The 57,671-nt window shown below is 63.0% G+C and carries 47 protein-coding genes; 35 read left to right on the top strand and 12 right to left on the bottom strand.

The window, feature by feature from the left end; genetic code table 11:
• Nucleotides 1–41: 41 nt before the first annotated feature.
• The 3 genes from HU738_RS17995 to HU738_RS18005 are packed head-to-tail and all read right to left on the bottom strand — an operon-like array spanning nt 42 to nt 2,998.
• Nucleotides 42–509 (bottom strand): DcrB-related protein, encoded by a 468-nt coding sequence (locus HU738_RS17995; protein WP_186603924.1) that lies wholly within the window; start codon nt 507–509, stop codon nt 42–44.
• A 31-nt stretch (nt 510–540) separates the two neighbouring features.
• A complete protein-coding gene (locus HU738_RS18000) occupies nt 541–1,131 on the bottom strand; it encodes a DcrB/PsbP domain-containing protein (RefSeq protein WP_186603923.1) in 591 nt (196 codons plus the stop codon).
• A gap of 10 nt (nt 1,132–1,141) precedes the next feature.
• The gene (locus tag HU738_RS18005; protein ID WP_186603922.1) at nt 1,142–2,998 is read right to left on the bottom strand and encodes a type VI secretion system Vgr family protein; all 1,857 of its coding nucleotides are present in this window, start codon (nt 2,996–2,998) and stop codon (nt 1,142–1,144) included.
• A gap of 714 nt (nt 2,999–3,712) precedes the next feature.
• Here HU738_RS18005 and HU738_RS26040 point away from each other — a divergent pair.
• The 3 genes from HU738_RS26040 to HU738_RS18020 all read left to right on the top strand — a co-directional run bounded on the left by HU738_RS26040 (nt 3,713) and on the right by HU738_RS18020 (nt 5,889).
• Nucleotides 3,713–5,137 carry a DUF6861 domain-containing protein gene (locus HU738_RS26040; protein WP_225923494.1) on the top strand — a complete coding sequence of 475 codons (1,425 nt, stop codon included), beginning with the start codon at nt 3,713–3,715 and terminating at the stop codon, nt 5,135–5,137.
• A gap of 9 nt (nt 5,138–5,146) precedes the next feature.
• Entirely contained in the window at nt 5,147–5,410 is a 264-nt protein-coding gene (locus tag HU738_RS18015; protein WP_014860357.1) for a hypothetical protein, read from the top strand.
• Nucleotides 5,411–5,571: 161 nt separating this feature from the next.
• Nucleotides 5,572–5,889: a hypothetical protein gene (locus tag HU738_RS18020; RefSeq protein WP_186603921.1), complete on the top strand. Its 318-nt coding sequence runs from the start codon at nt 5,572–5,574 to the stop codon at nt 5,887–5,889.
• A gap of 478 nt (nt 5,890–6,367) precedes the next feature.
• On the opposite strand, the gene HU738_RS18025 is transcribed toward HU738_RS18020, so the two are convergent.
• Both HU738_RS18025 and HU738_RS18030 read right to left on the bottom strand, forming a co-directional pair.
• Nucleotides 6,368–7,069 carry a hypothetical protein gene (locus HU738_RS18025; protein ID WP_186603920.1) on the bottom strand — a complete coding sequence of 234 codons (702 nt, stop codon included), beginning with the start codon at nt 7,067–7,069 and terminating at the stop codon, nt 6,368–6,370.
• 119 nt (nt 7,070–7,188) lie between these two features.
• Nucleotides 7,189–7,494, bottom strand: a complete 306-nt coding sequence (locus HU738_RS18030; RefSeq protein ID WP_367616176.1) for a hypothetical protein — start codon at nt 7,492–7,494, stop codon at nt 7,189–7,191.
• A 91-nt stretch (nt 7,495–7,585) separates the two neighbouring features.
• Here HU738_RS18030 and HU738_RS18035 point away from each other — a divergent pair, with 91 nt between their 5' ends.
• The 25 genes from HU738_RS18035 (at nt 7,586) to HU738_RS18155 (ending at nt 40,712) form a co-directional block, all read left to right on the top strand.
• A complete protein-coding gene (locus HU738_RS18035) occupies nt 7,586–8,134 on the top strand; it encodes a hypothetical protein (RefSeq protein WP_186603919.1) in 549 nt (182 codons plus the stop codon).
• 197 nt (nt 8,135–8,331) lie between these two features.
• Nucleotides 8,332–8,586, top strand: coding sequence for a DUF6966 domain-containing protein (locus tag HU738_RS26045; RefSeq protein ID WP_225923493.1), 255 nt, complete (start codon nt 8,332–8,334; stop codon nt 8,584–8,586).
• Between the two features lie 437 nt (nt 8,587–9,023).
• A complete protein-coding gene (locus HU738_RS18045; protein WP_027917412.1) occupies nt 9,024–9,773 on the top strand; it encodes a hypothetical protein in 750 nt (249 codons plus the stop codon).
• Nucleotides 9,774–9,837: 64 nt separating this feature from the next.
• The gene (gene tssB / locus HU738_RS18050; protein WP_054886877.1) at nt 9,838–10,377 is read left to right on the top strand and encodes a type VI secretion system contractile sheath small subunit; all 540 of its coding nucleotides are present in this window, start codon (nt 9,838–9,840) and stop codon (nt 10,375–10,377) included.
• A 14-nt stretch (nt 10,378–10,391) separates the two neighbouring features.
• On the top strand, nt 10,392–11,894 hold the full coding sequence (gene tssC / locus HU738_RS18055; RefSeq protein ID WP_186603918.1) for a type VI secretion system contractile sheath large subunit: 1,503 nt from the start codon (nt 10,392–10,394) through the stop codon (nt 11,892–11,894).
• 26 nt (nt 11,895–11,920) lie between these two features.
• On the top strand, nt 11,921–12,403 hold the full coding sequence (gene tssE, locus HU738_RS18060; protein WP_186603917.1) for a type VI secretion system baseplate subunit TssE: 483 nt from the start codon (nt 11,921–11,923) through the stop codon (nt 12,401–12,403).
• Nucleotides 12,403–14,223, top strand: coding sequence for a type VI secretion system baseplate subunit TssF (tssF, locus tag HU738_RS18065; RefSeq protein ID WP_186603916.1), 1,821 nt, complete (start codon nt 12,403–12,405; stop codon nt 14,221–14,223). Before tssE ends, tssF begins: the two co-directional genes overlap by 1 nt.
• Complete coding sequence (gene tssG / locus HU738_RS18070) at nt 14,187–15,257, top strand: type VI secretion system baseplate subunit TssG (protein WP_186603915.1); 1,071 nt, start codon at nt 14,187–14,189, stop codon at nt 15,255–15,257. Before tssF ends, tssG begins: the two co-directional genes overlap by 37 nt.
• Nucleotides 15,254–17,851, top strand: a complete 2,598-nt coding sequence (gene tssH, locus HU738_RS18075; RefSeq protein ID WP_186603914.1) for a type VI secretion system ATPase TssH — start codon at nt 15,254–15,256, stop codon at nt 17,849–17,851. Before tssG ends, tssH begins: the two co-directional genes overlap by 4 nt.
• Nucleotides 17,852–17,875: 24 nt before the next feature.
• A complete protein-coding gene (gene tssJ, locus HU738_RS18080; protein ID WP_186603913.1) occupies nt 17,876–18,598 on the top strand; it encodes a type VI secretion system lipoprotein TssJ in 723 nt (240 codons plus the stop codon).
• Complete coding sequence (tssK, locus tag HU738_RS18085; RefSeq protein ID WP_186603912.1) at nt 18,595–19,938, top strand: type VI secretion system baseplate subunit TssK; 1,344 nt, start codon at nt 18,595–18,597, stop codon at nt 19,936–19,938. Before tssJ ends, tssK begins: the two co-directional genes overlap by 4 nt.
• Nucleotides 19,935–20,651, top strand: a complete 717-nt coding sequence (icmH, locus tag HU738_RS18090) for a type IVB secretion system protein IcmH/DotU (protein ID WP_054886871.1) — start codon at nt 19,935–19,937, stop codon at nt 20,649–20,651. Before tssK ends, icmH begins: the two co-directional genes overlap by 4 nt.
• A gap of 30 nt (nt 20,652–20,681) precedes the next feature.
• Complete coding sequence (locus HU738_RS18095; RefSeq protein WP_186603911.1) at nt 20,682–24,485, top strand: type VI secretion protein IcmF/TssM N-terminal domain-containing protein; 3,804 nt, start codon at nt 20,682–20,684, stop codon at nt 24,483–24,485.
• Nucleotides 24,482–25,390, top strand: coding sequence for a type VI secretion system-associated protein TagF (gene tagF, locus HU738_RS18100; RefSeq protein ID WP_186603910.1), 909 nt, complete (start codon nt 24,482–24,484; stop codon nt 25,388–25,390). Before HU738_RS18095 ends, tagF begins: the two co-directional genes overlap by 4 nt.
• On the top strand, nt 25,387–27,879 hold the full coding sequence (gene tssM, locus HU738_RS18105; RefSeq protein ID WP_186603909.1) for a type VI secretion system membrane subunit TssM: 2,493 nt from the start codon (nt 25,387–25,389) through the stop codon (nt 27,877–27,879). The genes tagF and tssM overlap by 4 nt, the downstream gene beginning before the upstream one ends.
• Nucleotides 27,880–28,023: 144 nt before the next feature.
• Nucleotides 28,024–28,542 (top strand): Hcp family type VI secretion system effector, encoded by a 519-nt coding sequence (locus tag HU738_RS18110; RefSeq protein WP_176507259.1) that lies wholly within the window; start codon nt 28,024–28,026, stop codon nt 28,540–28,542.
• A gap of 95 nt (nt 28,543–28,637) precedes the next feature.
• Entirely contained in the window at nt 28,638–29,735 is a 1,098-nt protein-coding gene (gene tssA, locus HU738_RS18115) for a type VI secretion system protein TssA (protein WP_186603908.1), read from the top strand.
• 108 nt (nt 29,736–29,843) lie between these two features.
• Nucleotides 29,844–32,360, top strand: coding sequence for an excinuclease ABC subunit UvrA (gene uvrA / locus HU738_RS18120; RefSeq protein ID WP_186603907.1), 2,517 nt, complete (start codon nt 29,844–29,846; stop codon nt 32,358–32,360).
• A gap of 151 nt (nt 32,361–32,511) precedes the next feature.
• A complete protein-coding gene (locus HU738_RS18125) occupies nt 32,512–34,266 on the top strand; it encodes an L-lactate permease (RefSeq protein ID WP_186603906.1) in 1,755 nt (584 codons plus the stop codon).
• 275 nt (nt 34,267–34,541) lie between these two features.
• Complete coding sequence (locus tag HU738_RS18130) at nt 34,542–36,191, top strand: MFS transporter (protein ID WP_186603905.1); 1,650 nt, start codon at nt 34,542–34,544, stop codon at nt 36,189–36,191.
• Nucleotides 36,188–37,330: an HlyD family secretion protein gene (locus HU738_RS18135; RefSeq protein WP_176507264.1), complete on the top strand. Its 1,143-nt coding sequence runs from the start codon at nt 36,188–36,190 to the stop codon at nt 37,328–37,330. Before HU738_RS18130 ends, HU738_RS18135 begins: the two co-directional genes overlap by 4 nt.
• Before the next feature lie 111 nt (nt 37,331–37,441).
• The gene (locus HU738_RS18140) at nt 37,442–38,074 is read left to right on the top strand and encodes an SEN1982 family lipoprotein (RefSeq protein ID WP_186603904.1); all 633 of its coding nucleotides are present in this window, start codon (nt 37,442–37,444) and stop codon (nt 38,072–38,074) included.
• A gap of 322 nt (nt 38,075–38,396) precedes the next feature.
• Complete coding sequence (locus HU738_RS18145) at nt 38,397–39,695, top strand: MFS transporter (protein WP_176507266.1); 1,299 nt, start codon at nt 38,397–38,399, stop codon at nt 39,693–39,695.
• Nucleotides 39,696–39,806: 111 nt separating this feature from the next.
• On the top strand, nt 39,807–40,112 hold the full coding sequence (locus HU738_RS18150; protein WP_186603903.1) for a hypothetical protein: 306 nt from the start codon (nt 39,807–39,809) through the stop codon (nt 40,110–40,112).
• Between the two features lie 48 nt (nt 40,113–40,160).
• The gene (locus HU738_RS18155) at nt 40,161–40,712 is read left to right on the top strand and encodes a YbhB/YbcL family Raf kinase inhibitor-like protein (protein ID WP_186603902.1); all 552 of its coding nucleotides are present in this window, start codon (nt 40,161–40,163) and stop codon (nt 40,710–40,712) included.
• 1 nt (nt 40,713) lies between these two features.
• On the opposite strand, the gene HU738_RS18160 is transcribed toward HU738_RS18155, so the two are convergent.
• Entirely contained in the window at nt 40,714–41,646 is a 933-nt protein-coding gene (locus HU738_RS18160; RefSeq protein WP_176507269.1) for a LysR family transcriptional regulator, read from the bottom strand.
• A 124-nt stretch (nt 41,647–41,770) separates the two neighbouring features.
• Here HU738_RS18160 and HU738_RS18165 point away from each other — a divergent pair, with 124 nt between their 5' ends.
• On the top strand, nt 41,771–42,031 hold the full coding sequence (locus HU738_RS18165; RefSeq protein WP_186603901.1) for a DUF2790 domain-containing protein: 261 nt from the start codon (nt 41,771–41,773) through the stop codon (nt 42,029–42,031).
• 1 nt (nt 42,032) lies between these two features.
• Here HU738_RS18165 and HU738_RS18170 read toward each other — a convergent pair whose 3' ends face one another.
• Complete coding sequence (locus tag HU738_RS18170; protein ID WP_176507271.1) at nt 42,033–42,728, bottom strand: tRNA (adenine(22)-N(1))-methyltransferase; 696 nt, start codon at nt 42,726–42,728, stop codon at nt 42,033–42,035.
• 140 nt (nt 42,729–42,868) lie between these two features.
• On the opposite strand from HU738_RS18170, the gene HU738_RS18175 reads away from it, so the two are divergent.
• Nucleotides 42,869–43,228 (top strand): RidA family protein, encoded by a 360-nt coding sequence (locus HU738_RS18175; protein ID WP_186603900.1) that lies wholly within the window; start codon nt 42,869–42,871, stop codon nt 43,226–43,228.
• 59 nt (nt 43,229–43,287) lie between these two features.
• Nucleotides 43,288–45,384, top strand: coding sequence for a TonB-dependent receptor family protein (locus HU738_RS18180; RefSeq protein WP_186603899.1), 2,097 nt, complete (start codon nt 43,288–43,290; stop codon nt 45,382–45,384).
• A gap of 102 nt (nt 45,385–45,486) precedes the next feature.
• Here HU738_RS18180 and HU738_RS18185 read toward each other — a convergent pair whose 3' ends face one another.
• The gene (locus HU738_RS18185; RefSeq protein ID WP_186603898.1) at nt 45,487–47,064 is read right to left on the bottom strand and encodes an aldehyde dehydrogenase (NADP(+)); all 1,578 of its coding nucleotides are present in this window, start codon (nt 47,062–47,064) and stop codon (nt 45,487–45,489) included.
• A gap of 94 nt (nt 47,065–47,158) precedes the next feature.
• Complete coding sequence (locus HU738_RS18190; protein ID WP_186603897.1) at nt 47,159–48,055, bottom strand: dihydrodipicolinate synthase family protein; 897 nt, start codon at nt 48,053–48,055, stop codon at nt 47,159–47,161.
• Nucleotides 48,056–48,236: 181 nt separating this feature from the next.
• Here HU738_RS18190 and HU738_RS18195 point away from each other — a divergent pair, with 181 nt between their 5' ends.
• Complete coding sequence (locus tag HU738_RS18195) at nt 48,237–48,914, top strand: GntR family transcriptional regulator (RefSeq protein ID WP_217871488.1); 678 nt, start codon at nt 48,237–48,239, stop codon at nt 48,912–48,914.
• 72 nt (nt 48,915–48,986) lie between these two features.
• Here the strand turns inward: HU738_RS18195 and HU738_RS18200 are convergent, their stop codons facing one another.
• Nucleotides 48,987–50,468 (bottom strand): alanine/glycine:cation symporter family protein, encoded by a 1,482-nt coding sequence (locus HU738_RS18200; RefSeq protein ID WP_186603896.1) that lies wholly within the window; start codon nt 50,466–50,468, stop codon nt 48,987–48,989.
• 245 nt (nt 50,469–50,713) lie between these two features.
• On the opposite strand from HU738_RS18200, the gene HU738_RS18205 reads away from it, so the two are divergent.
• From HU738_RS18205 to HU738_RS18215, 3 genes are all read left to right on the top strand, one after another.
• Nucleotides 50,714–51,955: an NAD(P)/FAD-dependent oxidoreductase gene (locus tag HU738_RS18205; RefSeq protein WP_186603895.1), complete on the top strand. Its 1,242-nt coding sequence runs from the start codon at nt 50,714–50,716 to the stop codon at nt 51,953–51,955.
• Nucleotides 51,956–51,978: 23 nt separating this feature from the next.
• Complete coding sequence (locus HU738_RS18210; RefSeq protein ID WP_186603894.1) at nt 51,979–52,980, top strand: 4-hydroxyproline epimerase; 1,002 nt, start codon at nt 51,979–51,981, stop codon at nt 52,978–52,980.
• A 135-nt stretch (nt 52,981–53,115) separates the two neighbouring features.
• Nucleotides 53,116–55,116, top strand: coding sequence for a peptidase U32 family protein (locus tag HU738_RS18215; RefSeq protein ID WP_186603893.1), 2,001 nt, complete (start codon nt 53,116–53,118; stop codon nt 55,114–55,116).
• 38 nt (nt 55,117–55,154) lie between these two features.
• Here the strand turns inward: HU738_RS18215 and HU738_RS18220 are convergent, their stop codons facing one another.
• Together HU738_RS18220 and HU738_RS18225 are read right to left on the bottom strand one after the other, a co-directional pair.
• Nucleotides 55,155–56,549 carry an aspartate aminotransferase family protein gene (locus HU738_RS18220; RefSeq protein WP_176507275.1) on the bottom strand — a complete coding sequence of 465 codons (1,395 nt, stop codon included), beginning with the start codon at nt 56,547–56,549 and terminating at the stop codon, nt 55,155–55,157.
• 85 nt (nt 56,550–56,634) lie between these two features.
• The gene (locus tag HU738_RS18225; RefSeq protein ID WP_176507276.1) at nt 56,635–57,483 is read right to left on the bottom strand and encodes a helix-turn-helix transcriptional regulator; all 849 of its coding nucleotides are present in this window, start codon (nt 57,481–57,483) and stop codon (nt 56,635–56,637) included.
• Nucleotides 57,484–57,671: the final 188 nt, after the last annotated feature.

Genomic DNA, 57,671 nt, shown 5'->3' on the forward strand with positions numbered 1-57,671 from the left:
TGATATGTCGTCGCCGAACCTGGCTGCTTCGAACATGAGGGTTACTCCTGTTCGCCGGGCTCGGCGCTGTTCACGACCGGGTTGCGGGGCGTAAAGCTGGCCAGCAGATTGTCCCAGTCCTGATTCTGTTGGGCGCTGAAATCGGCCTGGGCGGTCGTGGAGAAAATCAGGGCACGGCCGGGGCTGATGATGAAAGCAGCCTGGCGCTGGTACAGCGGACGGCCCTGGTTCATGTAGTAAGCATCTATCTGGATGCCGGCGATCGGGGCGCTAGCCGATAGCGAGACCGCCTTGTTGCCCATGCGGGTGTAACCACGCAACCTGGCGGTGAGCATCTTCACCTGGCGGTCGACGTAAGCCTGCAGCGTCTCGTCAGGAAGCAAAGTGTCACGCGAGATGGTGATGCTCAGCGGTGCCGGGACACTGGCACCCAGAACGAACATGTTGACCGTGCGGTCCTCGAAACCTGCCGGCAGCGCAATGCCGCCTTCCTGCAACTCGTAATCCATGCGATGAAAATTCCTGATAACTAAATTGGGGTCAGCGCAGCGCCAAGCCATCGAGCATGTGGTCGAATTCAGCCAGCCACTGGCTCAGCCCAGGCGTGGTCGGGTCGATGACGGTGGAGAGATCCAGCCACTGCGGCAGTCGTTCGCCTTCCACAGGCACCAGTGCCCCCACCAGTCGCCCGTGGCGGGGTTCGTGCCCATTTTGAAAGTGAAAATCCAGTACCTTGGCCGGGCTGCCCGCCAAGTGACAATCACGCTGACGGATGACCCGCAGGTTTGGATTCAAGGCGCGTAGTGCCTTGATCGCCTCGTCGAAGAGTTGCTCGAGCGTCTGCCCGCCTCGCGCGTCGCGACGACGGATGTTCAATGTCACTGATGCGCCTTCATGCTCGAGCGTGGTCTGGATTTCCCGGAAGTGAAAGCCCAGCGGAAGCTGCAGCGTGAAGCCTGCGAAGGTGAAACAGCTCGGGGCTGATGGCTTCACAGTCGATACCGCTACAGGTTCCGGCTCGGGTAGCGGCTCGGGCACCGAGGCTTCCTCTGCCAGCTTTGCCAGTCGTGCCTGCTCTTCCAGCGCTTCGCGTCGGGCGGAGAGACGGTCGTAGATCGAAGGCTTGTACATGAACCTCGCCTCAGTCGTTGATCCGTACCGCTGCACCGGTAATCTTGGTGGTATCGGTACTGGTGGTGACAATGGCCTTGCCTTTGATCTCGATACCTTCGGGGGTAAGCGTGATGCTGCTCTCACCTACCTGAAGGATGATGTGTTCCTTGGCCGACACCTGGATGAACTGGTTGTCGACTTGCAAGGTGTATGACCCCTCGGTCACCTGCACCACCGTGTCTTTCTTGACGACCTCGGTATGGGTGCCACCCACCGTGATCGAGCGGTTGTTCCCCACATCATGGGTCTCATCCACCTCGATCTCGGTATCCATGTTGCGCTCGGCGTGCATGATGATCTGCTCGGCGCCGGCCTTGTCCTCGAAGCGGAAGAAGTTGGCGGTACCGCCATCACCCTTCATCGAGCGGGTCAGGAAACCACTCTGGGTCTTGTTCGCCGGCAGCGACCACGGCGGCGTATTGGTGCTGTTGTACAGACTGCCCATGATCAGCGGGCGGTCCGGGTTGCCGTCGAGGAACACCACCACGACCTCGTCGCCTACGCGCGGGATCTGAATGCTGCCGAAGCCACCGCTGGCACCGGATTGGGCCACGCGTACCCAACAGGAGCTGTGGTCGTTGTACTTGCCATTGCGGTCCCAGTGGAACTGGATCTTCACCCGGCCCAGTTCATCCGTGAAAATTTCCTCACCCGGCGGGCCGACGATGATGGCGGTCTGCGGGCCGGCGATGGTCGGCCTGGGCGTACTCAGCTGTGGGCGGAACGGGATCTTCTTGCGCACGCAACTGAACGTATTGAAGTAGCTGGCCTGCTGGCCCGAGAGGTAGTTGTTGTGGCCTTCGCTTTCCACGCTCATGAGCAGAAACTGACGGTCTTCGGCAGGCCCCTGGTCGTGCACATAGTGCTGCAGCAATTCGAACGTGTAGCCGGGGCGCATGGCACGGCAGTTACTGGCGCCCTCGAACTTCTTGCCACGCAACTCCAGCGCCTCGATACGCAGGCGCAGCAGGGTTTCGCCTTCGTCGTAGGTGCCGTGGGTGTACTGGCCGGGGAAGTCGTAGATTTCGAAGTTTTCCACGTCGCCCTGTTTGTTCACGCTGTTCATCGCCACCGGCAAACGGTTGTTGGGCTGGCGGTAGTCGAAGGTCTGCGTCGACATCTTGCCGGACTGCAGCTGGCGGTTGCCGCTCCACTGGGTGATGGAGTCGGCGGTCTCGGTGACCGAAGCGCTATGGAAGCGGATCTGCGGCTGCTCGGGGATGTCCAACAGCGTGCTGGAGTCATCGCAGATGATCATGGTGTGGCCTTCGGCGGTGTGCTCGAAGTAGTAGAACATCCCCTCTTCCTCCAGCAGGCGCTGGACGAAGTTGAAGTCGGTTTCGCGGTACTGGGTGATGTAGGTGTAGCGCTTTTGCGGGCGGGTCAGGCGGAATTCGTGGCGTGAGAACGCCGGGCACAGGGCGAACACTTCGGTGACCACTTCCTCGACCGTGTTGCCCTGGAAAATCCGCGTGTCGAAGCGGTTCTTGAGCATCGAGAACCATGGGTTGAGGGTAGCGGTGTAACGCGCCATGCCACCGTCGCTGCCGATGCTGGCAAAGCGCGTTAGGTAACCGGTAATGTAGCGCGGGCCACCTTCGGCCAGCTCGATCTCGATGCTGACGTGCTGGCCCATCATCGACTTCAGCGGCACGCCAGAATCTTCGCAGACCAGCAGCAGTTCGTAGTTGAACGCCCGCGACAGGCCCTCGACGCCCTTGAAGGTTTCCAGCAGCAGTTCCTGCTCGGGGTTGGCCAGGTTGTGGAACTTGAACAGGCGGCGGTTCTGCGGCGACAGCAGCGCGGAGGCCAGGTCCATGATCATGCGAAATCTCCTTGAAAACACGGCCAGCACGCTAATGCGATGCTCAGCTACAACTCTGATCTTGCGGGTGTAATCGGCATGCACGCATCGCGCGCGTGCCCTGCGGAATCATGCGACTGCCGGCATGACGGAAAGTGCCATCATGCCTTGAACTTAATGCGACCTGGTTCACATTACCGAATGCCAGGCAGGCAGAAGCGCCCAAAAGGAGACACCGGCAAATGATGCCCTGTCAACCTATTGCAAGCCTTGAAACGCTGAGCTTAGAGCCCTGCAAAGCGATATCACATCGCCACCTTTTGAAATTGTCACTGTCGTGCCAAAGCGCTACTGGCCATCGCCGAATGGCCGTGACAGAAGGTTTGCCAAGCAGTGATCAAAGCCAATACCTGACCACGCCAATTCGAGCTGTCCGCTAGCTTTTAGGTCCACGGCGCTGGCGGAGAAAAATGTTTCATAACGTGGACTGGTTCAAATTTTTGGTCATTCATGGATTCTGGCAAATGGCTAGCGTAGGCATTGGCTGTACTGGCACTTGCGGCAAGCGAACAGCCATGATTCGGGTGACGATGCTTAATTGCCATCATTGCCGGATACCCCTGTGATGAGAACAATGAATGCTCCGCCGGATCTTCACATCAATCTTGAGGTCTGACGCGACATGCTGCGCTCGCCGCCGAAGCGCCGCCCACCTCCATGGACAGTGAAGCGAAAATGGATCTTTTGACCAACATTCCCAGTTGGGGAGACATCGAGCGCAATCTCGAGCAGAAATTCAGTGAGCTCAACCAGAGCGTCGACAGCGGCCTGAACAGCGCCCACGAAGCCTGGGACGGGTTCGGCCGCCGAGTGAGCAATGGCGCCAATCAGGCCTATGGCTACCTGGGTGGCCAGCGCATCGACAACGTACGCCAGGCCATGGCCCTGTCCTACCCGATCATCCAGAGCAACCTCAAGCGTAAGTGGTCATCCATCGGCATCGAGCAGATCCTGCCGGTACTGCTGCAACTGGTCAAAGAAGTATCGATGATCCTCGGTGGCAGCGTGGCGGTTGGCTCGCTCGCCGGTGGCGTGGCCGGGGCGTTCGCCTTTGGCGTTGGCGCGGCGCCGGGCGCGGTGGCCGGCGCCGGCATCGGCCTGCAGGTCGGCAACCTGATCCTCATGGGCCTGGGGCTGTCCGCCATCGCCGAGTACTTCTACCAAGGCCTGCCGGCCTGTTTGTCGACACTTCAGCAAGGCATGGCCACGGCCTGGTTTGCCGAGGATGGCCTCAAGCCCGCTGGCCTGGACCCAACCGGCGGCTCGTCGGCGCAAGCCCAGGAGCGCGTCGAGCGCGCCGCGCGCCAACTGGCCCGCGGTCAGGAGCAACTGGTGTTGCTACTGCTGACGGCCATTGTCACCTACCTGACCCGGGGACAGATGAAGGCGGGTATTTTGAGGAATATGGAAACACCCGCTATACGCAGTGCCCGGCTGCAGGCGGAAATGTCCAACAAGCAACTGGCCGCCTGGCTGGCAAAAAACGAGCAACAGCTGCTGGCGCATCCTGAGCTTCAAGCACGCGGCGCTACACCACTCAAGCGTGCAGAGCCTGAACCACCACCTGCCAACGAACGCTCTCGCGAGTCATTGCAGAAGGCAGCCGAGCCATCTAAACCCAAATACAAACCAGGGTTCACCGAACAGGATATTCTTGCGATCGCCAAAGGCGAAAGGCCCGACCCTGTTACTTACCTAGACCCAGATTATGTCGCGCAACACTTGGCCCAATTCGAAAATGGTGCCTCACGCTTCATGACCCAGACAAACCTTGAGAAATACGGCATCGCACAGAGAGATGGTACATCGTTCATCATGCCAGGCCACGAAGCAACCGAACTACTAGCCAAGACAGCAGGTGACAAGCGCGCCTTGGAGCAAGCCCTTGGCTTGCCTGAGAATTTCCTTGATACCAATGCACTGGTCCGGGTAGACATTCCTGATCCGAAGCAGTTGAATCTGCGGATTCCATCAGGAAATGAAGCCGGTGCTAACGAATTCTGGATCCCTGGTGGCAAGCTGCCTGACGGCAACAGCGAGGCCGTCATAGACGCGGCGGGTATTGCCGCCGAGATGTTCAATACCGCCCCCCTTTTTTGAAGACCCCCTATGAAATTCAAAGATCTTTTCATCAGTCGTCAGCACATGTACTCCATCGGCATCGAAGAAGACGCTGGCCAGTACTACGTTTCGTTCCCCGTCAGCAACGGCATGGTTGACTACGAAGAGTATTACGCCATCGCTCCAGCTACGTTTGATGCCTTCATGGATGACCCTGATGCGGCTCTGGCTTTCGTCATCAAATGCCGTAAAAGACAACTCGATGAATTACTGATCATCAAGCCGGGAAAAAATCGGGGCACGGCCATCTAGCGCCACACAGATAGATGCTGACGAAATTCGACACTGAATATTTGCTCTACCAACAAATTAGGTGACGCCATTTCACGCTGCTGTAAATATGATGCAGCCCCAAACACCCAATCGCGGTGCCTGGTCGATGCGATTGGCACCCTCCCCAATGAGGGCTGACCATGAACACCGAAACACTCAAAGACAAATCATTGAAGCTGCGCCTGATCATCGACAGCCTGAAGGCGCAAGACCCTGTCGCGATGAAGCTGAGCGTCGAACTGGAGCCACTGCTGCAAGCCGCAGACCAGGAACGCATCCGCACCCCGATGGAGTGGCGCGAAATCCCTGGACGCTACCTGCTCACCGAAGAAGGGCTGCAGCAGTATGCCGATCTCGAGCACGCTTTCGCCGAGTTCCGCATCGAGTTGACGCGAGGCGAGTCACCTACCCTGCGCAAGCTCAAGGCGCGCATGGGGGAGGAGTCTTCGCAGGGATGATGGACAGGCAACCTTGTCCTCCCTTTCAAGGCGAACCCCATGACCTCAGCTAGCAACGAAACTGGATCAAAGTCCCGTATATGGCTTTTGGCTTGCTCATGGCCCGCCTGTCATGCTCGCTTATCTCGTTGCCAGTGCTTTTGCGATATATACAGGCAAACGATACGCGTCACACAACAAGTCCGTGCTCGGAAAACTCCAGATCGCAATATTGAAAGCCTCTGACTACTCATTAATTGCGGTCGCACCTCTCGTAGCCATTCTCACCGCGGTAGCGCTCAACAAACTCGCCTGTACGAGTTGCCCCAACTCATTAAATTTGAATCGGCCTGGCAAACCTATTGGATAAGTTAACCGGGCTTTTGCTTTGTCCTTGACAGCTATAAAAAACAGGTGGCCCTGCAAAAATTTAGAGAGCAAGCAGTTATGCATCAACATGGATGAATAAGCAGGGCCCGCCAGCGCAGCACAATACTCCTTACTCGCCGTTCGTTCTGACAGCAAAAAGCCTCCCCAGCCACGAAGCGGAGCGCTGGGCTCTAATAGCGTCTACATCCCTGAAGGTGTATCGACAATTCTTTTTTGCCTCACGTGCCTTCAAGGCCCTCAAAGCCCAAATTTTGTCGCGATTGTAGAAAACCATGAACAAAGCCATGAACACGAAGAAGTAGATCAACCCGATCATCGGCACATCATGAGATTTCATCAGTGGGTAGATCAAACTGCTCAGCCCCGCACCCAGCCCGGCGTGCCACCACCTGACCGGCTGCGGAGGCTCGATGGACTCTACACGAAGCCCCTCAAAGTTAAGCACGTTGGTTTTGCCAGGCCAGACGCAAACCAGGCCATATGCCAACACTGTAAGAACCACAGGGGAAAGGCAAAGCGCAGTTGAAGAAAAACTGCCTAGCTTCATCGTTTTGTAGCTGATGGCCATCATTAACAGGGCAGCGAACAACGGAGCGATAGAGAGATTAGAGAAGAGCCGCAGATTAGCATAGACAACGAAGCGTTCAGTTCGGAAGGCGCATTCAATGCACCACACGCTCATCGCAACCACCGCAAGGGCTGACGGGATTATAAAAAATGGCGGACTAACGCCAATCATCATGACCGCTATCATTACCACCAGCAGCCATGCCGACCAAATTTTTGCAAAAAATCGCTCAACGGTAAACATGAGTTCAATCCATTTGAACAATCGGACGCATTGCGCCAATCGTGCCTAACCTGCGCGGCTCGAACAGAGTGCGCATCCCTCATTCAGAAATTTTCACTCTCGTTCGTGAGTAAGTTCATCTAGCTCATGACCCGGCATCTCAAGTTCAAACAGTCGGCTAGCCAATTCACGAATGTGTTGCGACCATACGCGCGGCCCACCGCCTGCTCAGGTGACAAAGTGCAGGGTCTGTCGCTCAACCAGGCGGGCTTGATACGCGGCAGCCTGAGGGCATCGGGCTTCAACGTGTAGTCCATGCGCTGTTGCAACTGCGGCGACCACACGGGCAGCAGGTCGACGTAGCGCTGGGCGTACTCGCTCAGGGTTGCATCAGGGCTTCTCAGATCGATCATGCTCATTCCTTGCTTTGGGTTGCGCTCATCCATGCGAACATTCTGCTAAACCTGCTGCACGCTGGCAACGACCCGTCCAGACAGCAGCAAAGACCAGACCGATGCAAGGAACGCTGAGGCTACCGTGAAGAATCATGCCGAACTCCATATAAGATCTCCGATCCTTTTCAAACTGGCGGGCATTGGCCTGGCCCTCTGCCTGCTCGCTGTGGGGGCACTTGGCGTCTACGTGCTCTGGACTGACATCGTCCCGCTTTACGGTCGCATCCACCGGAATGCACCGGTCTTGGAAACGCCCGTCAAATCATTCTTCGTTGTCGCGGCAATACCGTTCGCACCGGTCATGGCCCTGGGCTGCTTGATCGCAGCCTGGACTGGCCAAAAATTCGACCCGCCCAAAAAGTCCCGGCTCAACGCGCTCCAACTGCGCTCGTTGCAATTGACGGTTGCACTCATGGTCGTAGCGCCTGTCATTATCGCGCTGACCACTGCCACACTCTCCGCCAAGGGCTACTGGTCGTGCCCCAAGCTGCGCATCTCGGGTTCAGGATGGCAAATGTTCTGGGTGAACGATGAGCGCATGTGCTTCACACCAGGCAGCTACATCAACGATAACTGGCCATGCAAGATCGTGGGCAAGCAGAACATCTGCATCCAGGTGGATGGCCGCTAGCTGCTTAACTCCCAGGCGCTTCCCAGCATGAAATTCAACGACACCTACACCAGCCCCGAGCACCGCTTTTCGCTAGGTGCCGCCGCCGCGAGCTTGCCCCTGCCCTGATGATGCAACCTGGCACCCAGCGAGGCTCGGCCGCCCCATCCTCGTGGGATCTGACGGAAATCTCGGCGGTATTGGCGCGAGCAGCAACCTTGCTGCTGCGCGAAGGTGGCGACTCAAGCTGGGCCAACATGCTCCTGAGCTACCAAGCACGTCTGCACAGCGACCCCGAACAAGTGCGTTTGAGTGTTTTCGCAATGCCCGGCGGCATGGGCACGCTCAGCGATGCCGTCCTGCATGAAAACGGCTCGCTGTCCGTCGAGGCCACCAGTGAATTACACGCCTTGCTCGGGTGGTTGCGAGAGTGGGGAATCGAGGGCCGCATGGCCGGTATCAAGCCGTTGTAGCACCCCATGAGAAACCGCTTTGGCGCGCCGTATTCCGTCGCGTTGCCATCATTCAAACGCGCCGCGATGCTAGCCGAATCCAGCGGCTCGACGCCAAAAAATGAGACCCGCTTCACTTTTTGAAAAAAACTTTTTACGCGATTTTTTCCCGCCCGATAAGCACTTTAGCCCCCTGACTTTACGGACCAAAGCCCCATTTACCGCACTCCAAAGCGACCACCGATGGCATGGCGCCATCATTGCGCCGCATCACAAAACAGGGAAAAAATCGCACCCCTCGCAGGAACTTCTTCCACGGCGAGGTGCCCTACTCGGCATTGCTGGCAACACGATATTCATGTGCCAGCACTCAAATTGCCGCAGCCGAGAGGCGCGATTTTCAGGTCCTCGCCATTGGCGTTTCAGGACGATCAAGCAGGCTCATGGACGATGTACCGATGACACAGACATTCGATGTCGAAGCACTGATCAAGCTGCGTAGCCAGACGCGGGCGATCTCCGATGCGCTCAAGGCGCAGGCGGCGGATTACCTTGCCACCGTGGCACCGCTGATCCGTCCGCAAACCCTGTTTGGCGAATACCTGCAAGGCGCCCAGCGCAGCAGCGGCCGCGAAACCCAGGGCCATTTCCAGTCGCTGATCGAACTCTACGAGCGCATTGGCTCGGCCGCGCCGTTCCAGCTGGTCAGCGAGCTGGAAGTGCCGCTGAACCTGATCAGCACTACCCCCGAACTGTTCCCGCTGGAATACGACAAGGTCCTCGAACAGAGCGGCCAGGTCATCCGCATCACCAGCCCGACGCGCTGGGTGGTGGGCTTCCACGCGTTCGACCTGGCGCAGTTTCGCAATGTCATCAAAGACCCCAACCGCAGCAGCGCCGAGCTGTACCGCTTCGTGGTGCACTACCTGGTGCTGTTCTACTGCCTGAGCAAGTCGCCGGGCCTGGGCCGGCTGTTCGAAGGCCTGCGCTACGGGCTGAGCTTCGAGCGCCTGAAGGGCTTTGGCGACCTGCCGTTCTGCGTGATCAGCTCGCCGGTGCGCTCGGAACTTCCCGACGATTCGGTCATCCGTAGCAGCACGCAAATTGCCGGCAACACCAGCTTCGAAGAACTGGTGGGGCGCGACAACATCCTGGAAATGAACGACGACATCCGTCAGCGCCTGCTGCTGACGATCGAAGGACTGTAACGCGCAGCGCCCGGTCACGGGCCGCGCAATGATTCGCAGCGAACTGCTCGCACTGGAGAACACGATGGCGAAGAAGGAAAGCACCCAGCACAAACTCGACCGCGTTCGCGCGCCTCGGGTCCATATCACCTACGACGTGGACATCGGTGATGCCATCGAGAAGAAGGAGCTGCCCTTTGTCGTCGGCGTGCTGGGCGATTTTTCCGGCAACCCGCTGGAGCCGCTGCCCAAGCTCAAGGACCGCAAGTTCGTCTTCATCGACCGCGACAACTTCAACAGCGTGCTCAAGGGCATCAAGCCGCGCCTGACCTACCGCGTCGACAACACCCTGGCCAAGAACGGCACCCAGCTGGGCGTCGAGCTGAACTTCAACAGCCTGGAAGACTTCGAGCCACAGAACGTGGTCAAGCAGGTCGAACCGCTGCGCAAGCTGCTGGAAGTGCGCAACAAACTGGCCGACCTGCGCAACAAGATGGGCGGCAACGACAAGCTCGAAGAGCTGCTGATGGACGTGCTGCAGAACACCGAAAAGCTCAAGACATTGGGCCAGGAATTCGGCCGTGAAGCCGAAGTGAAAGACCCGTCCAGCGACGATCGCGCCTGAGCAGGAGCCCGAACATGACCGACAAGCAAACCGCACCGCAACAGGCCGGCGACCTGGTCGAAGTGGAAAACTTCGCCCCGCAGCCCTCGCTGCTCGACAGCATCATTTCGCAGAGCCGCGTGGCCCGCTCCGACACCGAGCGCAACCGCACCCGCGACCTGATCGGCGAACTGGTGAACCAGGTGCTCGAAGGCGAGATGACCCCGAGCAAGGACTTGATCGCCGTGCTCGATGCACGCATCGCCGAAATCGACTCGATGCTCTCCGAGCAGATGAACGAGATCATGCACGCCCGTGAGTTCCAGCAGCTGGAAGCCTCGTGGCGCGGCCTGAAGTACCAGGTCGACCAGACCGAAACCAGCACCACGCTGAAGATCCACCTGCTCAACGCCTCGAAGAAAGACCTGGTGCGCGACCTCAAGGCCGCCAGCGAATTCGACCAGAGCGCGCTGTTCAAGAAGGTCTACGAAGAAGAGTACGGCACCTTCGGTGGCGCCCCGTTCGGCATGCTGATCGGTGACTACGAGTTCAAGCGCAGCCCCGAAGACATGTACCTGCTCGAAGAGATCTCGCACGTTGCCGCCGCGGCCCACGCGCCGTTCATTTCGGCGGCGTCGCCTGAGCTGTTCGGCTGGGACTCGTTCACCGAGATGTCCGGCCCGCGTGACCTGGCGAAGATCTTCGACACCGTTGAATACGCCAAGTGGAAGTCGTTCCGCGCCTCGGAAGATTCGCGCTACGTCGGCCTCACCCTGCCCCACGTGCTTGGCCGCCTGCCGTATGGCCCGGATACCACGCCGGTGGAAGAATTCAACTTCGTCGAAAGCGTCGACGGCCGCGACCACAACAAGTACCTGTGGATGAACGCCGCCTACGCCCTTGGCACCCGCGTCACCGATGCCTTCTCCCGCTACGGCTGGTGCGTGGCGATCCGCGGCGTGGAAGGTGGCGGCCTGGTCGAAGGCCTGCCGACCCACACCTTCAAGACCGACGACGGCGAAATCGCCCTCAAGTGCCCGACCGAGATCGCCATCACCGACCGCCGCGAGAAAGAGCTGTCCGACCTCGGTTTCATTCCGCTGGTGCACTGCAAGGGCACCGACTACGCCGCCTTCTTCGGCACCCAGTCGGCGCAGAAGCAGAAGCAGTACAACACCGACATCGCCAACGCCAACGCACGCCTGTCGGCCCAGCTGCAGTACATCTTCGCCACTTCGCGCATCGCCCATTACATGAAGGCGATCATGCGCGACAAGATCGGCAGCTTCGCCTCGCGCATGGATGTGGAACGCTTCCTCAACCAGTGGCTGGCCAGCTACGTGCTGCTCGACGACACCGCCAGCCAGGAGGCCAAGGCCCAGTTCCCGCTGCGCGAAGCCCGTGCCGAGGTGTTCGAAGTGCCCGGCAAGCCAGGCGTGTACAAGGCCGTGACCTACCTGCGCCCGCACTACCAGCTCGACGAACTGACCGCCTCGCTGCGCCTGGTCGCCGAACTGCCGCAAGGCGCCCGCGGCTGACCGGCCGGTGTGTACAGGGATGACACATGAGTAACCAGGCCCGCCTGCTGCCCTCGCTGCTCGACCGACTGCTGGACGACCGTCCTTACCAGTCGGCCGAACCGGCTGCGCAGCGCACCTGTTCGCTGGCCGAATACAAGGCGAGCATCGTCCGCGACCTCGAGGTGCTGGTGAATACCCGCCAGTCCCTGGTCGCCGAGGAGCTCGACGGCTTCAGCCAGCTCAGTGGTTCCATCCTTGAATACGGCATGCCCGACTTCATCAGCCGCAGCGTGCTCGACCCCCATGATCGCCGGCTCATCCAGCAACAGCTGGAGCGCGCGATCAGCACCGGCGACCGGCGTTTTCGCCGGGTGCGGGTGCAGCTGCTGGCCCAGGAAAACGGCCACCGCATGTTGACCTTCCGCGTGGACGCTGTACTGCGTCTGCAGGACATCAGCCGCCAGGTGTCGTTCGACGCCGTGCTGCAGGTCAACACCCAGGAATACAAAGTACAGAACCTCAACTGATGCTCGACGAACTGCTGCCCTACTACGAAAAGGAACTGTCGCACCTGCGCTTCCTCGGCCAGGAGTTTGCCGCGCAGTACCCGAAGATTGCTTCGCGGCTGCTGATCGAGGGCGACAACTGCGAAGACCCGCACACCGAGCGCCTGATCGAGGCGTTCTCGTTCCTGTCTGCGCGGGTGCACAAGAAGCTCGATGACGAGTTTCCGGAAATCGTCGAATCCTTCCTCGAGGTGCTGTACCCGCACTACCTGCGCCCTACCCCGTCGATGTCTATCGCCGAGCTGAGCCTGGGCAAGCACGAGAAGGTCACCGAGGCCTATCGCGTGGCGCGCCACACCGAGATGCATGCCAATGCCGTCGAAGGCGTGGTGTGCAAGTTCCGCACCTGCTATCCGGTGGAGCTGTGGCCAATCAGCGTGCAGCAGGCATCGTTCGCAGAGATGGAACGTTCCGCCTTCAACGGCCATAGCGCCGACCTGGTAGCGCGCCTGCGCATCCGCCTGCAAGCCACCAGCGATGTGCTGTTCGGCCAGATGGAAGTCGACCGCTTGCGGTTCTTCCTCGACGGTGAAGCGACGCTGATGCTGCAACTGTACGAGCTGTTGTTCAACAACCTGGCCAAAGCCACGTTGAGCTTCCAGGACCAAGGCCGCAGCCGCGAAGTGGCACTGCCGGCCAGCGCCCTGCAGGCCGTGGGTTATGCCCGCGACGAAGGCCTGGTGGACTACTCCGAGCGCTCGTTCCTGGGCTATCGCCTGCTGCACGAGTACTTCACCTTCCCCGACAAATTCATGTTCTTCGACCTCAGTGGCTTTGCCCGCATCCTGCAGGGCAAGGCGATCGAGCAGGTCGAGATCAACTTCTATTTCTCCGACTACGACCTCAGCGAGCGCCTGGCGCGGCTGACCCAGAACATCGGCCGCAACAACTTCAAGCTCAACTGCACGCCCATCATCAACCTGTTCCGCCAGCAGGCCGAGCCGATCAAGCTGACCCACACCCAGCACGAATACCCGGTCACCCCCGATACCCGGCTGCACAATGCCGCCGAAGTGGTGTCGATCGACCGTGTCAGACGGGTGCGCAAGCTCGGTGGCATCGACCAGGTCGCCACCTGCCAGCCCTTCTTCGAGCCGCGTGGCGAGCAAGACCCGCACACCAGTTTCTGGATCGCCCGCCGGCGCAACCAGGGCGACGCCACGGCCATGAGCATCCGTGTGGTCGACCGCAACCTGGACCTGATCGACGCCAGCACTGACACCCTGAGCATCGCCCTGACCTGCAGCAACCGCGATGTGCCGTTGATGCTGCCGTTCGGTGGCGAGCGTGGCGATTTCATAATCCCCGCCAACTCGGTGATCAAAGACATCCGCTGCCTGCGCAAGCCCACCGCCACCGTGCGTGTGCCACTGGGCAAGGGCTTGATCTGGCGGCTGATCGCGCACCTGTCGCTGAACCACCTGTCGCTGGTCAGCCAGGGTCGCGAAGTGCTGCTCGAACTACTGTCGCTGTACAACTACCGCAACGTCTCGGCCATTCGCAAGCAGATCAACGGCATCAAGGCGATCAGCAGCGAGCCTGTGGTCGCCCGGATCGGCCACCCGCGGCCAAACTTCGTTCGAGGGGTAGGCATCACCTTGACCCTCGACGAAAGCCAGTTCACTGGCAGCGGCGTGTTCCTGTTCGGCATGGTGCTTGACCACTTCTTCGGCCAGTACTGCTCGATGAACAGCTTCACCCGACTGAGCCTGCGCTCCCAACAACGAGAAAAGAGAATCGTCCAATGGCCAGCACGCACTGGCGATCAGCCCCTGGTCTGATCGATCAGGCCCGAGCCGAGCCGCACCGATTCGAATTCTTTCAATTGGTGCGCCTGCTCCGCCTGCACTACAGCCGTACCGGGCGCATGGACCTGGCGACCCGGCCGCACGAAGACCCGCTGCGTTTTCGCACCCAGCTGTCGCTGGCGTTCCCGGCCAGCGAGGTCAGCGACCTGCATTTCGAGCGCGAAGGCAAGGTCTCCACGGCGGGCCTGCCGCTGTCGGAAGTGCAGGTCACCTTCATGGGCCTGGTCGGGCCTTCGGGCGTGCTGCCGCGCCCGTACACCGAGCTGTTGCTCGAACGCCACGTGCAGTACCGCGACAATGCCGCCCATGCGTTTCTCGACATCTTCTCGCACCGCATGACCACGCTGTTCTACGAGGCATGGCAGAAGTACAAGTTCCATATCGAACACGAGCGCAATGGTACCTCGGGCTTCGATGGCTACCTGCTCAACCTGGTGGGCCTGGGCCCACGTGCGCAAAAGCTCAAGTTCGAAGAGCAGCCGTCGGCGCTGCGCCGTGAACTGTTCAGCTATTTCGCCGGGTTGCTCAGCCAGAAGCCGCGCAACGCGCTCAACCTCGAAGTGATGCTCGGCTTTTATTTCTCGCTGCCGATCAAGGTCAGGCAGTTTGCCGGGCGCTGGCTCAACCTGGAGCCCGAGCAATGCACCCAGCTGGGGCGCAAGAACGCACAACTGGGCCACAGCGCCGTCGCCGGCAACCGGGTCTGGGACTACCAGTCGTGCATCCGCATCGAACTGGGCCCGCTGAGCCTGGCCGATTACCAGCGTTTCCAGCCGGGTACCGCGTGCTACCGCAAGCTGGTCGAGCTGGTGCGCTTCTATATAGGCGCCGAGCTGGACTTCGAAATTGCCCCGCGCCTCAAGCGCGAGGCCGTACCTTGCGCCCAGCTGGGCCGCAGCGGCAATGTCGCGCTGGGCTGGCTGGGCTGGCTGAAACGCCCTGGCCGTGACGCGGAGCCTTCGCGTTGCGCCGTTTTCCACATTCCTTACGATGGGGTCGCCTTGTGAACCTGAAGTCTCTGTTCGCCAAGCTCAACGAAACCAGCCGCACGGCCACTGAAAGCGCGGCGGCCCTGTGCCTGTCGGAGCACCACTACGACGTCGAGATCGAGCACCTGCTGCTGCAGCTGCTCGACAGCGGCGACAGCGACCTGGCGCCCATCCTGCGTCACTACGACGTGGTCGCCGAGCGCCTGCAGGCGCAACTGGTCACTGCCCTGGGCACGTTCAAGAAAGGCAACACCCGCACCCCGGCGCTGTCGCCGCATATCACCCGCATGATCGAGCAGGCCTGGCTGCTGGCCTCGATCGAATACGGCGTTGGCCAGGTGCGCAGCGGCCACCTGCTGCAAGCCCTGCTCGACGACGCCGAGCTGCGCCGCGTGGTGGTCGCTTCGGCGCCGGAGCTGGAGAAGATCAACGCCGACGACCTGCGCCTGAACCTCGCCGCCCTGGTCGAAGGCAGCGCCGAGTCGAAGCAGGCCAGCGCCCTGGCCAGCCCGGCCGCACCGGCCCCCGCCAATGCCAAGGCCGGCGGCAAGACCCCGGCGCTGGACCAGTACACCGTCAACCTCACCCAGAGCGCCCGCGAAGGCCGCATCGACCCGGTGCTGGGCCGCGAGTTCGAGGTGCGGCAGATGGTCGACATCCTCACTCGTCGCCGGCAGAACAACCCGATCCTCACCGGTGAAGCCGGCGTCGGCAAAACCGCCGTGGTCGAAGGCCTGGCCCTGCGCATTGCCCAGGGCGAGGTGCCGGCGGTACTCAAGGACGTCGCCCTGCACACCCTCGACCTGGGCTTGCTGCAAGCGGGTGCCGGGGTCAAGGGCGAGTTCGAGAACCGCCTCAAGGCCGTGATCGAAGAGGTCAAGCGCAGCCTGCACCCGATCATCCTGTTCATCGACGAAGCCCACACCCTGATCGGCTCCGGCGGCCAGGCCGGGCAGAACGATGCCGCCAACCTGCTCAAGCCAGCCCTGGCCCGTGGCGAGCTGCGTACCATCGCCGCGACCACCTGGGCCGAATACAAGAAGTACTTCGAGAAGGACGCCGCCCTCGCCCGCCGCTTCCAGGTGGTCAAGGTCGAGGAGCCTGACGAAGACAAGGCCATCCACATGCTTCGTGGCCTGCTCGGCAAGATGCGCGAGCACCACAAGGTGGCGGTGATGGACGAAGCTCTGGTGCAGGCGGTGCGCCTGTCCAACCGCTATATCACCGGCCGCCAGCTGCCTGACAAGGCCGTCAGCGTGCTCGACACTGCCTGCGCGCGCATCGCCCTGGCGCAATCGTCGCAGCCCGGTGCCCTGGAAGACTGCCGCCGGCAGATCGACAACCTGCAAGCCGAAATCGCCGTGCTCGGCCACGAGGCTGGCAAGGGCCACGACCACGCCCGCCGCCTCGACGAGCTGCAAGCTGCCCTGCAGGCCGAGCAGCAGCAGGAACAGCAACTGAACGAGCAGTGGCAGCAGGAGCTGGCGCTGGTCGAACAGCTCAAGGCGCTGGACGCCGCCAACGACGCCGATGCCGCGCAGCTCAACGCCCTGCGCACCGAGCTGGCCCGCGTGCAAGGCGACCAGCCACTGGTCCACGCGCTGGTCGACAGCGGCGCCATCGCCCAGGTCATCAGCGGCTGGACCGGCATCCCGCTGGGCAAGATGCTGCGTGACGAGATCGACACCGTGCAGCGCCTGCCGGCCCTGCTCGGCGAACGCGTGCTGGGCCAGGACCATGCCCTGCACGAGATCGGCAAGCGCATCAAGATTTCCCGCGCCCGCATGGAAGACCCGAACAAGCCGATCGGCGTGTTCCTGCTGCTCGGCCCCAGCGGCGTCGGCAAGACCGAAACCGCGCTGGCCCTGGCCGATACCCTGTATGGCGGCGAGCGCAACCTGATCACCATCAACATGTCCGAGTACCAGGAAGCCCACACGGTTTCGAGCCTCAAGGGCTCGCCACCCGGCTACGTCGGCTACGGCGAAGGCGGCGTGCTGACCGAAGCCGTGCGCCGCAAACCGTACAGCGTGGTGCTGCTCGACGAGGTGGAAAAGGCCCATCCCGACGTGCTCGAACTGTTCTTCCAGGTGTTCGACAAGGGCGTGCTGGACGATGGCGAAGGCCGCGAGATCAACTTCCGCAACACGGTGATCATCCTGACCTCCAACACCGGCACCGAACGCATCATGCAGACCTGCCTGAATGCCGCCGAGCTGCCGACCCCGCAGGCTATCGTCGAAGGCCTGCGCGACGAGCTCAACCAGGTGTTCAAGCCAGCCTTCCTCGGCCGCCTGAGCATCGTACCGTTCTACCCGGTGCAGGATCAGATCCTCGAGCGCATCGTTGCCCTCAAGCTGGCACGCATCGCCAAGCGCTTCGCCCGCAACCACCAGGCCGAGCTGAGCTACGACGAGGCGCTGATCAAGGCCATTGCCGCGCGCTGCACCGAGGTCGACAGCGGGGCGCGCAACATCGACAACATTCTGTCCCAGACCCTGATGCCCGAGCTCGCCCAGCGCGTGCTCGAGCGCATGGCCCAGGACGCGCCGATCGAGCGCCTGGTGATCGAGCTTGGCAGCGATGGCGATTTCGCCTATCGCCTGGCCTGACCCGTAGAAGGAGGTTTAGCCGTCATGCAACACAAGCACACCGCCCTCAAGCGCCTGACCACCGCCGCCCTGCTGCTGGCACTGGCTGGCTGCGGGGTTACCGACCGCATCGGCAAGCGCATGGATGACAGCTGGGCGGCCGACATGCTGGCCGACAGCGAGAAGGTCATCCTGACCTCCGACGGCGGCAACCAGCTCAACCCTGATGCCGAGGGCAAACCGCTTTCGGTGGTGATGCGCGTGTACCAGCTGACCGACCTCGAACGTTTCGCCGCGGCCGACGCCGAGACCCTTTGGGACGCCCCGAAAAAGGCCCTCGGCAACACCCTGGTGGAAGCCCGCGAGATCACCCTGCTGCCGGGCATCGGCCAGATCGACCAGTGGCCGCTGGCCAAGAGCGCACGCTACGTGGGTGTGGCGGCGTTCTTCCGTGACGAACAGGACGCACGCTGGAAGGTGGCCTTCGACGCCAACTCGCTGCGCAAGGATGGCATCTGGTTCTCTTCCGATGGCCTGCGGGTGCTGGTGGACAAGACCGAAATCAGCGCCATGCGCGGCGTCGACGTGCTGAACAAACCGCCGACCGCCGAACAACTGGCGGCCGCGCAGAAGGCCGAACAGGCCACACCGTCGCTTGCCGACAAGGTGCAGGACGCGATGCTCGACAAGGCCACCGACGTTGCCGGCCAGTCGGCACAGAATGCCGCAGATAAAACCCTCAACTCTTTAGTGGATAGCGTCAAATGAGCAAGCAGAGCCGGGTGATGTGGTCGGAAGGCATGTTCCTGCTGCCCCAGCACTTCCAGTACCAGGATGAGTTCCACCAGCACCAGCTGGCCGAGGCGACCCTGCGCGGCACCCCGTTCCATTGGGGCGTGCAGGTGCTGCAGGTGGACGAGGATGCCTTGGCCAACGGTTCGCTGCAGCTCAAGCGCCTGAAGCTGGTGTTTCCCGACGGCAGCCTGTACGACGCGCCGCAGCACGACCCGCTGCCGGCGGCACGCGACCTCAAGGACCTGCTCAAGGCCAACGAGCTGAAAGTCTATGCCGCGCTCAAGCTGCCCGAGCCATTCGGCCTGAACTACGTCGAGGATGGCCAGGAGCACAAGGCTGCCCGGCGTTTTCGCAAGCAGTTCGCCACCCTGCCCGACCTCAACGAAGGCGAGCTGGAAAACGAAATCACCAGCCTGCGCCTGAACGTGGTGCTGCTGGTCGACGGTGACAGCCTTGACGGCTACAGCCACTGCCCGCTGGCCAAGCTCACGCGCAACAGCATGGGCGGCTTCAACCTCGACGCGCATTTCGTTCACCCGACCCTGCACCTGGGCAACCACGAGACCCTGGCCGGCATCGGCAAGCGTTTGCTGGGTGCGCTGCAGGCCAAGAGCAAGGCGTTGTCCGGCCGGCGCCGCGAACGTGCCGACCAGATCGCCGAATTCGGCTCCAGCGACGTCACCCTGTTCTGGCTGCTGAACACGGTCAACCGCGCCCACCCGCAGCTGGCCCACCTGCTGGCCCACCCGCGCCTGCACCCGGAGCGCCTGTACCTGTTCCTCGCCGACCTGGCCGGCGGCCTGCTGACCTTTACCCTGGACACCCAGCTCAGCGATATCCCCGAGTACGACCACCACGACCCGGCGGCATCGCTGGTCAAGCTCGACGAGATGATCCGGGTGATGCTCGACAACGTCGTGCCCAACCAGTGCATCGTCATCAACCTCACCCAGACCAAACCGTCGTACTGGCAAGGCCAGCTGCGCGACCCGCGTCTGGTCGAAGCCGACTTCTATGTCTCGGTGCACGCCGACATGCCCGGTGCCAGCCTGCTCGAACTGGTGCCACGGGCATTCAAGATCGGCTCGCCGGAAGACATCGAAGTGGTGGTCAACAGCGCCATGCCCGGCGTCACTCTCAACCACGCCGCACGGCTGCCGAACGCGATCCCGGTGCGCCTGGACAACCAGTACTTCGCCATCGAGCCCCACGGCCATGTGTATGAGCGAATGATGAATGCCCAGACCATCTGCTTCTATGCGCCCAGCGCCTTTACCAACCTCAAGCTTGAACTGATGGCGGTGCTCAAATGACCGAAGCCGTACTGCAGCAGGGCGCCGTCGCGGCTGCCAACGACAAACCGACGCTCAAGGACCTGGTCCAGGACTTCATCAGCATGGCGCTGATCGTGCGCCGTGGCCGTCAGGTCACCTCGGTGCAAGCCTTCGAAGGCAGCGTCGAGCGCTTCTTCGCCAACCTCGAACGTGAAGCCCGCGCCGCCAACTACAGCGTCGAACAGGTCAAGGACACCCAGTACGCACTGTGCGCCTTCCTCGACGAAAGCGTGCTGCGCTCGGGTGACAACGAGCTGCGCCGGCATTTCGAGCTGCAGCCACTGCAGTTCCGCTACTTCGGCGTGCACCTGGCAGGTGAAGGTTTCTTTGAAAAGATCGACACCCTACGCGCTGACGTCAAGCAGAACATCGACGTGCTCGAGGTGTACCACCTGTGCCTGGCGCTGGGTTTCGAAGGCAAGTTCAGCATCGGCCAGAAGGATCAGCTGCGCTACCTGGCCAACACCCTTGGCCAGGACATCGCCCGCTACCGCAAGGCACCCAAGGCCTTGTCGCCGGACTGGGCGCTGCCCGACCAGGTGTCGCAGATGCTGCGCCATGAGGTGCCGCTGTGGGTGTACCTGGCGCTGATCGCGCTGGTCTGCGTTGCGGTGTACCTGACGCTCGACTGGTTGCTGGACAAGGACGTCGCCGCCCTTTCCGAACAAATCCGCCAGCTGTTCAGTGCCTGAGCGCATTTCAGGTAGCCGAGTCAGGAAGACATGAAAACATTACTGCGTCTGTTGAAGAGTTTCTGGATTCTCCTGCCACTGCTGTGGCTGGTGAGCCTGTTGATCTGCTGGCTGGTTGCACCGCTGGTGCCCTGGCTGCGCCATCACGTACCCGAAGCGCTGGCGATCATCAGCGCCTGTTTCCTGTTGGTGATCGTGCTGCGCCAGTACCAGCGCATCCGCGCCGAGCACAACCTGGAAAACCTGCTGCAGATCGAGGTGGACCGCTCGTTGAATGCTGCGGGCGAGTTTCGTGACCAGCAGGTGCTGCGCGAACGCCTCAAGCACGCCATCGCCATGCTGCGCACCGACCGCTCGGCCGGTGGCGGTGGCAAGGCGGCGCTGTCCGACCTGCCGTGGTACCTGGTGGTCGGCATGTCGGCCGCTGGCAAGACCTCGCTGCTGACCCATTCGGGGCTGTCGGCGAGCATCGCCACGGCCAACGACAGCGAAAGCGGCACCCAGCACTGTGACTGGTACTTCAGCCCTGACGCCGTGATGATCGACACCGCCGGCCGCTACCTGCGCGACGACCAGTCGGCGAGCGAGTTTTCGGCGTTCCTGCGCATGTTGCGCAAGCAGCGGGGCAAGGCCGCGATCAACGGCCTAGTGCTGGTGGTCAGCCTGCCCGAACTGCTGGCCGCCAACAGCGATGAACGCAATGCCCTGGCTGCCCAGCTGGTAGCGCGAGTGGAAGAATACGCCGAATGCCTGGGCGCCAACCCGCCGGTCTACCTCATGCTGACCAAGACTGACCAGTTGCCGGGCTTCAACCAGGCGTTCGACGGCCTTGACCTGCACCAACGCCAGCAGCCGCTGGGCATGACTTTCGGCCTGTCCGAAATTCGCAACAATGGCCTGCACGCCGTGCTGCAAGCGCGCCTGAAGAACCTGCAGGGTCACATCCGTCAGCACGTCGACGCACAAATGATCGCCCTCGGTGCCGAGGCCGACAGCACCCTGCTGAACTTCCCGCAGTACTTCGCCGCCCTCAGCGGTGTGCTCGAACAGTTTCTCGAACACTTCACCCGTGGCCAGCATGGCGGCACCCCGCTGCTGCTGCGCGGCCTGTATTTCACCAGTGCGTTGCAGACCGACCAGCAGCTGGGGCGGGTCTATGAAGATGCCGTCGCCGACGAGTTCGCCCTCAAGGCTGCCTATGATGAAAGTGCTGCAACCGTCAGCAAGGCCGTGGGCAACCGCAGCTACTTCATCACCGACACCTTCCGCCGGGTAATCTTCCCCGACCGTGACTTGACCCTGTTCCAGTCGCGCATGGGCCGCCAGGCTGCCTTCAGCCCGCTGCTGCTGGGCCTGGCCGCCGTCACCGGGGTGGTGTTCATCGGCTGGCAGGCGCTGTCGTTCGCCAACAACCGTCAGTGGCTGGACAGCCTGCGCGGGCAACTGGCGCAAATCGAGCAGGCAGCAGACCGTGAGCAGTTGCTGGCCGCCGGCAAGGGCCTGGAAGTGCTGCGCGAACAGATGGCCACCGTCGAGGCCCATCGCCTGCAAGGTGTACCGCTGCAACTGGGTGCCGGCCTGTACCACGGCGAGGCAATCCACCAGGTGGCCCGCACCGCCTACCTGACGCAACTGCGCAGCCAGGCTCTGGAACCCATCGCCCGCAGCCTGCAAGTGCAGATGCGCGCCTTCAACACCTTCGCCAGCGGCATCAACCAGGCGCTGGAGTTCACCCCGGCGCCGCAGCCGAAGAAGCGCAATGGCAAGCCATTGGCGCCGGCTGTCGCCGCCAGGGCACAGGCTGCGCTGGGCAATACCCGCGTCGGCGCCTACGCCGCCAAGGTCAACCTGGCCACCGCCAGCGATGCTGCGGAAGTGTCGGCCACCACTGGCGGCCTGTCGCTGTCCGAGGAAATGCTCGGACGCCTTGACGAGCAGCAAGTGGCGTCGATCATCGACGCCTACAACACCCTCAAGCTGTACCTGCTGCTGACCGAGCCCCAGGCTCACCCGGATCCGGCGTTCGTCGCTGCCAACCTGCCCCAGGCCTGGGCCAACGCTGCCGGTGAAGGCACCCCGGCCGATGCCGGTGTGATCGAGGAGAACGCCCCGCTGTATGTGCAGCTGCTGGAACAGGGCGAGGCACCGTCGTTGCCACGTAACGAACAGCTGATCAACGAAACCCGGGAAAACCTCAAGTCGTTCATGATCTCCAGCTCGCTGGTCGATCGCGAATACCTGCGCCTGCAGCTTGAATCGAGCCGCCAGTTCCCAGCGCTGAGCCTCAACGACCTGGTGCCGCAACCGGGCCGCGCACTGCTGTACGGCTCCGCTGGCGTACCGGCGATCTACACTCGCCAGGGCTGGGACACCTTCGTCAAGCCCGAGCTGATCAAGCTGGTGTCGGGCAACCTGCGCAACGAGTCGGACTGGGTTCTGGATGGCGAAGGTGGCGATGCCATCGTGCAGAAGGCCAACTTCGTTCGCGAGTTCATGACCCGCTACAAACGTGACTACACCCAGGCCTGGTACAAGATGGTCAGCAGTGTCGGCGTGCGCCCCTTCGCCGACCTGGCCTCGGCCACCCAACAACTGGGCCTGCTCAGCGACGTGCAGAACTCGCCAGTCAAGAACCTGCTGGCGGCCGTCAATGACAACACCCAGTGGGACCTGCCGGTCAAGGCTGCCATCCCGGCGCAGGGTGCCACCCGCGAGGACGGTTTCTGGAGCAAGGTCAGCGGCCTGCTCGACAACAAAGACGCCCTCCCCGTCAACGTCGCTCCCGTCCTGCCGGCGGTCGATGACGGCAGCCTGGCCAAGCGCTTCGAGCCCGTGGCGCGGGTGTTCGCCGCGAACAATGCCGAGGGTGCCGACAGCACCATCATGGACCGTTACCTGGCCGCACTGCGCAAGCTGAAGGTACGCATGAACAACATCCAGCGCTCGCAGGATGTCGGCAAGAGCAGCAAGCAGCTGATCAGCGAAACCCTCGAGGGCCAGCCAAGCGAAGTGACCACCGTGCGCAACTATGTCGAGAGCAGCGTCGATACCAGCCAGGACGGCCTGTCGCGCTCGCTGCAGGGGCTGTTCAGCCTGCCGATCCAGTATGCCTGGGCGACGCTGCGCGACCCGGCAGGACAGCAGATCGCCAAAGCCTGGGCGCAGCAGATCGCCAAGCCGTGGGAGCAGGTCATGGCGCACCGTTACCCGATTGCCGGCGGCAGCCGCAACGAGGCGTCGGTGAAAGACCTGCAGCGTTTTGTCGACCCGGACAGCGGCCTGCTGCCGGCCTTCAAACGCAACGAAATCGGCAACCTGGCCGGCGGCGAAGGCCTGGGCGTGGGCGATGGCAAGGCACCGGCGCTGGTCAGGCCGGGCATGCTCAACAGCATCGACAAGGCCAGCTCGGTGGGCCAGGTGATCGCCAGCCTGTCAGACCGTGACAACGGTTTCGAGATCATGCTCGAACCTTCGGCCAGCTTTACCGACATCGTGTTCACCCTCGATGGCCAGGAGCAGCACTACCGCAACGGCCGCAGCAGCTGGAACCGCTTTGCCTGGCCTGGCACCAGCAATGCCCCGGGCGCGCGCCTGGACGTGGTCACCCTGAGCGGCGCACGGGTCACCGTGTTCGACTTCCCTGGGCGCTGGGGCCTGCTGCGCATGAACGAAAGCGCCCGGGTCGAAGACCTCGACGGCATCCAGCAGCGCTTCAGCTGGAACACCGCCAACGGCCGCGTGAGCCTGCTGGTACGTAACTTCGGCGGGGTCAAGCTGACCGACCTGGGTGACGTCAAGGCCCTCAGCGCCCTCAACGACAGGGGCGCGCAATGATCGGATGCTTCGGCAAGCTCCCGTCGAGCGCGGACTTCGTCAGCCTGCATGGGGCGGCGGAGGAAGTCTGCGAGTTCGACGCCTGGCTGCAGTCCTCGCTGGCGGCCATGCGCCACCGCGAAGACTGGCAGGCGTTGTTCGACGCATTGCCGAGGTGCTTCTTCAACTACCGTGCACGCAACGGCAACTGGCTGCTCGGTGGCCTGCTCAGCTCGCGTGACACCAGCCAGCGGCGCTATCCGTTCTTCATCTTCCAGCTGCTCAAGGGCGAGGAAGGTACGGCGTTGCTCAATCCGTTCACCCTGGGTGAGCTGTTCAGCGCGCAGATCAAGCCATTGATGCAGCAGGCGGTGCAAGGCGCCGACAGCGCCGGCCTGTTCGAGCGGATCAAGGCCCTGCGCCCGCTGCAGGCCCAGGACCTCGACCTGTTCCGCCGGGTGCACGCCAAGTTCCTGCACGACTTCAGCTTTGCCGATGTCGCCCGCGCCTTGCACGGTTCCTGGCCAAGCTTCGACAGCGCCACTGCGCTGGCGCGGCTGCAGGCCAGCCATACCGCGCTGCATGCAGACTTCGACGGCGGCCTCGAACTGCCGCTGCCGGCCGAGCGCGGCCTGAAGAACCCCACGGCCGATCTCTGGCTGACCTGGCTGACGCGCATGAGCGGCCACCCGAGCGTGCCAGCGGTGAGCCTGCTGGCCGACGACTTCATGCACCCACGGCTGTTTTGCTTCCCCTCGCGCCACACCAGCAGCGCTTATCGCCTGCTCAGCGGCTGCGCCGACGCGCATCAGCACCTGGCGATGCTTGGCCCGCTGGCGGCGGCACCGCGCAAACATGACTATGACCGACCTCTTGAACACGTCATCGACCAGTTCGTCGATGCGCTGGATGCGACGCCCGTATGAACAAGATCAAGTACTACTGCCTGCGTTACCAACCCTACCTGCTGGGGGTCGCGTTCTTCCTGGCGATCTTCCTGGTCTGGGCCATCGGCCGCGCCCTGGGCTTCGCCTCGCTGCACAGCCTGCTGGCAGGTATCGGCGTGTTCCTGCTGCTGTCGGCGGGCTATGTACTGCTGCTGTACCGGGGTGCCGGCCAGCACCACAACCTCGAAGGCCTGCTGCGCGACGACGCCGACCAGGCCGTGCTCAATGCCACCCCGGCCGACCGTGAAGAAATCAGCCTGCTGCGCGAGCGCCTGCTGCAGAGCATCGAGCGCCTGCACAGCAACAAGCCGCGTGGCACCGCCGCCAAGGATGCGCTGTACACCCTGCCCTGGTACCTGGTAATCGGCCAGCCGGCCGCAGGCAAAAGCACCATGATTCTGCAATCGGGCCTGAACTTCCCCTATGCCGAGCGCGAAGGTGCACGGGTTTCGGGCCTGGGTGGCACCCGAAACTGCGACTGGTTCTTCAGCTCCGAAGCGGTACTGCTGGACACTGCCGGGCGTTACATGAACAGCCCCGAAGAAGCCGGCAAGTGGCGCGGCTTCCTGCAACTGCTGCGTCAACATCGCCAGCGCCGCCCGCTCAATGGCCTGATCGTCAGCGTCAGCATCGCCGACATCCTGCACGGTTCGGCCGAAGACCAGGAACGCGTGGCCAAGCGCCTGCGCGAACGCATTCAGGAAAGCTGCGCACTGCTGGAAGTGCGCCTGCCGATCTACCTGGTGTTCACCAAGTGCGACCTGATCCCCGGCTTCACCCCGTTCTACCGCCAGCTGGACGATGTCGCACGTGGCGAAGTGATGGGCAAGACCTTCTCGCACAAGGGTTACGAGCAGGCCGATTGGGGCCAGCGCTTCGGCAAGGCGATGGACGAGCTGACCGGTTACTGGCAGCAAGTCGCAAGCCAGCAGCTGGTGCAGCAGGACATCCAGGTGACCCGGCAGAATGACGCCGCCTACCGCTTCCCGCTGGAGCTGGCTGCGCTCAAGCCGCGCCTGCAACGGTTCGTCGACAGCCTGCTGCGAGCCAACCCTTACCAGAATGCGGAAATGCTCCGCGGCTTCTATTTCACCGCAGCGCTGGAGGCTGACGAAGCCCGCTGGGGCAGCCACGGCCAGCAGGTGGCCGAACGTTTTGCCCTGGAACACGACGCCAACGCCGCCGGTACCGGCAGCCACCCCGCGCCATTGTTCATCAACAGCCTGTTCCGCAAGGTGATCATCCCCGACCAGCACTTGGTGGCGCTGTACACCAGCAACCATCGCGAACGCCGGCGCAAGGCCGCCTGGGTGGGCGCTGCCAGCCTGGCGGGCCTGGTGCTGTGCAGCCTGTGGGGCTGGTCGTACCTGAACAACCGCGCCACGTTGGCGAGCATCTCCGGCGAACTGGCCCAGGCCAAGGCCGAAGACAAGGCTGCCAGCGGCCAATACACCGCCTGGCGCAGCCTTGACCGCCTGCGTTTCTGGACTGCGCACTACTACCAGCAGCACCACGAACAGGGCGTGCCCCTGGGCATGCGCCTGGGCCTGTACCACGGCCATCAGGTGGAGCCGATCCTGCGCACCCGCTACTTCGCCACCCTGCAGAACGTGATGCTCAAGCCCACGGCCGACAACCTCACCCGCACCCTGTACCTGCTGACCACGCTCAAGGTCTACCAGCGCAACGCCCGTGAGCTGCAGCCGGTGAGCGGGGTCGACAGCGTCCAGGTCGAAGCGCTGCCGCATGACAACCGCGCCCAGTCGATCGCCGACTTCGGCAAAGCGACCCTGGACACCTACGTGATGCTCTCGCCAGCCCAGCGCGAGAAGGCCGACCCGGCGTTCCTCAAGGCGCGCCTGCCGGACTACTGGTACCCGGCCATCGCCCGCCAGACTGGCAAGAGCATGGCGGCAGCCAGCAGCGAAGGCGGCAACCAGGACTACCTGTATGCCAGCCGCCAGATCAACTTCTACAGTGACCAGATCCGTGAGCCGGACGTGCCACGCATCCTCGACAACGCCTTCCTGATGTCCAGTTCGCGCAACTACATCGACAGCCTGCGGGCCCAGTCGCTGCGCTCGATCGAGACCATCACGCTGGAGTCCGACACGCTGTTCGCCTTTGGCCGCGCCGACTTCCAGAGCCTGAAGAACGAAGGCCAGAACCAGCTGAGCGCCATCGCCAGCAAACTGCTCAATACCCCCAACATCGGCAAGATCGTCATTTCTGGCCACGCCGACCAGCTCGGCGACAGCCAGGGCAACCTGCAGGTGTCCAGGCAACGGGCACAGACCATTCGCACCTACCTGGTCGGCAAGGGCGTGCCCGCCGAGCTGGTGGTCGCCCAGGGTGAAGGCAGCCGCAAGCCGCTGGTCAACTGCGACATGCAACAGCCACGGGCGCAGCTGATCAAGTGCCTGGAGCCCAACCGAAGGGTGGAAATCGAAGTGCGCGGGCTCAACTGAGGCCGCCTCGCAAGAACCGGCCACCCGGGCCTCACAGGAGGAGGCCCGGAGGGCGGCAAGCTACCTCTGCCGACGTGTTCGGCGAGGTCAAAACCAAGGGGTGCATGAGCAACCCTTCAAATGATGTTAATGGAGAGTTTCACAATGGCTTTTGACGCGTATATCCAAATCGACGGTATCCCAGGCGAAGTACTGGACGACAAGCACAAGGACTGGATCGAAGTGCTGGGCTACGAGTACGGCGCCACCCAGGCCACCTCGGCGACCGCCAGCTCCTCCGGCGGTGCGTCCTCCGAGCGTGTTGCCCTGAGCGACTTCAAGATCCGCAAGGCAGTCGACAAGGCTTCGGCCAAGCTGTTCGAACACTGCTGCACCGGCAAGCACATCGCCAAGCTGAAGCTGAACGTCAACCGTGCCGGTGGCGACAAAATCACCTACCTGACCATCGACATGGAAGAAGTCGTGGTGTCGTCGGTCAAGTTCGTCGCCGGTGGCAACCAGAACGGTGAAGACAAGTCGGTAAGCGACCTGCCGATCGAAGAGATCAGCTTCAACTTCGCCCGCATCAAGACCACCTACACCCAGCAGAACCGCACCGACGGCCAAGCTGGTGGCAACATCGTCGGTGGCTGGGACCGCACCAAGAACAAAGTGTTCGCTTAAGTACTTGCTTGCCCATGGGCCGCGCAGGCGGCCCATGTTCCGCAGCGTGCCGGCTGGCCCGGCGCGCTGCTTCCCTCCCCTGACCAGAGTGTTTTATGCCTGAAATCCTCAATGACCTTTCGCTGGCCGAGCTGGCCGCACCGATCGACGGTGGCAGTGGCGAAGACTTGAGCTTCTCCGCCTTGTTCGACCAGATCAAGGAGGCGCGCCGGGCAGACCCTGACTACCTGACCCAGGGCGACTGGCAGACCGACCTGAAAACCGCCGACTGGGAACAGGTCATCGCCCTTTCGGCCCAGGGGCTGGCGCAACAGAGCAAGGACCTGATGCTGGTCGCCTGGCTCTGTGAAGGCCTGGCCCAACGCGAGCATTTCGAAGGCATCAGTTTCGGCCTGGAGCTGACCGAACGCATCCTCGACACGTTCTGGGACAGCGTCTATCCGTCGCTCGAAGACGGCCTGGAGGAGCGCGCCGCGCGACTTTCCTGGCTCAAGACCACGCTCACCGACATTGCCGGTGGCTTGCCCATTACCCAAGGGCAGAATTTTGGCGTGCTGCGCTATGACGAATCACGCCATGTAGAAAACCTCGCCTTGCAGAACCCCAAGGCGATGCAGACTGCGCTGAACGAAGGCAAGATCAATGCCGAGATCTTCCAGCGCTCGGTCGCCTTGAGCGATACCGAGCACTTGCGCGCCAAGGCCTTGCAGATTGCCGCCAGCCTGCAGGCCTGCAACCGCCTGCAGGCTTGCACCGACCGCCTGTTCGGCCACGAGGCGCCCAGCTTCGCCAGCCTCGCCGACATGCTGTCGCGTGCCAGCCAGCTGGCCGAAAAACTGCTCAAGGACCGCGGCGTCGAACTGCACCCGGTTGTCACCCCGGCTGCAGAACCCGTCGCCACCGTTGCCCCCTCCAGCGAAGCAGGTGAACCGATGAACACGCCCGTCCAGGCCACCGCGCCTGCGCCCATGCGCACCACGCCCCTGACCCGCGACGAGGCCTTCACCATGCTCGCGGGCATTGCCCAGTTCTTCAAGCAGAGCGAGCCGCAAAGCCCGGTGCCCTACCTGATCGAACGCGCCATCAAGTGGGGCAACATGCCGCTGGAAGGCTGGCTGAGCGATGTGATCAAGGACAGTAACGTGGTCGATAACATCCGCGATGTGCTGGGTACCCGCGACCCCAGGTCCTGACCTCGCGTCAGGCTTGCCGGCTTCTTCGCGGGTAAACCCGCGAAGAAGCCGGCACAGCCACCGAAAATGCTGCTACTTTGGGCGTTACTCATTACCAAGGACCGCCCCATGTCGCCCCGCCAGCCCACTTCCACCGGCTTCATCCGCGTCCGTGGCGCCCGCGAGCACAACCTCAAGAACATCGACGTCGATATCCCCCGCGACGCCCTGGTGGTGTTCACCGGAGTGTCCGGCTCGGGCAAGTCTTCGCTGGCCTTTTCCACCCTCTACGCCGAAGCCCAGCGCCGCTACTTCGAATCGGTCGCCCCCTATGCCCGGCGCCTGATCGACCAGGTCGGCGTGCCGGACGTCGATGCCATCGAAGGCCTGCCCCCGGCGGTGGCCTTGCAACAGCAACGCGGCACGCCCAGCGCGCGCTCGTCGGTGGGCAGCGTCACCACGCTTTCCAGCTCGATCCGCATGCTCTACTCGCGCGCCGGCAGCTACTCGGCCGGGCAGCCGATGCTGTACGCCGAGGACTTTTCGCCCAATACCCCGCAAGGCGCCTGCCCCGAATGCCATGGGCTGGGCCGGGTCTACGAGGTGACCGAGGCGACCATGGTCCCCGACCCGTCGCTGACCATCCGCGAGCGTGCAGTGGCAGCGTGGCCGATGGCCTGGCAGGGGCAGAACCTGCGCGACATCCTGGTGACCCTGGGCTATGACATCGACATCCCCTGGCGCGACCTGCCGCAGGAGCAGCGCGACTGGATTCTCTACACCGAAGAGACACCGACGGTACCGGTGTACGCCGGCCTGACACCGGCACAGACCCGCGCCGCACTCAAGCGCAAGCTGGAACCGAGCTACCAGGGCACCTTCAGTGGTGCCCGGCGCTATGTGCTGCATACCTTCATGCACTCGCAGAGCGCACAGATGCGCAAGCGCGTGTCGCAGTACATGCGCCCCAGCCCGTGCCCGCTGTGCCAGGGCAAACGGCTCAAGCGTGCGGCGCTGGACGTGACCTTCGCCGGCCGCGACATCGGCGAGCTGTCGCGGCTGCCGTTGCAGGCACTGGCCGAGGTGTTCCGCCAGGTTGCAGCGCCGGGCTACCTGGAGCAGCACGACGACAACCTGACCCTGGAAAAGCGCCTGGCCGCGCAACGCATCGCCCATGAACTGCTGGAACGTATCGACACCCTGATCGACCTGGGCCTGGGTTACCTGGCACTGGAGCGCAGCACGCCGACGCTGTCGTTCGGCGAGCTGCAACGCCTGCGCCTGGCCACCCAGCTCAACTCGCAGCTGTTCGGCGTGATCTACGTCCTCGACGAACCCTCCGCCGGCCTGCACCCGGCCGACAGCGAAGCGCTGTTCGAGGCCTTGCAGCGGCTCAAGCAGGCGGGCAACTCGGTGTATGTGGTGGAGCATGACCTGGACACCATGCGCCGCGCCGACTGGCTGGTGGACGTCGGCCCCGCCGCGGGCGAGCATGGCGGGCAGATTCTCTACAGTGGCCCGCCGGCCGGCCTGGGGCAGGTCGAAGCCTCACGTACTGCCGCCTACCTGTTCGCCGAGCAGCAGCGCCATGCGCGCACGCCACGCCAGCCACACGACTGGCTGGTGCTGGAAGGCATCACCCGCAACAACCTCGACAACCTCAGCGCCCGCTTCCCGCTGGGCTGCTTCACCTCGGTCACGGGTATTTCCGGTTCGGGCAAGTCGAGCCTGGTCAGCCAGGCCCTGCTGGAGCTGGTCGGTGCCCACCTCGGTCATGCCGAGCACAAGGCCGAGGCTGACGAGCAAAGCCTTGAAGACGAGCCCGAGCAATACAGCGCCGGGCGTGTCACTGCCGGCCTCGACAGCATCAGGCGGCTGGTGCAGGTGGACCAGAAGCCGATCGGCCGCACGCCACGCTCCAACCTGGCAACCTACACCGGGCTGTTCGATCATGTGCGCAAGCTGTTCGCCGCCACCGAACAGGCCAAGGCCCACGGTTTCGATGCCGGGCGTTTCTCGTTCAACGTGGCCAAGGGCCGTTGCGAGCACTGCGAGGGCGAGGGCTTCGTCAGCGTCGAACTGCTGTTCATGCCCAGCGTCTACGCGCCCTGCCCGGTCTGCCACGGCGCTCGCTACAACCCCGAGACGCTGGCGGTGAGCTGGCAAGGCATGAACATCGCCCAGGTGCTGCAACTGACGGTCGAGCAGGCGCTGGAGGTGTTCGCCGAGCAGCCGGCGGCACGCCGTTGCCTGCAGGTGCTGCAGGACATCGGCCTGGGCTACCTGCGCCTGGGGCAGCCGGCGACCGAGCTCTCCGGTGGCGAGGCGCAGCGGATCAAACTGGCCACCGAGCTGCAGCGCGTGGCCCGGGGGGCGACCTTGTACGTGCTGGACGAACCTACCAACGGGCTGCACCCGCAGGATATCGACCGCTTGCTGGTGCAGCTCAACCGCTTGGTCGAGGCCGGGCACAGCGTGGTGGTGGTCGAGCATGACATGCGTGTGGTGGCGCAAAGTGACTGGGTGATCGACATCGGGCCGGGGGCTGGGGATGCCGGCGGTCGGGTGGTGATCAGTGGTACCCCGCAGCAGGTGGCTGGGTGTGAGGATAGCCGGACTGCCGAGTTTCTTGCCCGGGCCTTATAGCGCCTGTGCCGGCCCTTCGCGGCTAAAGCCGCTCCTACAGCCGCGAAGGGCCGGCACAGGAGAAAAAATCCTTCCTATACTTCCCTTGGCATCCTTGCGTGCCGACTGCCCAAAATCGCAATACCTCACATAACAACAACCGAGGTGGCAAATGGTCTGGCAGCAAATCTACGATCCGTTCGCAAACCCCGTGCTCTCGACGCTCATGGCCGCCGTACCGGTGGTGGTGATGCTGGCGGCACTGGCCTTCTTCCACATCAAAGCGCACATCGCCGCCCTGCTCGCCCTGGGCTCGGCGCTGCTGATCTCGGTCTTCGCCTTCGGCATGCCGGCCAGCATGGCCGGTTCCGCGGCGTTGTACGGCGCGGCCAACGGCCTGCTGCCGATCGGCTGGATCGTGCTCAACATCATCTTCCTGCACCGGCTCACCACCGAGAACGGCTCGTTCAAGGTGCTGCAGGATTCGCTGGCGCGCATCACCGACGATCGCCGCCTGCAACTGCTGCTGATCGCCTTCTGCTTCGGTGCGTTCTTCGAGGGTGCGGCCGGCTTCGGCACGCCGGTGGCGGTGACCGGGGCGATCCTCATCGGCCTGGGCTTCTCGCCGCTGGCGGCGTCCGGGCTGGCGTTGATCGCCAACACTGCGCCGGTGGCATTCGGCGCGCTCGGCACGCCGATCATCACCCTGGCCAAGGTCACCGGGCTGGATGAAATGGAACTGTCGGCCATGGTCGGTCGGCAACTGCCGTTCTTTTCGGTGATCGTGCCGTTCTGGCTGATCTGGGCCTTTGCCGGCTGGCGCAAGATGCTCGAAGTTTGGCCGGCGATCCTGGTGGCCGGGGTCACGTTCGCAGTGCCGCAGTACCTGGTGTCGAACTTCCACGGGCCGATGCTGGTGGACGTGATCGCCGCGCTGATCTCCATGGCCTGCCTCACCGGCTTCCTGCGGGTGTGGAAGCCGGCCACTGTGCATACCTCGGCGGCGCTCACCGGGCGGGTCGACAATTCCAAGGTCGAAGACGACGGCAAGGCCGCTGCCGCGACGACCTTCACCCAGAGCGGGCAGCGCAGCGTGTTCAAGGCCTGGTTGCCCTGGATCATCCTGACCGTGTTCGTGTTCGCCTGGGGCACGGCGGGCTTCAAGAACCTGTTCGACACCCGCCCGGCACTCGACCCGGCCAGCGGCGCGGCGATGCTCGACCCGCAGGGCAAGCCACTGCGTGAAGCCAACCCGGTGTTCGCCCCGGTATTCACCTTTGACTCGATCCACCAGCAGATCGAAAAAGTGCCACCCGTGGTGCCCGCACCGAAGAAAGAAGACGCCCAGTACAAGTTCACCTGGTTCACCGCCACCGGCAGCGGCATCTTCCTCGCGGCCATCCTCGGCGGGCTGTTGATGGGGTATTCGCCGCTGGAGCTGGGGCGGCAATACCTGCGCACGCTGTGGGTGGTGCGCTATTCGCTGATCACCATCGTCGCGATGCTGGCGCTGGGCTTTCTCACGCGCTACTCGGGGCTGGACGCGACCATGGGGCTCGCGTTCGCCGCCACGGGCATCTTCTACCCGATGTTCGGCACCCTGCTCGGTTGGCTCGGCGTGGCGCTTACCGGCTCGGACACGGCCTCCAACGTGCTGTTCGGCGGCCTGCAGCGGGTGACGGCGGAGCAGCTGGGGCTGAGCCCGGTGCTGATGGCAGCCGCCAACAGCTCCGGTGGGGTGATGGGCAAGATGGTCGATGCGCAGTCGATCGTCGTGGCCTCCACCGCGACCCGCTGGTACGGGCATGAGGGCGAGATCCTGCGTTATGTGTTCTTCCACTCGATCGTGCTGGCGGTGCTGGTGGGCTGCCTGGTGACCTTGCAGGCGTATGTAGCGCCGTTCACGGCCATGGTGGTGGGCCATTAAGGGTAAGCGTCGAGTTTGTCAGCGCCTGTGAGATCGAGCGCCGCCCGCGCGGCGCATCGCGGATGAATCCGCTCCTACAGTTTGTGGAACGTGCCGAACCTGTTACGCCATGGTTGCCAGCCTTGACCTCACAGGCATGGCCACGTTGCAACTAGCTGTAGGAGCGGATTCATCCGCGATGCGCCGCGCGGGCGGCGCTAGACCTCACAGGCGCAATAAATCTCAAGGCGAACACCTGTTTCCACACCCATACCCCCTCAAGTACAGTCGGTGCCATGGATAAATACACCCCACGCCAGTGGCTCCCGCACGAGAAGCCCAGCCTCCCCGGCTCCCCTTCCACGCCCCTGCACACGCCGGCCAAGCGCCTGGCGTTCGGCGTGGTTGGCCTGCTGGTGGCCATTACCGGCGGCCTGGGTAACGCACTGGTCACCGCCAACCTGGTATTCCTGCAAGGCGCGCTGGGCGCGACCAGCGCCGAGATGGCCTGGTTGCCGGCGGCCTATGTGATGACCAACGTGTCGATCAACCTGCTGCTGGTCAAGTTTCGCCAGCAGTTCGGCCTACGCGCCTTCACCGAGGTGTTCCTGGTGCTCTACGCCCTGGTCACCTTCGCCCACCTGTTTGTCAACGACCTCAACTCGGCCATCGCCGTGCGCGCCGCCCATGGCATGGTCGGCGCAGCGCTCAGTTCGCTGGGCCTTTACTACATGATCCAGGCATTCCCTGAACGCTGGCGGCTCAAGGCCATGGTGCTGGGCCTGGGGGCCTCGCAATTGGCCCTGCCGCTGGCGCGGATCTTCTCCGAAGACCTGCTGCAGATCGCCGAATGGCGTGGCCTTTACCTGTTCGAACTGGGCCTGGCACTGGCCGCGCTGGGCTGCGTGTTGCTACTCAAGCTGCCGCCCGGTGACCGCTTCAAGACGTTCGAGCCGCTGGACTTTCTCACCTTTACCTTGATGGCCGGCGGCGTCGCCCTGCTGTGCGCCGCGCTGTCGCTCGGGCGTATCGACTGGTGGCTGGAAGCGCCCTGGATCGGCGTCGCCCTGGCCGCTTCGATCGCCTTGATCTTCACTGGCCTGGCGATCGAGCATAACCGCCAGAACCCGCTGCTGATGACACGCTGGCTGGGCAGTGGCGCGATCATCCGCCTGGGCTTGTGCGTCATCCTGATCCGCATGGTCACCTCGGAGCAATCCACCGGCGCCGTGGGCTTTCTGCAACTGCTGAACATGGGCAGCGAGCAGATGCGCTCGCTGTACTGGATCATGCTGCTCGGCGCCGTGGCGGGCCTGGCCACCAGCGCATTGACCATCGATCCCAAGCACCTGGTGATCCCGCTGTTCATCTCGTTGCTGGCGATGGCCACCGGGGCGTTCATGGACAGCAGCTCAAGCAACCTCACGCGCCCGGCACAGATGTACTTCAGCCAGTTCCTGCTGGCCTTCGGCAGCACCTTCTTCCTCGGCCCGTCCATGGCCCTGGGCATCAGCCACGTGCGTGCCAACCCACGCAACCTGGTGAGTTTCTCGGTGCTGTTCGGCATCTGCAACAACCTCGGCGGCCTGATCGGCGCAGCGCTGCTGGGCACCTTCCAGACCTGGCGCGAGAAGTTCCACTCCAGCCACCTGATGGACCGCCTCAGCTACCTCGAACCGCTGGTCAATGCCCGCGTGCAAAGTGGCGGCGCCGGTTACGCCGGGGTCCTCGCCGACCCGGCATTGCGCAGCGAGGCCGGCATGCGCGTGCTGGCCAGCGCCGCCACCCGCGAGGCCAACGTGATGGCCTACAACGACGTGTTCGTACTGATCGGCAGCATCGCCGTGCTGACCATGATCTGGATTACCCTTCGCGGCTCCTGGCTCTGGTATGTCGCCCGCCAGGCTGCTTCATCCGACTCCACCCGCGGTACTGCCCACCAATGACCGAACAAACCCGCACCACGACCACCACCGCCATCGCCGAAACCCCGGAAGGCAGCACACCGCCCAGCGAACCGACCAGCCCGGTGCGCACACGGCGGGTGCGCATCCTGTCCTCGATCAGCTTCGCCTGTGTGGCCCTGGCCGGCATCCTGCTGGTGCTCTACGCCTGGAACCTGCCACCCTTCAGCAGCACCATCGAAAGCACCGAAAACGCCCTGGTCCGCGGCCAGGTGACGATCATCGGCCCGCAGCTGAGCGGCTATGTCGTCGACGTGCCGGTGCATGACTTCCAGTTCGTCAAGGCCGGCGACCTGCTGGTGCAGCTGGACGACCGCATCTACAAACAGCGCCTGGCCCAGGCCATCGCCCAACTGCAACAGCAGCAGGCCGCGCTGGCCAACAACCTGCAGCAGCGCAACAGTGCCGAAGCCACCATCGCCCAGCGCCAGGCGGCGATCGGCGATGCCGCGGCCCAGGCGACCAAGGCCAAGGCGGACCTCGGCCGCAACCAGGCTCTGGTCAGCGATGGTTCGGTGTCGCGCAGCGCGCTGGACCTGGCCCGCGCCAGCGAGGCTGCCGCCGTCGCCAGCCTGGCCCAGGCCAAGGCCGCGCTGGAAATCGCCCGCCAGGACCGCGAAACGGTGATCGTCAACCGCGCCTCGCTGGAGGCCTCGGTGGAAAACGCCAAGGCCGCCGTCGAACTGGCCCGCATCGACCTCGACAACACCCGCGTCACCGCCCCGCGTGACGGCCAGCTGGGGCAGATCGGCACGCGCCTGGGGGCCTACGTCAACTCGGGCGCGCAACTGATGGCGCTGGTGCCCGATACCCTGTGGGTGATCGCCAACATGAAGGAAACCCAGATGGCCGACGTGCGTATCGGCCAGCCGGTGAGCTTCACGGTCGATGCCTTGAACCACCTCAAGCTGTACGGCCATGTGCAACAGATTTCGCCGGCCACCGGCTCGGAGTTCGCCCTGCTGCAGGCCGACAATGCCACGGGCAACTTCGTCAAGATCGCCCAGCGCATCCCCGTGCGTATCACCGTCGACCCCGACCAACCGGATGCTGCGCGCTTGCGCCCGGGGATGTCAGTGGTGGTCAGCATCGATACCCGGGAGCCGCAAGGGCATCATTGAGCACCGCTTTGTGAACCCTGTCCAGATGCCGTACTGCCATGATTGCGCCGCTCTAACCCGTGGGTTCTAATGCCGCCCACTGGTTAACTTGCCTCCCAAGGACGCTTGATCATGTACAGGACGATCGCACCGCTGGCGCTGCTGGCCACCCTGGCCGGCTGCTCGGACACCCACAACGCCAACGAGGCCAATTTCCGCAAGGCGGCCCAGGCTTACCTCGACACGCAGTATCCCCATTGCTTCGTGGTCACTGACTTCCCCGCCAAGACCCAGGACTTCGACGTCACCGGCACCAACAAGGCGCTGCATGCGCTGGCCGGGGTCGGAATCGTCAGCGAGAAGGAAATCGCTCGCGTCGAAGTGCCGGAGCGCCTGTGGCAGCCGGCCCGCACCGATATCTACTACGCCTATGACCTCACCGAGGAAGGCCGCAAGTACTACAAGGCGGGTGCGCAGAAGATGCTCAACGGCCAGACCCGCGGCGGGCTGTGCTTCGGCAAGGCCGAGGTCACGGCGATCGAGCAGTTCAGCGAGCCGGGCCAGATGAGGGGGCACACCGTGTCCGATGTGACCTATGCCTACAAGGTCACCGGGCTGCCTGACTGGGCGGCCAATGACCAGGTCAGGGCCAGCATCCGTGATCTGGGTAATGCGCTGGCGACCCATCAAACGCCGGCGCGGGAAAAGCGCGTGATGGTGCTGACCAACAACGGTTGGGTGCACGAACGGCTGTTCGAGCAATAGCCCTGCGGCGTCTCGTCGCAGGCCCTGGCCCCTTGGGCAAATCGGTCGCAAGCCGTAGAATCGCGCTTCCTTTTCGCCCGTCGCCTTGAACGGTGGCAACCGGCAGCAACGACAGAGTCCAGGCCTGAACACATGACGCCCATGTGAACTAGGCTCAACCGACCCCGCCTGGCCCGGCTCTTTCAGGGCCCAGCGGTTGAGTCTTGCCCAGGTCGCATCCAGCCCAGGCACATCCGTGCACCTTCCTCTGCCCTCGACGGGGCGACCTGGCGTGCGCGCTCGAAAAGGCGTTTTCCGACCGCCACTCCAACTTGAGGTACGTATGTCTCCGCGTTTGCTGGCCATGGCGCTGGCGCCCCTGCTCGGGCTGTTCATCATTGCCCTGGGCAACGGCTTCATGTCTTCCCTTACCACCCTGCGCCTGGACGCTGCCGGCGAATCGGCAACGACCATCGGTATCGTGTCGTCGACCTATTTCATCGGCCTGACCCTCGGCGCCATCTTCAACGACCGGCTGATCCTGCGCATCGGCCATATCCGCGCCTACACCAGCTTCGCCTCGCTGATCGCCGCGACCATTCTGCTGCAGGGGCTGTTCTATGACGCCACCTGGTGGTCGGTGCTGCGCCTGATCAATGGCTGGGCAGCCGTCGGCGTGTTCCTGGTGATCGAAAGCTGGCTGCTGCTGGCCGGTGACGCGAAAATCCGCGGGCGCCTGCTGGCGCTGTACATGATCGCCTTCTATGGCGCCGGTGTGATAGCCCAGGCCGGCCTTGGCGAGATCACCCACCTGGGCGACAGTGCCCCGTTCATGCTGGCCGGCATGCTCGCCGCGTTGTCGGTCCTGCCGATCGTGATCCTGCCACGGGTGTCGCCGCTGCTGGACCAGGTCGAGCCGCTCAAGCCCCGCCAGCTGCTGGGCGTGGCGCCGTCGGGGCTGGTCGGCTGCTTCGGCTCCGGGGTGGTGATTGCCGGCATCTACGCGCTGCTGCCGCTGTACCTGCAGCGCATCGGCCTGGATGTCGGTGAAGTCGGCAACATGATGGCCTGGGTGATCCTCGGCGCCATGCTGCTGCAGTACCCGGTGGGGCGCTGGTCGGACCGCAAGGACCGCCAGGATGTGCTGATCGCCCTGGCTGCGCTGTGCATGGTGCTGTCGCTGGTCACGGTGTTCCTGCCTTCGGATTCGGCCCTGCTGCCGGCCGTGATGTTCCTGCTCGGTGGCGGCGTGTTCGCGCTGTACCCGGTGGCCGTCAGCCATGCCGCCGACCGCGCCCCGTCCGATGCCCTGGTGCCGATGATCCAGGGCCTGCTGCTGATCAACTCGCTGGGCTCGGCCATGGCGCCGCTGGCCATCTCGCCGGCGATGACCGAATTCGGCGAAGTGGGGCTGTTCTGGGCCTTTGCCGTGGTCAACCTGGGGATGGTGTGCTTCTTCCTCTGGCGGCGCGGCAAGCGCCCGGCAGCCGAGCACCCGGCACCGTTCACGGCCTCGACCACCTTCTCGCCGACCGGCGCGGAACTGCGGGTGACCGAGGACCTGATGCATGCAGCGCAAGAGCATCCGCCGCTGGAACCGGTAACGCCCCCTGCGCCGAGTGCGCAGCCAGAAGCCAAGTAATGCAAGGGCCGCAATCGCGGCCCTTTTTTTCGACCGCCCGTCGCCCATCGGGCACCCTGCCCACCTCGACGAGCCAAACGAATGACAGATCATCCCTCCAGGAGACGTGCCATGATCCGCATTCACTCGCTGTTGCTCGCCCTTGCCTTGGGCACCGCCGCTGCCACCAGTTACGCCGCCACGGACACGACCCACACCGACAGCCATCCGCAAACCGACCAGCGTGGCGGCAAGACTGCGGGTGAAGGCAGCAGCGTCAACAGCCCGGGCAGCGGCCGCAACAATGACAGCAGCGACACCGGCAGCAACTCGGACGCCGCCGATGGCGCGGCCGGTGGCTCCAACAGCACCGGTGAGGCCACAGGCTCAGGCGCCGGGAGCACCGGGGGCAACGCCGAAGACCAGGACAGCCGCTGACCCTCAACTGGTCTACACTGCGGCGCATGGCCCTGCCGAGGAATCGCCATGAACCTCACACCCTGGCTGCTCGCCGCCTTGCTGCCCTGCACTGCCCTGGCTGCCGGTGGCGACTCTGCCGCACTGTCGATCAGCTCGTCGTCCTTCACCGATGGCGGTGTCCTTGGCCTGCAGCAGGTCGGCCCGGACCCCGCCTGCGGCGCCGGTGAGGGGCGCACACCGCAGTTGAGCTGGAAGAACCTGCCTTATGGCACGCAGTCACTGGCCCTGGTGATGTTCGACCCGGACGGTGGCAAGGGCCTGGGCGTGGTGCACTGGGTCGCCTATGACATCGACCCGGCGCTCAATGGCCTGGAGGAAGGCGCCGGCTGGAAGACCAGCGAGGCGCTGATCGTCGGGCGCAACTCGCACGGCACCATGACCTATCGTGGCCCTTGCCCACCGGCCGGGGACAAGCCTCACCACTATGCACTGACCCTGATCGCCACCGACCTGCCGCTGGGCACCTTGCCGCAGGAACTGGATCGCGGTGGCTTGATGGAGTTGCTCAAAGACCATGCGCTCGGCGCGCAGAGCCTGGTCGGCCGTTACGGTCACTGATTCATCGCCAGAACCGGGGGTCGTCGACAATGCGCTCATGGCTCGCGAACAACCCCGGCAACTGTTCCTTGAGGTAGTCGATCCAGGTCCGCACCTTGGCATCCAGGTAATGCCGCGACGGGTAAATCGCATACAGCGCATTCTCACGTAACCGGTACGGCGCCAGTAACCGCCGCAGGCGCCCCTGCTCGATGGCCTGGCTGGCGGTATAGAACGGCAACAGGCCAATGCCCATGCCCAGTTCGCTGGCCACCAGCATGGCGTCGGCGACGTTGGTCAGGAAGCTGTCACGCGGGGCGATCACGCACTGGTCCAGGCCTTGGGGGAATACCCAGTCACCTTCATGCATCGGGTAAGCCATGCGCAGGCAGCGGTGCTCGTGCAAGTCTTGCGGCCGCTCGGGCACGCCATGGGCTTCAAGGTAGCTGGGCGCCGCACAGGGGATGCTGAAGATGGTGCCCAGCGGCACGGCAATCAGCTGCGAATCGGGCAAGGCCTCGTCCACGGTAATCACCACGTCGTGCCCCTCGGCCAGCGGGTCGGGGTTGCGCTGGGACAGCGTCAGCTCGATGGCCACTTCCGGGCACAGCGCGTTGTAGCCGGCCACCAGCGGCATCAGCAACAGGCCCAGGCCATGCGGGCAGTGCAGGCGCAGGCAGCCTCGTGGCGTGAGGTGGGCACCGCGTGCTTCGTCCACGGCCTCATCGGTCAGTGCCATGATCTGCCGCGCCCGCTCCAGAAAGCGCTCGCCCGCTTCGCTCATCCGCAAACGCCGGGTGGTGCGATGCAACAGGCGGGTCTGCAGCTGGTTCTCAAGCTCCGCAACGATGCGCGACACCTGCGCCGCAGAAATATCGAGGGCATTGGCGGCAGCGGCGAAACTGCCGCACTCCACCACCCGGGTAAAGGTACGCATTGCGTGCAGCATGTCCATGGCGCCGGGCTCCTTCAGCACTCTTATTCGTACGTTGCAGGCAGGAATCTATCACGACTTAGCCCATTTATTGTGCATCACCATTGAATACATCATTGGTAAAACATTGAAAAATGAGCCTGCCATGAAACGTTCGATTGCTTTTGTCGCCCTGTCTGCCGCCCTTGCTTCGTTCGGCGCCTTCGCCGATGCGCCGGCCAGCCAGCCCGTCGCCAACCACTATGAATACGGCATGCCGCTGGATGTGGCCAAGGTCATCTCGATCACCCCGGCCAGCAACGCTGCCGACTGCCAGGTCGGTACCGCACACATGGTGTATGTCGACCATCAGGGCCAGAAGCGCGAAATCGACTACCGCGAAATGGGCGACTGCTCGCAGCAGTGAATCAGCCCAGCACCTCGTTGATCCAGCCAATCTGCCGGGCGAAGTCACGCAGCTTCTCCTGCGGGATGGCACCGCGGGCACGCTCGAAGTTGGCCAGGCTCTGCTGCTTCTGACGCAGCATGCGCTGCCACTTGGTCAGGAAGGCCGGGCTTTTTTCACGCATCAGCAGAGGCCCGAAATACAGCTCTTCGGCACTGTAGGCCACCGCGTCGGCGGGTTCGGCCACGATGATCTCGTAGTCGAAACGGTTTTCCCGCAGCAGCTCTTCGTCGACGATCCGGTAACCGTTGTCCATCAGCCAGCCGCGCAGCTCACGCTCATCGCCATTGGGCTGCAGAATCAGCCGCTCGCGGCCGTTCAGGCGCGCCTTGCCACGCTCGAGAATCTCGCACATGGTCTTGCCACCCATGCCGCACAGGCTGATGGCGGTGATGCGATCACTGGCCTCGATGGCCTCCAGGCCGTCGGCCAGGCGCACGGTGACGGTGTCCGTCAGGCCGTTGCGACGCACATTGCGCTGGGCCGAGGCATAGGGTGTCTGCGCCACCTCACCGGCCACCCCGGCTTCGATCACGCCACGCAGCGCCAGTGCCACCGGCAGGTAACCATGGTCCGAGCCGATATCGGCCAGCCGCGCACCCTGCGGCACATGCGCCGCCACACGCTCCAGGCGCATCGATAATGTCTGTTCGTTCAACTCCGGCCCCTTGCTCGGCAATCGGCGGCGATTCTGACTGCCAGGGCGGGTTAATTCAATGCATAAGCGCCCGTCGGCTCGACCCTCGCGACAGGCTCGCGTAGGCTTGCCGCTTTCCTTCCGTAGCAAGGCGAACCTACATGGCAGATCTTATCTACACACCGGATTCCGACGCCGAGTCCATTTCCTCCGACGTCGCTGAGTACAACGGTATTCTCGTCACTACGCAGATCCCGGCCGATCTCGATGGCGACATCACCCAGCAGAGCGAGAGCACCCTGCAGGCGCTGAAGGATGCCCTGGAAAAGGCTGGCAGCGGCATGGACCGGGTCATGCACCTGACCATCTACCTGACCGACATGGCCGACCGCGCCGCCTTCAACGAGGTCTACCAGCGTTTCTTCAGCAAGCCGTGGCCGGTGCGCGCCGCGGTAGGCGTGGCTGCACTGGCCTTCCCTGACATGCGCGTCGAAGTGACCGCCATGGCCGCCAAGCGCTGATTACCGTTTTACCGGCTCCGCCTTCGGGCGGAGCCTTCTTCCAGAAAGCAGGACGCTGCATGCAATTCCCCCCTTTTCGCCGCAAGGCCCTGATCGTCTTGCTGCCCGGCCTGTGCCCACTGGCCCAGGCCGAACCGGTCACCACTTTCAATCTGCTGGAACCGGTGGTGGTCACCGGCACCTACGCCCCCAACCCGAGCTTCGACCTGCCCTACTCCATCGATACCGTCGAGCGCCAGCAAATCGCCGATGGCCAGCTGGGCGTCAACCTGTCGGAAGCGCTCAACCGCGTACCTGGCCTGGTGGTGCAGAACCGCCAGAACTACGCCCAGGACCTGCAGATATCCTCGCGTGGCTATGGCGCCCGCTCGGCCTTTGGCATCCGTGGCATCAAGCTGCTCAGCGACGGCATCCCGGCCAGCACCCCGGATGGCCAGGGCCAGGCGGCCTCGTTGAACCTCGACGTGGCTGACCGCATCGAAGTGCTGCGCGGCCCGGCGTCCGCCATCTATGGCAGCAATGCCGGTGGGGTGATCCAGATGTTCTCCCGCGAGGGTTCCGGCCCACCCAAAGTGGGCGCCGAAACCACCTTCGGCAGTGATGGATTCAACAAGAACCACCTCTACAGCGAAGGCGGCAGCGAACAGGCCGGCTTCCTGGTCGATGCCTCGCGCATGGACACCGACGGCTACCGCGACCACAGTGCCGCCCGCCGCGACCAGACCTTTGCCAAGGTCCACGTCAAGCCCGATGAAGACAGCCGCCTGGCGCTGATCTTCAGTACCCTGGAGCAGAACGGCACCGAAGACCCACTGGGGCAGACCTGGGACGCCTACAAGCACGACCCACGCTCGGTGGCAGCACGCGCCGAGGAATACGACACGCGCAAGAGTATCCACCACCAGCAGGTGGGCATGAACTACGAGCGCTACTTTGGCGAGGCGACCCTGCAGTTCAACCTGTATGGCGGCAAGCGCAGCGTGATCCAGTACCTGTCGATCCCCAAGGGCACGCCGGCGAACAACCGCGGCGGCGGCGTGGTCGACTTCGACCGCGAATTCCATGGCGGCACCCTGCGCTGGATCCAGCCGATCAGCGCCGCCCCCGGCAACCTGACCCTGACGTTCGGCGCCGACTACGACCGCAGCCGCGACGACCGCCGTGGTTTCCAGAACTTCAGCGGCGACACCCTGGGCGTCAAGGGCGAGCTGCGCCGTGACGAAAAGGACACCGCTACCAGCCTCGACCCGTACCTGCAGGCTCACTGGGAACTGGACCGCTGGACCGTGGATGCCGGCCTGCGTCACAGCAGCATGGAGATGGAGGTGGACGACCACTTCCTGGCCAATGGCGATGCCAGTGGCTCGAAGAAATACCAGCGCACCACGCCGACCCTGTCGGTGATGTACGCCTTCACCCCCGAGTTGCATGGCTACATCAGCGCCGGCAAGGCCTTCGAGACGCCGACCCAGGCCGAGATGGCCTACGCACCAGGAGCCCTGGAAGGCTTCAACTTCGGCCTGAAACCGGCCACCAGCACGCAGTACGAACTGGGCCTGAAGATGCGCCCGGACTCACGCACGCGGATCAACGCGGCGGTCTTCGAGATCCGCACCCAGGACGAAATCGTGGTTGCCGCCTCGACCGATGGCCGTACCAGCTACCGCAACGCCGGCAAGACCCTGCGCCGCGGCTTCGAGCTGAGCGTGCAGCGTGAACTGAACGCACAGTGGCAGGCCAACCTGGCCTACACCCTGCTCGATGCCACCTATGACGAGGCCTTCACCCAGGGCACCACGACCATCGACAAAGGCAACCAGCTGCCCGGCGTGCCGCGCAGCAGCCTGTTCGGCGAGCTGGTGTGGAAGCCGCGTGACGGCATCAGCATGGGGCTGGAGGGGCAGTACCGGAGCAAGGTGTATGTCGAGGACACCAACGACCAGCATGCGGCGCCGGGGTATGCAGTGTTCAACTGGCGCACGCAGTTCCAGCAGCAGGTCGGGCCGTGGACGTTCCACCAACTGGTGCGGCTCGATAACCTGCTAGACCGGCAATATGTGGGGTCGGTGATTGTCGGTGATGGCAATGGCCGGTATTACGAGGCGGCGCCGGGCCGGTCCTGGTATGCCGGGGCCGGGCTGGAGTACCAGTTCTAAACCCTGTTCACCCACTCCGCGCCGAAGCAGGATTTTGCTCACGAAGCGAGCACCAGAGGCGTTAGCGGGTGGGGCCCGCCAGCATCAACAAGCCCCACTCACTCATGCGGATATCAGGCGGCCGTTGATACGTTGCGGCACGCCCGCCGGATTGGCGTCCTGGAGCGCCTCTGGCAGCAGCTCCTGCGGCAGATCCTGATACGACACAGGACGAAGGAAACGCGCGATAGCCAGGCTGCCCACCGAGGTTGCCCGGGGATCAGAAGTCGAAGGGAAAGGGCCACCGTGTACCATGGCATGGCCTACCTCTACGCCAGTACCGAACCCGTTGACGAGGATACGCCCGGCCTTGAGCTCCAGCGTTGGCAGCAATTGGCGCACCAGTTCGCGATCGCCATCGGCCAGGTGAACGGAGGCCGTCAGTTGACCCTCCAGCGACGCCACGATTTCCTGAAGCTGTGCGTGCGAATCGCAGCGAACCACCAGTGACGATGAGCCGAAGACTTCTGCATGCAGCGCTTCGTCGTTCAGGAAGTCAGCTCCAGCTACGCTGAAGAGTGCTGCCTGGCCTTGGTGGATCCCGCCGGCCTGCCCCTCTCCGATCTGAGAAACCTTGGGATGACGCTTGAACGCATCAACGCCTTGGCAATAGCTCTTGTGAATGCCAGGCGTCAGCATGGTCTGGGCCTGGCTGTTAGAGAGGGCTTGGGCCGAACTCTCGATGAACCTGTGCAACCCTTGACTATCCACTGCCAGGATCAGGCCCGGGCTTGTGCAGAATTGGCCGGCGCCCATGCCCAGCGACGTGATAAACGCCTGACCGATTTTCTCGGCACGCTCTTCGAGAGCCTTGGGCAACAGAAGCACCGGATTGATCGAACTCATTTCGGCGTATACCGGGATAGGCTCTGGACGGTTGGCTGCGATGTGCATCAGCGCGGTACCGCCAGTACGCGAGCCGGTGAAGCCGACAGCCTTGATGCGTTTGTCCGCAACCAAACCCTGGCCTATATTGCGGCCCGAGTCGAACAACAGCGAGAAGGTGCCTTCTGGCAGACCTGCAGCCTTCACCGCCTGTTGAATGGCGCGGCCCACCCGTTCGGACGTGCCGGGATGTGCGGAGTGAGCCTTGACGATCACCGGGCACCCAGCAGCCAGTGCCGAAGCGGTGTCACCACCAGCAACCGAGAATGCTAGCGGAAAGTTCGAAGCACCGAACACTGCAACCGGGCCAACGGCGATATTGCGTAGTCGCAGATCGACCCGTGGCAGCGGCTTGCGCCCTGGTTGTGCTGGATCGATGCGAGCGTCCAGGTAATCACCGCTACGTACCACGGCAGCAAACATACGAAGCTGGCCAACGGTGCGACCACGCTCACCCTCGATGCGAGCGCGAGGCAGCCCGGTCTCGGTCATGCAGCGCTCGACCAGTTCATCGCCGATATCGAGGATGTTCTGCGCGATGCTCTCCAGAAAGCGCGCGCGGACATCGGCGGACGTCTCGCGGTACTCGTTGAACGCGCTGTTTGCCAGCTTGCAAGCAAGCTCCAGGTCATCCAGGGTAGCTCCGCCATAGGCTGGCTCCAACTTGTCACCCGTAGCGGCATTGATGCCCCAGATCTGACCGTTCTGCCCTGTTACAGCCTGCTGGCCAATCAAATTTTGTCCCGACAACGCCATGGAGTACCTCGTTATTGGCTGATTGGAAAAGGGTGCCCTGCACAGGGGCACCCTCTTTCGCCTACCGGATAGCCTCATCCGGCGGATTGGCGCATCACTTCAATTTCTCAAGGCCTTCGATAGCAGCCTGGATGGTGGTGATGACCATTTCACGCTCAGCCCCCACCAGCGACAGACGTGGAGCACGAGTCCACTCTGGAGCGCCATACACCAGGTGCTCGGCGAGCTTGATGTACTGAACCAGCTTGACGTGGGTGTCGAGGTGGAAGGATGGAGTCAGCAGGCGGTACAGCTTCAGGGCCTCTGGGTATTGGTTTTCAGCGCACAGGCCGAAGATCTTCACGCACTCGGCTGGCCAGACGTTGGTCATGCCCGAAACCCAGCCGGTCACGCCCAGAGAGCTGCTTTCAACGATCAGGTCGTCAACGCCGCAGAAGATGCTGAAGCGGTCGCCGAAGGCGTTGTACATGTCGGTCACGCGGCGGATGTCGCCGGTTTCTTCCTTGATACAGACGATTTCCGGGGTGTCTACCAGCTCGCGCAGGATGTCGACGGTGACGTCAACGCCGTAAGCGATCGGGTTGTTGTAGATCATGATCGGCAGCTTGGAGGCGCTGGCGATTTCTTTGTACCAGTGGGCGGTTTCGCGAGGGTCGGTCTTGTAGCCCAGGCTTGGGAAGACCATCAGGCCCTGAGCGCCGAAGCGCTCATACAGGGCGGCGTTCTTCTTCGCGTTTTCCAGGGTGATTTCCGCAAGGCCGGACAGAACCGGTACCCGGCCAGCGGCGGTTTCGACCGCGGCGCGGATGATTTGCTCGCGTTCTTCAAGCGACATCGAAGCGTTCTCGCCCAGCATCGGCAGGACGATCACACCGCTCACGCCATTGGCGATCAGGCGCTCGATGCTTTGCTCGGTAGCGGCGATATCAACCTGACCGTCCTGAGTCAGCTTGGTGGTTACCGCAGGGAAGACGCCTTTCCAGATTGCCATTGCTCAATACCTCGATAGGTTTTGTTGTGGTTGTGTACTGTATCCAATCTACAAATAAACAATCCAAGGCGCTAGATTTTATTTTCCGCCGTGTTAGGGTAAGGTTGAGCCGGTTCCTGTGGCCTGGCGGCTCACAAATACTGGATCCATAAGTACAAGCCTGATTGATCGGAGAGAAAAGGTGAGCGCGGGGCATAAAATCAAACGCCAGAGCATCCCTGAGACGTTGGCGGAGTCATTGCGCGAACGCATCCTTAACGGTGAGTTCAAGGGGGGAGAACCTCTCATCCAGGAGGCCATCGCCGCCGAATATGGCGTGAGCCGGATGCCTGTTCGTGAAGCGTTCCGTCAGCTGGAAGCTGCTGGGCTGATCGCCTTCCAGATACACAAAGGCGCGGTCGTTACCTCTATACCTGAGGAGCAGATTTCCGAACTTTTCGATCTTCGCGCATTGCTTGAATGCGAACTGCTCGAGCGCTCCATCCCGGCAATCAGCGACGAGCAACTCGCGGTGGCGCGGGAGATCCTGCCGCGGCTGGAAGAGGCCTACCACCGCCGGGACACTTCCAGTTGGGGAACGCTCAACTGGGAGTTCCACAAGAGCCTGTATGCCGGAGCCAATCGCGTTCAGACACTGGCCGTCGCGCAGGGTATCAACCTGCAGACCGAGCGCTACGTCAGGCTCCAATTGCTGCTGACGGATGCCATTGAGGATGCAGAAGTTGATCACCGCGAAATTCTGAGACTGTGCGAAGCCAGGGATGTCGAACGTGCAGTGGTCTACCTGAGGAAGCACATCCTTGATGCTGGCCGTCAACTGCGTGATGCACTCAAGCAAAATGGCATGACCAGCGCCTAGCCATACGCAGGCATGAGAAAGCCACAGGGTGGTGGACACAGGCCGCTTGTGGCGGCCTGCTGATGGTGACCCTCAAACGGATGTCGGGCGCAGGCTCAAACCAGGCTCAACATCAACGTGCTGCTCCGCGGGCCTCTCACGGCCAGGAAGCCAGTATTCGGCGTTCTTGATGCCAAGTTTCAGCGGGTCAAACACCGGATCAATCCCCTTCTTCCGCTGCTCGTCATAGTCCCGCAGACACGCAAGCGCCGGCTTGGCGAGGAAGAGCAAGCAGATGAAATTGAGCCAGGCGAGAGAGGCATAGCCGATATCGCCGATAGCCCAGATAAGCGAGGCCGGGTTCACTGCGCCGAAAAACACCATGCCGACCATGGCAAAGCGCAGCAGCACTGGTGCCATACGCCCTTTCCCACGCTGCAGATACAGCAGGTTGCTCTCGCAGATAAAGAAGAACGCCACCAGCGTCGAGAACGCGAAGAACGAGATCGAGACCGCTACGAAGGCGCCACCAAAACCTGGGAATGTCGAATCGATTGCCGCCTGGGTGAAGGCAGGCCCGGCTTCGACCGAGAGGTACTTGATGATGACATTGCCGGCGGAGTCGATGACGTTATAGCTGTTGGTCACCACGATCATCAGGCCGGTCGCCATGCACACGATCATGGTATCGACATAGATGGAAAAACACTGCACCAGGCCCTGCTTGGCGGGGTGTGAGACCTCGGCAGCAGCAGCCCCGAACGTACCTTCACCGACCCCGGCCACGTTGCAGAACAGCGCTCGGCGCACGCCCCAGGCGATTGCCGCACCCATCATGCCGCCAAACATGGAATCCAACCCCAAGGCACTGCTGACGATCAGCTTCAACGCGCCTGGCACTGCAGTTGCGTTCATGATCAGGATAACGATCGCCATCACGACATAGGCCGTCGCAACCAGCGGAACAACACGCTCGACGTAGCTGATCAGGCGCTTAGGGTTGCCAAAGATGATGAAGGCCAACACAGCGGCGGCGACAGAGGCGCTGTACACGGGATCGACACCGAAGGCGCTATGGAAGCTGTTTGCGATGTTGTTGGACTGGATGCATGGCGCAATCATCGAGTACAGCGTCATGGCAAAGATGGCAGCCACCACCGCCAGGCCCTTCCGGCCCATCCCCTTTTCTATGTAGTAGGGGATGCCGCCGCGATAGCGACCGTTGACCTTGCTCTTGTAGACCTGAGCCAGCGTGGACTCGACATAGGCCGTGGCACCACCAAGGAAGGCCATCACACACATCCAGAACAGGGCGCCAGGGCCACCGGCAGCAACGGCAGTGGCCACACCTGCAACCGTCCCCACCCCAACCCGGCTGGACAGCGTCAGCGTGAATGCCTGAAAAGAGGAGATCCCCGAGTGCCCCGAGTTATCCGCTACCAGCAGCTTAAGCATGTCAGGTAACCGACGAAGTTGAAGGCATCGCGTTTTGACCGTGAGAAACAACGCGAAACCGAGGATGACAACGATGAGTGGATTCCATAGCCACTCATTGATTACCACTAAGAATTCCATAAGCACACCTTCATTGTATTTATTAGGCAGGTCTTGATGATTTCGAAAGCAGTTCGGGCATGACAGAGCCTGTGCCGCCAGCTGTGTCGGGCAGCCCTTTGTTCTTGAGTAGGTGGAGCGAGAAAGCAATTGACATCAGGATTCTCTGTATCCAATCTACAGTTGTCAAGCAAGGGCATGAACCTGATCTCCAGGCAAAGCCAAAAAATGCAGTAAAGGATTGAAAAATAAGAGGTTAATTAACCATGAAGCACGTGCTGGTGATCGGCGCTGGTGTCGTAGGGCTCTCAACAGCCCATCATTTGCTCCAGAGCGGGGCGCGCGTTACGCTCGTCGACAAAGACCCTGAGGGTGATAAGGCCTCTTACGGAAACGCAGGCGGTATCGCGGTTACAGAGATGATCCCAGCATCAGTGCCAGGGATGTTGTGGAAGATCCCAGGGTGGATAATGGATCCACTGGGACCGCTCGCTTTGCGTCCTGGCCATACCGCCAAAATGATTCCTTGGTTCCTGCACTTCTCGAAAGTCGGCACTCACCAGGAAATGACCCGCATTGCCTCTGCTTTGGCTTCCATCAACCAGCGGGTGTATGACGACCTGCTGCCGATGCTCGAAGTCAACGGCATGGCCGGCGAGCTTCATCGCCAAGGTGCATTGACGGTTTACGAGACGAAAAAGGGGCTGAATGCCGACGCTGACAGCTGGAAGCTGAAGGCCAACCTCGGTGTCGAGGTTCAATACTTGAACGCCGAAGAAACCCGTGAGCTTGAGCCTGCGCTAAGTGAAAACGTGAAATACGGGGTCTTCACGCCTCAGTGGTCGCACATCAACGACCCGAAGTGTTTCGTCGAATTGCTCCGCGCTTCACTCGTATCTCGTGGCCTTACCATCATCAAAGGCGACGTTGTCGAGGTGAACCCGTACAGCGGCCTGGAAGTGGACGTGAAACTGCGAGACGGTCAGCCCCTCACAGCCGACCAGGTCGTGATCGCAGCAGGAGCCTGGTCAGGACTTCTGGCCCAAAAGCTGGGCGACCGAGTGCTGATGGAAAGTGAGCGCGGCTACAACACCACGATCGCTGAGCCAGGTGTTCAACTCTCTCGCGAGGTCATTTTCGCGGAGCGTCATTTCGTGGCGACACCGCTGACCTGCGGCCTTCGAATCGGCGGCGCGGCAGAGTTCGGGGGCCTCGACGCCGTGGCCAACTTCAAACGCTCGGAAGCCCTGGTGAAGCTGGCATCCATCTACCTGCCTAACCTCAACGCTCAAGGCGGTAAACCGTGGGCAGGCCATCGCCCTACCACCCCGGACAGCCTGCCTGTCATCGGGCGCAGCAGGCGACACCCCAACGTCATCTACGCCTTTGGCCATGGCCACCTGGGCCTCACCCAGGCAGCCACTACCGGGCGCCTGGCCACAGACTTGGCGATGGGTGCAACGCCACCGATCGATCTCGCACCCTTCTCTGTCGAACGGTTCAACTAAGCAACAACAAGAGGCAACGATTCATGGCTCGCAATACGTTCTTCTGCGTCGACGCACATACCTGCGGCAACCCCGTTCGAGTAGTTGCCGGCGGTGCCCCACAGCTCCCTAACGTACCCATGGCTGAGAAGCGAGAAATCTTCCAGCGCGAGTACGACTGGGTTCGCCAGGCCTTGATGTTTGAGCCACGCGGCCACGACGTCATGTCCGGCACCATCCTGTACCCCTCCTCCCGTGACGACTGCGATATCGGCGTACTCTTCATCGAAGTCAGCGGGTGCCTGCCGATGTGTGGTCACGGCACCATCGGCACCGTTACCGCTGCCCTGGAAGAAGGCCTGGTGGTACCGAAGGTCGAGGGCAAACTGGCCATCGAAGCGCCTGCAGGTCGCGTGGCAATCGAGTACAAGCGTGATGGTCAGTACATCGAGCAGGTGCGGCTCTACAACGTAGCCAGCTACCTGCACGCAGCAGACGTCGAGATCGAAGTACCAGAGCTCGGCAAGATCACTGTCGACCTGTCCTACGGCGGTAACTACTACGTGATCATCGAGCCACAAGAGCACTGGAAAGGCCTGGACTCGATGTCCGCTCGCGACATCGTGCGATTGAGCCCGCTGGTTCGCCGCGCTGCTGAAGAGGCACTGGCACCCGTGCACCCCGAGGACAAGCGCATCAAAGGCGTCAGCCACGTCATGTGGACGGACACGCCGCGCCACCCACGGGCAAACGCCCGGAACGCCGTGTTCTACGGTGAAAAAGCCATCGACCGCTCGCCATGCGGTACCGGCTCCTCTGCGCGCATGGCGCAGTTGGTCGCAAAGGGGCGCCTGTCGGTCGGCGATGCCTTCGTTCACGAGAGCATTATCGGCACGCTGTTCGACTGCCGCGTTGAGGCAGCAGCCAAGGTCGGTAGCCACTCAGCAATCATGCCGAGTGTTGCTGGCTGGGCACGCGTCATCGGCCATAACAATATCCTGGTCGATGACCGAGATCCGCTGGCCCACGGTTTCCAATTGATGTGAAGCTCCAGCAGCAGCGGCCAAGGTGCCGCTGCTTGCGCTGAGCACTTTCTACCCTTCCGGCAGCTAAAGATGCCTCCAACCCATTTCATCGCTACAATGCCGCCCTAAACCGTGACAGCCCGAACCTATAACGACATGTCCCTTCCCAAGAACCACCTGGAACTGCTCAGCCCTGCCCGTGACGTGGCCATCGCCCGTGAGGCGATCCTGCACGGCGCTGATGCCATCTATATCGGCGGCCCGAGCTTCGGCGCGCGCCACAACGCCTGCAACGAAGTCAGCGATATCGCCGAACTGGTCGAGTTCGCCCACCGCTACCATGCACGCGTGTTCACCACCATCAACACCATCCTCCACGACAACGAGCTGGAACCTGCACGCAAGCTGATCCACCAGCTCTACGATGCTGGCGTCGACGCGCTGATCGTCCAGGACCTGGGGGTGATGGAGCTGGATATCCCGCCGATCGAGCTGCATGCCAGCACCCAGACCGACATCCGCACCCTGGAGCGGGCCAAGTTCCTCGACCAGGCCGGTTTCTCCCAGCTGGTACTGGCCCGCGAGCTGAACCTGCAGCAGATCCGCACCATCGCCAGCGAAACCGACGCGGCCATCGAGTTTTTCATCCACGGTGCGCTGTGCGTGGCCTTCTCCGGCCAGTGCAACATCTCCCACGCCCAGACCGGGCGCAGCGCCAACCGGGGTGACTGTTCCCAGGCTTGCCGCCTGCCATATACCCTGAAGGACGACCAGGGTCGCGTGGTGGCGTTCGAGAAGCATCTGCTGTCGATGAAGGACAACAACCAGACCGCCAACCTGGCCGACCTGGTCGATGCCGGCGTGCGCTCGTTCAAGATCGAAGGCCGTTACAAGGACATGGGCTATGTGAAGAACATCACCGCCCACTACCGCAAGCAACTCGACGCCATCCTCGAAGGCCGCCCGGAACTGGCCCGCGCCTCCAGCGGCCGTACCGAGCACTTCTTCCTGCCCGACCCGGACAAGACCTTCCATCGCGGCAGCACCGACTACTTCGTCACCGAGCGCAAGGTCGACATCGGTGCCTTCGATTCGCCAACCTTCACCGGCCTTGCGGTCGGCGTGGTGGAGAAAGTCGGCAAGCGTGACCTGCAGGTGGTCACCGACGTGCCGCTGACCAACGGCGATGGCCTCAACGTGCTGGTCAAGCGCGAGGTGGTGGGCTTCCGCGCCAACATCGCCGAGCCGCGTGGCGAGTTCGAGGAAGACGGCCACAAGCGCTACCGCTATCGCGTCGAGCCTAACGAGATGCCGGAAGGCCTGCACAAGCTGCGGCCGAACCACCCGCTGTCGCGTAACCTCGACCACAACTGGCAGCAGGCCCTGCTACGCACCTCGGCCGAGCGCCGGGTTGGCGTGGAATGGCACGCGGTGCTGCGCGAGCAGCGGCTGATGCTGACCGTCAGCAGTGAAGAAGGCGTCAGCGTGCAAGTGGCGCTGGATGGCCCGTTTGGTGCTGCCAACAAGCCGCAGCAGGCCCTGGACCAGTTGCACGACCTGCTCGGCCAGCTGGGCACCACGATGTACCACGCCAACCGCATCGAACTGGATGCGCCGCAGGCGTTCTTCATCCCCAACTCGCAGCTCAAGGCCCTGCGCCGTGAAGCCATCGAGGCGCTGACCGAGGCCCGGGTGAAGGCGCACCCACGTGGCGGGCGCAAGGCCGAGACCTCACCGCCACCGGTGTACCCGGAGTCGCACCTGTCGTTCCTGGCCAACGTCTACAACCAGAAGGCCCGTGACTTCTATCACCGCCATGGCGTGCAGCTGATCGACGCGGCGTACGAAGCCCATGAAGAACACGGCGAAGTGCCGGTGATGATCACCAAGCACTGCCTGCGCTTCTCGTTCAACCTGTGCCCCAAGCAGGCCAAGGGCGTCACCGGCGTGCGTACCAAGGTAGCGCCGATGCAGTTGATCCAGGGCGATGAAGTGCTGACCCTGAAGTTCGACTGCAAGCCGTGCGAGATGCATGTGATCGGCAAGATGAAAAACCACATCATCGACCTGCCGAGCCCAGGTAGCGCGGTGGCCCAGGTGGTGGGGCACATCAGCCCGGAAGACCTGCTCAAGACCATTCCACGCGGGATGCATTGAAGACATGGGGGCTGCTTTGCAGCCCCGCTTTTTGATACTTACAGAATGCCCAACCCGCGCGCGGTCCGATCCACCGCGATCCGGGTCTTCTCCACCAACTCGTCCAGCTCGCTGTGGTTGGCCACCAACGCCGGCGCCATGATCATCCGGCCCAAGGTCGAACGGATGATCACCCCTTCCTCGAAGCCATAAGTACGGCACTGCCAGGCCAGGTCGTTCTCATTGGCATAACGCTTGCGGCTGCCCTTGTCCTCGGCAAATTGCAGCGCCGCCACCAGGCCTGCACCTTGCACCTGGCCAATCAGCGGATGGTTGGCGAACACCTCGCGCAGGATGCGCTGCAGGTACGGCCCGGTGTCTTCCTTGACCTGGCGCACGATGCCTTCATCGCGCAGCGCCTTGAGGTTGGCAATGGCCACCGCCGCCGCCACCGGGTGCCCGGAATAGGTCAGGCCATGGGCGAACACGCCGCCACGCTCGACCAATGCCTCGGCAATGCGCTTGCTCAACACCAGGCCACCCATCGGCACGTAACCCGAAGTCAGGCCCTTGGCAATCGACAAGGTGTCCGGCTCGAAGCCGAAGTATTCGTGAGCAAACCACTCACCGGTGCGGCCAAAGCCACCGATGACTTCGTCGGCGCACAGCAGCACATCGTACTGGCGGCAGATGCGCTGGATTTCCGGCCAGTAGCTTTCCGGCGGGAAGATCATGCCGCCGGCGCCCTGGAACGGCTCGGCGATGAAGCCGGCGACGTTCTCGGCGCCCAGTTCCAGAATCTTCTCTTCCAGTTGCAGGGCGCAGCGGCGACCGAACTCGGCCGGGGTCAGGTCACCACCGGCGGCATACCAGTACGGCTCGTCGATGTGCGCGACATCCGGGATCATGCCACCCATTTCGTGCATGAACTTCATGCCGCCCAGCGCGGTGGCGGCCAGGGTCGAGCCGTGGTAACCGTTCCAGCGGCCGATCATGATCTTCTTGCTCGGCTGGCCGACCACCTGCCAGTAACGACGCACGGTGCGGATCAGCACCTCGTTGGCCTCGGACCCGGAGTTGGTGTAGATGGCGTGGCTGTAGTGGCCCGGCAGCAGGCTGAACAGCAGCTCGGACAGCTCGATCACCGCCGGGTGGGTGGTGTGGAAGAACATGTTGTAGTAGGCCAGCTGGTCCATCTGCGCGGCGGCAGCGGCGGTGAGGTCCTTGCGGCCATAGCCGAGCTGGGTGCACCACAGGCCCGACATGCCGTCCAGGTAGCGCTTGCCGTCGCTGTCCCACAGGTGCAGGCGCTCGCCGCCGACCATCACCCGCGGCCCCTCGGCGTTCAGCGCCTTCTGGTCGAGGAACGCGTGGATGTGGTGGGCGGCGTCGCCGGCCTGGTAGTCACGGGTATCGCGCTGGGCGTGCAGCTTGGCTTGGAACGGTGCGTTCATTGTTGTTCTCCAGGGTAAGACGCGGCGTGCAGTTGGCCCTGCCAGACCGCTGACAGTAAAAATCGGGTGGGGTGAAACGGCGCGTTCAGCGCCTTCGCAGGTAGCTTTCCAGCGGATCCTTGCTCAGGCCCTCCTGGGCCTGGGCCAGCGAGTCGATGAACAGCGAAAACAGCTCGGACTGCTTGGCGATATCGAGCTTGGTGTAGAGGTTCTTGCGGTGGGTCTTCACCGTGTCCTCGCTGATCCCCAGGCGCTCGGCCAGGGACCGGGTCGAGTGGCCGCGCAGCAGGTACTGGGCGATGCGGCACTCGCGTTCGGTGAGCAGCGAGCAGCCGAAGTTGTTCAGCGCGGCGTTGATCTGCCGGCCCAAGGCGCTCTCGAAACGCCCGCCCAAGGCGTCGACATCGAGGTGGCTCCACTGCCGCCGCACCGTTGCCACGACCCACGGCGCCACGCACTTGAGGTCATTGACCTGCTGGCGGTCCAGGCGGCGGGTGCTGGCCAGGGCCACGGCGATGGTCAGGTGCTCGTCGAGGGGGACGATGAAGTTGAGTTCGTCTTCCAGGTGGGCGTGCTGGTAGAACGCCAGGTAGTACTCGCTGCGCTTGAAGTGGTCAGGGGCGACGTCACTGAGGCGGTAGCAACCGGGGCCGATGCCGTCCATGCAGGCCCGGTAGAACGGGCACAGCAAGTAGTAGCCTTCGAGGTACTTGTGGATGTTGCCTTCCGGTAGCCACGGACCTTCCTCGTCCTTTTCGAACAATGCCGAGGGCAGGCCTTTGCGCGGGTAGAGGAACACGGTGATGGCCTGGCACGGGGCAATCAGCTTGAGCGCAGCGAACAGTGCCTCGACGAAGCCCGGCGAGCCCTGGGCGTCGACGACACGGGCCATCTGCACGTACCAGTCGGGCGATTTCAGCCGGTCTTTGCTCATTGTCGTGGTCCCATGCCGGGGTTGTTGTGGTTGGGATTCTTGCATGGGGCCGTGGTGCAGGCCATCACCCTTCGGGGTGAGGCAGGCGTGAATGGGTGAGGCTGGCAGGTGTTCGCCGATAGTATTTCGGCGCCTACCTGATCGAGCGCCGCCCCCAGCGCTCAAAGGAACCGTCAACACGCGCTGCT

The organism is Pseudomonas vlassakiae (genome assembly GCF_014269035.2).
Classification (GTDB): domain Bacteria; phylum Pseudomonadota; class Gammaproteobacteria; order Pseudomonadales; family Pseudomonadaceae; genus Aquipseudomonas; species Aquipseudomonas vlassakiae.

Excerpts from the sequence above, each read along its gene's own strand:
- tssF (WP_186603916.1), top strand. The coding sequence starts at position 12,403 with ATGCTCGACGAACTGCTGCCCTACTACGAAAAGGAACTGTCGCACCTG.
- HU738_RS18125 (WP_186603906.1), top strand. The coding sequence starts at position 32,512 with ATGGTCTGGCAGCAAATCTACGATCCGTTCGCAAACCCCGTGCTCTCG.
- HU738_RS18175 (WP_186603900.1), top strand. The coding sequence starts at position 42,869 with ATGGCAGATCTTATCTACACACCGGATTCCGACGCCGAGTCCATTTCC.
- HU738_RS18185 (WP_186603898.1), bottom strand. The coding sequence starts at position 47,064 with ATGGCGTTGTCGGGACAAAATTTGATTGGCCAGCAGGCTGTAACAGGG.
- tssK (WP_186603912.1), top strand. The coding sequence starts at position 18,595 with ATGAGCAAGCAGAGCCGGGTGATGTGGTCGGAAGGCATGTTCCTGCTG.
- HU738_RS18005 (WP_186603922.1), bottom strand. The coding sequence starts at position 2,998 with ATGATCATGGACCTGGCCTCCGCGCTGCTGTCGCCGCAGAACCGCCGC.
- HU738_RS18225 (WP_176507276.1), bottom strand. The coding sequence starts at position 57,483 with ATGAGCAAAGACCGGCTGAAATCGCCCGACTGGTACGTGCAGATGGCC.
- tssB (WP_054886877.1), top strand. The coding sequence starts at position 9,838 with ATGGCGAAGAAGGAAAGCACCCAGCACAAACTCGACCGCGTTCGCGCG.
- HU738_RS18210 (WP_186603894.1), top strand. The coding sequence starts at position 51,979 with ATGGCTCGCAATACGTTCTTCTGCGTCGACGCACATACCTGCGGCAAC.
- HU738_RS18045 (WP_027917412.1), top strand. The coding sequence starts at position 9,024 with ATGACACAGACATTCGATGTCGAAGCACTGATCAAGCTGCGTAGCCAG.
- HU738_RS18030 (WP_367616176.1), bottom strand. The coding sequence starts at position 7,494 with ATGGATGAGCGCAACCCAAAGCAAGGAATGAGCATGATCGATCTGAGA.
- HU738_RS18155 (WP_186603902.1), top strand. The coding sequence starts at position 40,161 with ATGAACCTCACACCCTGGCTGCTCGCCGCCTTGCTGCCCTGCACTGCC.
- HU738_RS18000 (WP_186603923.1), bottom strand. The coding sequence starts at position 1,131 with ATGTACAAGCCTTCGATCTACGACCGTCTCTCCGCCCGACGCGAAGCG.
- HU738_RS18020 (WP_186603921.1), top strand. The coding sequence starts at position 5,572 with ATGAACACCGAAACACTCAAAGACAAATCATTGAAGCTGCGCCTGATC.
- HU738_RS18130 (WP_186603905.1), top strand. The coding sequence starts at position 34,542 with ATGGATAAATACACCCCACGCCAGTGGCTCCCGCACGAGAAGCCCAGC.
- tssM (WP_186603909.1), top strand. The coding sequence starts at position 25,387 with ATGAACAAGATCAAGTACTACTGCCTGCGTTACCAACCCTACCTGCTG.
- HU738_RS18140 (WP_186603904.1), top strand. The coding sequence starts at position 37,442 with ATGTACAGGACGATCGCACCGCTGGCGCTGCTGGCCACCCTGGCCGGC.
- HU738_RS18110 (WP_176507259.1), top strand. The coding sequence starts at position 28,024 with ATGGCTTTTGACGCGTATATCCAAATCGACGGTATCCCAGGCGAAGTA.
- HU738_RS17995 (WP_186603924.1), bottom strand. The coding sequence starts at position 509 with ATGGATTACGAGTTGCAGGAAGGCGGCATTGCGCTGCCGGCAGGTTTC.
- HU738_RS18145 (WP_176507266.1), top strand. The coding sequence starts at position 38,397 with ATGTCTCCGCGTTTGCTGGCCATGGCGCTGGCGCCCCTGCTCGGGCTG.
- tssA (WP_186603908.1), top strand. The coding sequence starts at position 28,638 with ATGCCTGAAATCCTCAATGACCTTTCGCTGGCCGAGCTGGCCGCACCG.
- tssG (WP_186603915.1), top strand. The coding sequence starts at position 14,187 with ATGGCCAGCACGCACTGGCGATCAGCCCCTGGTCTGATCGATCAGGCC.
- HU738_RS18205 (WP_186603895.1), top strand. The coding sequence starts at position 50,714 with ATGAAGCACGTGCTGGTGATCGGCGCTGGTGTCGTAGGGCTCTCAACA.
- HU738_RS18095 (WP_186603911.1), top strand. The coding sequence starts at position 20,682 with ATGAAAACATTACTGCGTCTGTTGAAGAGTTTCTGGATTCTCCTGCCA.
- HU738_RS18180 (WP_186603899.1), top strand. The coding sequence starts at position 43,288 with ATGCAATTCCCCCCTTTTCGCCGCAAGGCCCTGATCGTCTTGCTGCCC.
- tssE (WP_186603917.1), top strand. The coding sequence starts at position 11,921 with ATGAGTAACCAGGCCCGCCTGCTGCCCTCGCTGCTCGACCGACTGCTG.
- tssJ (WP_186603913.1), top strand. The coding sequence starts at position 17,876 with ATGCAACACAAGCACACCGCCCTCAAGCGCCTGACCACCGCCGCCCTG.
- tssC (WP_186603918.1), top strand. The coding sequence starts at position 10,392 with ATGACCGACAAGCAAACCGCACCGCAACAGGCCGGCGACCTGGTCGAA.
- HU738_RS18025 (WP_186603920.1), bottom strand. The coding sequence starts at position 7,069 with ATGTTTACCGTTGAGCGATTTTTTGCAAAAATTTGGTCGGCATGGCTG.
- HU738_RS18200 (WP_186603896.1), bottom strand. The coding sequence starts at position 50,468 with ATGGAATTCTTAGTGGTAATCAATGAGTGGCTATGGAATCCACTCATC.
- icmH (WP_054886871.1), top strand. The coding sequence starts at position 19,935 with ATGACCGAAGCCGTACTGCAGCAGGGCGCCGTCGCGGCTGCCAACGAC.
- HU738_RS18160 (WP_176507269.1), bottom strand. The coding sequence starts at position 41,646 with ATGGACATGCTGCACGCAATGCGTACCTTTACCCGGGTGGTGGAGTGC.
- HU738_RS18190 (WP_186603897.1), bottom strand. The coding sequence starts at position 48,055 with ATGGCAATCTGGAAAGGCGTCTTCCCTGCGGTAACCACCAAGCTGACT.
- HU738_RS18135 (WP_176507264.1), top strand. The coding sequence starts at position 36,188 with ATGACCGAACAAACCCGCACCACGACCACCACCGCCATCGCCGAAACC.
- tagF (WP_186603910.1), top strand. The coding sequence starts at position 24,482 with ATGATCGGATGCTTCGGCAAGCTCCCGTCGAGCGCGGACTTCGTCAGC.
- HU738_RS18015 (WP_014860357.1), top strand. The coding sequence starts at position 5,147 with ATGAAATTCAAAGATCTTTTCATCAGTCGTCAGCACATGTACTCCATC.
- HU738_RS18165 (WP_186603901.1), top strand. The coding sequence starts at position 41,771 with ATGAAACGTTCGATTGCTTTTGTCGCCCTGTCTGCCGCCCTTGCTTCG.
- HU738_RS18220 (WP_176507275.1), bottom strand. The coding sequence starts at position 56,549 with ATGAACGCACCGTTCCAAGCCAAGCTGCACGCCCAGCGCGATACCCGT.
- HU738_RS26040 (WP_225923494.1), top strand. The coding sequence starts at position 3,713 with ATGGATCTTTTGACCAACATTCCCAGTTGGGGAGACATCGAGCGCAAT.
- HU738_RS18215 (WP_186603893.1), top strand. The coding sequence starts at position 53,116 with ATGTCCCTTCCCAAGAACCACCTGGAACTGCTCAGCCCTGCCCGTGAC.
- HU738_RS18150 (WP_186603903.1), top strand. The coding sequence starts at position 39,807 with ATGATCCGCATTCACTCGCTGTTGCTCGCCCTTGCCTTGGGCACCGCC.
- uvrA (WP_186603907.1), top strand. The coding sequence starts at position 29,844 with ATGTCGCCCCGCCAGCCCACTTCCACCGGCTTCATCCGCGTCCGTGGC.